The organism is Catellatospora methionotrophica, assembly GCF_011297335.1.
GTDB lineage: Bacteria > Actinomycetota > Actinomycetes > Mycobacteriales > Micromonosporaceae > Catellatospora > Catellatospora methionotrophica.
This window is the reverse complement of record NZ_JAAOTJ010000012.1, coordinates 1-56,938: the sequence shown is the minus strand read 5'-3', so window position 1 is coordinate 56,938 and position 56,938 is coordinate 1. Positions and strand designations below refer to the sequence as shown.

At 72.6% G+C, this 56,938-nt stretch carries 50 protein-coding genes and 1 rRNA gene (1 of these 51 cut by a window edge); 21 read left to right on the top strand and 30 right to left on the bottom strand.

Features of this window, described 5'->3' with window-relative positions; genetic code table 11:
• From HAV40_RS24415 to HAV40_RS24400, 3 genes are all read left to right on the top strand, one after another.
• On the top strand, positions 1–288 hold the 3' portion of the coding sequence (locus HAV40_RS24415; RefSeq protein ID WP_166385077.1) for an iron chaperone. 165 nt of this gene lie to the left of the window's left edge; 288 of the gene's 453 nt are visible here — the last part of the coding sequence; its start codon lies beyond the left edge, outside the window; it ends in the stop codon at positions 286–288.
• Between the two features lie 463 nt (positions 289–751).
• Positions 752–1,579: an alpha/beta fold hydrolase gene (locus HAV40_RS24405; protein WP_166385073.1), complete on the top strand. Its 828-nt coding sequence runs from the start codon at positions 752–754 to the stop codon at positions 1,577–1,579.
• A 133-nt stretch (positions 1,580–1,712) separates the two neighbouring features.
• The gene (locus HAV40_RS24400) at positions 1,713–2,936 is read left to right on the top strand and encodes a multidrug effflux MFS transporter (RefSeq protein ID WP_166385315.1); all 1,224 of its coding nucleotides are present in this window, start codon (positions 1,713–1,715) and stop codon (positions 2,934–2,936) included.
• 59 nt (positions 2,937–2,995) lie between these two features.
• On the opposite strand, the gene HAV40_RS24395 is transcribed toward HAV40_RS24400, so the two are convergent.
• The 6 genes from HAV40_RS24395 to HAV40_RS24370 form a co-directional block, all read right to left on the bottom strand.
• Positions 2,996–3,481 carry a hypothetical protein gene (locus HAV40_RS24395; RefSeq protein ID WP_166385071.1) on the bottom strand — a complete coding sequence of 162 codons (486 nt, stop codon included), beginning with the start codon at positions 3,479–3,481 and terminating at the stop codon, positions 2,996–2,998.
• Positions 3,482–3,540: 59 nt separating this feature from the next.
• Positions 3,541–4,227 carry a DUF998 domain-containing protein gene (locus tag HAV40_RS24390; RefSeq protein ID WP_166385069.1) on the bottom strand — a complete coding sequence of 229 codons (687 nt, stop codon included), beginning with the start codon at positions 4,225–4,227 and terminating at the stop codon, positions 3,541–3,543.
• A 109-nt stretch (positions 4,228–4,336) separates the two neighbouring features.
• Positions 4,337–5,113: an ABC transporter ATP-binding protein gene (locus tag HAV40_RS24385; RefSeq protein WP_166385067.1), complete on the bottom strand. Its 777-nt coding sequence runs from the start codon at positions 5,111–5,113 to the stop codon at positions 4,337–4,339.
• Positions 5,110–6,168 carry a FecCD family ABC transporter permease gene (locus HAV40_RS24380; protein ID WP_166385065.1) on the bottom strand — a complete coding sequence of 353 codons (1,059 nt, stop codon included), beginning with the start codon at positions 6,166–6,168 and terminating at the stop codon, positions 5,110–5,112. The genes HAV40_RS24385 and HAV40_RS24380 overlap by 4 nt, the downstream gene beginning before the upstream one ends.
• 1 nt (position 6,169) lies before the next feature.
• A complete protein-coding gene (locus tag HAV40_RS24375) occupies positions 6,170–7,198 on the bottom strand; it encodes a FecCD family ABC transporter permease (RefSeq protein WP_166385063.1) in 1,029 nt (342 codons plus the stop codon).
• A 10-nt stretch (positions 7,199–7,208) separates the two neighbouring features.
• Positions 7,209–8,213 (bottom strand): ABC transporter substrate-binding protein, encoded by a 1,005-nt coding sequence (locus HAV40_RS24370; RefSeq protein WP_166385061.1) that lies wholly within the window; start codon positions 8,211–8,213, stop codon positions 7,209–7,211.
• Between the two features lie 329 nt (positions 8,214–8,542).
• On the opposite strand from HAV40_RS24370, the gene HAV40_RS24365 reads away from it, so the two are divergent.
• From HAV40_RS24365 to HAV40_RS24350, 4 genes are all read left to right on the top strand, one after another.
• Entirely contained in the window at positions 8,543–11,284 is a 2,742-nt protein-coding gene (locus HAV40_RS24365; RefSeq protein ID WP_239085728.1) for an ATP-binding protein, read from the top strand.
• Between the two features lie 156 nt (positions 11,285–11,440).
• Positions 11,441–12,502: a uroporphyrinogen decarboxylase/cobalamine-independent methonine synthase family protein gene (locus tag HAV40_RS24360; RefSeq protein WP_166385059.1), complete on the top strand. Its 1,062-nt coding sequence runs from the start codon at positions 11,441–11,443 to the stop codon at positions 12,500–12,502.
• Positions 12,503–12,679: 177 nt separating this feature from the next.
• Positions 12,680–13,594 carry a hypothetical protein gene (locus HAV40_RS24355; RefSeq protein ID WP_166385057.1) on the top strand — a complete coding sequence of 305 codons (915 nt, stop codon included), beginning with the start codon at positions 12,680–12,682 and terminating at the stop codon, positions 13,592–13,594.
• Positions 13,595–13,718: 124 nt separating this feature from the next.
• The gene (locus tag HAV40_RS24350) at positions 13,719–14,318 is read left to right on the top strand and encodes a hypothetical protein (RefSeq protein WP_166385055.1); all 600 of its coding nucleotides are present in this window, start codon (positions 13,719–13,721) and stop codon (positions 14,316–14,318) included.
• A gap of 43 nt (positions 14,319–14,361) precedes the next feature.
• Here HAV40_RS24350 and HAV40_RS24345 read toward each other — a convergent pair whose 3' ends face one another.
• Positions 14,362–17,139: an AfsR/SARP family transcriptional regulator gene (locus HAV40_RS24345; RefSeq protein WP_166385053.1), complete on the bottom strand. Its 2,778-nt coding sequence runs from the start codon at positions 17,137–17,139 to the stop codon at positions 14,362–14,364.
• A 125-nt stretch (positions 17,140–17,264) separates the two neighbouring features.
• Between HAV40_RS24345 and HAV40_RS24340 the strand changes: the two genes are divergently transcribed.
• Positions 17,265–17,609 carry an SH3 domain-containing protein gene (locus HAV40_RS24340; RefSeq protein WP_166385051.1) on the top strand — a complete coding sequence of 115 codons (345 nt, stop codon included), beginning with the start codon at positions 17,265–17,267 and terminating at the stop codon, positions 17,607–17,609.
• Between the two features lie 46 nt (positions 17,610–17,655).
• On the opposite strand, the gene HAV40_RS24335 is transcribed toward HAV40_RS24340, so the two are convergent.
• Positions 17,656–18,852: an ROK family transcriptional regulator gene (locus HAV40_RS24335; protein ID WP_166385049.1), complete on the bottom strand. Its 1,197-nt coding sequence runs from the start codon at positions 18,850–18,852 to the stop codon at positions 17,656–17,658.
• Positions 18,853–18,915: 63 nt separating this feature from the next.
• Between HAV40_RS24335 and HAV40_RS24330 the strand changes: the two genes are divergently transcribed.
• Positions 18,916–20,175, top strand: coding sequence for a Gfo/Idh/MocA family protein (locus tag HAV40_RS24330; RefSeq protein WP_166385048.1), 1,260 nt, complete (start codon positions 18,916–18,918; stop codon positions 20,173–20,175).
• Between the two features lie 59 nt (positions 20,176–20,234).
• Here the strand turns inward: HAV40_RS24330 and HAV40_RS24325 are convergent, their stop codons facing one another.
• From HAV40_RS24325 to HAV40_RS24315, 3 genes are all read right to left on the bottom strand, one after another.
• Positions 20,235–21,098, bottom strand: a complete 864-nt coding sequence (locus HAV40_RS24325; protein WP_166385047.1) for a hypothetical protein — start codon at positions 21,096–21,098, stop codon at positions 20,235–20,237.
• Positions 21,095–21,598, bottom strand: a complete 504-nt coding sequence (locus tag HAV40_RS24320; RefSeq protein WP_166385045.1) for a SigE family RNA polymerase sigma factor — start codon at positions 21,596–21,598, stop codon at positions 21,095–21,097. Before HAV40_RS24320 ends, HAV40_RS24325 begins: the two co-directional genes overlap by 4 nt.
• Before the next feature lie 120 nt (positions 21,599–21,718).
• Positions 21,719–22,213 carry an NUDIX domain-containing protein gene (locus tag HAV40_RS24315; RefSeq protein ID WP_166385043.1) on the bottom strand — a complete coding sequence of 165 codons (495 nt, stop codon included), beginning with the start codon at positions 22,211–22,213 and terminating at the stop codon, positions 21,719–21,721.
• Positions 22,214–22,345: 132 nt separating this feature from the next.
• Between HAV40_RS24315 and HAV40_RS24310 the strand changes: the two genes are divergently transcribed.
• Entirely contained in the window at positions 22,346–23,191 is an 846-nt protein-coding gene (locus HAV40_RS24310; protein WP_166385041.1) for a class I SAM-dependent methyltransferase, read from the top strand.
• Between the two features lie 26 nt (positions 23,192–23,217).
• Here the strand turns inward: HAV40_RS24310 and HAV40_RS24305 are convergent, their stop codons facing one another.
• The 5 genes from HAV40_RS24305 to HAV40_RS24285 form a co-directional block, all read right to left on the bottom strand.
• Positions 23,218–24,105 carry a carbohydrate ABC transporter permease gene (locus HAV40_RS24305; RefSeq protein ID WP_166385039.1) on the bottom strand — a complete coding sequence of 296 codons (888 nt, stop codon included), beginning with the start codon at positions 24,103–24,105 and terminating at the stop codon, positions 23,218–23,220.
• Positions 24,102–25,070, bottom strand: a complete 969-nt coding sequence (locus tag HAV40_RS24300) for a carbohydrate ABC transporter permease (RefSeq protein ID WP_239085729.1) — start codon at positions 25,068–25,070, stop codon at positions 24,102–24,104. Before HAV40_RS24300 ends, HAV40_RS24305 begins: the two co-directional genes overlap by 4 nt.
• Before the next feature lie 220 nt (positions 25,071–25,290).
• The gene (locus HAV40_RS24295; protein WP_166385037.1) at positions 25,291–26,334 is read right to left on the bottom strand and encodes a substrate-binding domain-containing protein; all 1,044 of its coding nucleotides are present in this window, start codon (positions 26,332–26,334) and stop codon (positions 25,291–25,293) included.
• Positions 26,335–26,595: 261 nt separating this feature from the next.
• Positions 26,596–27,435 carry an ABC transporter permease gene (locus tag HAV40_RS24290; RefSeq protein WP_166385035.1) on the bottom strand — a complete coding sequence of 280 codons (840 nt, stop codon included), beginning with the start codon at positions 27,433–27,435 and terminating at the stop codon, positions 26,596–26,598.
• Positions 27,432–28,349, bottom strand: coding sequence for an ABC transporter ATP-binding protein (locus HAV40_RS24285; RefSeq protein WP_166385033.1), 918 nt, complete (start codon positions 28,347–28,349; stop codon positions 27,432–27,434). Before HAV40_RS24285 ends, HAV40_RS24290 begins: the two co-directional genes overlap by 4 nt.
• A gap of 151 nt (positions 28,350–28,500) precedes the next feature.
• Here HAV40_RS24285 and HAV40_RS24280 point away from each other — a divergent pair, with 151 nt between their 5' ends.
• Together HAV40_RS24280 and HAV40_RS24275 are read left to right on the top strand one after the other, a co-directional pair.
• Positions 28,501–29,682, top strand: a complete 1,182-nt coding sequence (locus HAV40_RS24280; protein WP_166385031.1) for a serine hydrolase domain-containing protein — start codon at positions 28,501–28,503, stop codon at positions 29,680–29,682.
• 237 nt (positions 29,683–29,919) lie between these two features.
• Positions 29,920–32,073, top strand: coding sequence for a DEAD/DEAH box helicase (locus tag HAV40_RS24275; RefSeq protein ID WP_166385029.1), 2,154 nt, complete (start codon positions 29,920–29,922; stop codon positions 32,071–32,073).
• Here the strand turns inward: HAV40_RS24275 and HAV40_RS38585 are convergent.
• The 6 genes from HAV40_RS38585 to HAV40_RS24245 form a co-directional block, all read right to left on the bottom strand.
• Positions 32,030–32,296: a helix-turn-helix domain-containing protein gene (locus HAV40_RS38585; RefSeq protein WP_166385027.1), complete on the bottom strand. Its 267-nt coding sequence runs from the start codon at positions 32,294–32,296 to the stop codon at positions 32,030–32,032. The genes HAV40_RS24275 and HAV40_RS38585 overlap by 44 nt on opposite strands.
• Entirely contained in the window at positions 32,296–32,592 is a 297-nt protein-coding gene (locus HAV40_RS38580; protein ID WP_166385025.1) for a hypothetical protein, read from the bottom strand. The genes HAV40_RS38585 and HAV40_RS38580 overlap by 1 nt, the downstream gene beginning before the upstream one ends.
• Entirely contained in the window at positions 32,592–32,861 is a 270-nt protein-coding gene (locus tag HAV40_RS24260; protein ID WP_166385023.1) for a hypothetical protein, read from the bottom strand. Before HAV40_RS24260 ends, HAV40_RS38580 begins: the two co-directional genes overlap by 1 nt.
• A 74-nt stretch (positions 32,862–32,935) precedes the next feature.
• Entirely contained in the window at positions 32,936–33,748 is an 813-nt protein-coding gene (locus tag HAV40_RS24255; RefSeq protein ID WP_166385021.1) for a metallophosphoesterase family protein, read from the bottom strand.
• Positions 33,749–33,998: 250 nt separating this feature from the next.
• Positions 33,999–35,156, bottom strand: coding sequence for an RICIN domain-containing protein (locus tag HAV40_RS24250; RefSeq protein ID WP_166385019.1), 1,158 nt, complete (start codon positions 35,154–35,156; stop codon positions 33,999–34,001).
• A gap of 202 nt (positions 35,157–35,358) precedes the next feature.
• Entirely contained in the window at positions 35,359–35,685 is a 327-nt protein-coding gene (locus HAV40_RS24245; protein WP_166385017.1) for a hypothetical protein, read from the bottom strand.
• A 396-nt stretch (positions 35,686–36,081) separates the two neighbouring features.
• Between HAV40_RS24245 and HAV40_RS24240 the strand changes: the two genes are divergently transcribed.
• From HAV40_RS24240 to HAV40_RS24220, 5 genes are all read left to right on the top strand, one after another.
• Positions 36,082–36,351 (top strand): dsRBD fold-containing protein, encoded by a 270-nt coding sequence (locus HAV40_RS24240; RefSeq protein WP_166385015.1) that lies wholly within the window; start codon positions 36,082–36,084, stop codon positions 36,349–36,351.
• An 80-nt stretch (positions 36,352–36,431) separates the two neighbouring features.
• Positions 36,432–37,880, top strand: coding sequence for a phytoene desaturase family protein (locus tag HAV40_RS24235; protein ID WP_166385013.1), 1,449 nt, complete (start codon positions 36,432–36,434; stop codon positions 37,878–37,880).
• Between the two features lie 142 nt (positions 37,881–38,022).
• A complete protein-coding gene (locus HAV40_RS24230) occupies positions 38,023–38,781 on the top strand; it encodes an MBL fold metallo-hydrolase (protein WP_203670963.1) in 759 nt (252 codons plus the stop codon).
• Positions 38,769–40,775, top strand: a complete 2,007-nt coding sequence (locus HAV40_RS24225) for a phage holin family protein (protein WP_239085730.1) — start codon at positions 38,769–38,771, stop codon at positions 40,773–40,775. The genes HAV40_RS24230 and HAV40_RS24225 overlap by 13 nt, the downstream gene beginning before the upstream one ends.
• A gap of 78 nt (positions 40,776–40,853) precedes the next feature.
• A complete protein-coding gene (locus HAV40_RS24220; protein WP_166385009.1) occupies positions 40,854–41,327 on the top strand; it encodes a DUF5709 domain-containing protein in 474 nt (157 codons plus the stop codon).
• A 4-nt stretch (positions 41,328–41,331) separates the two neighbouring features.
• Here the strand turns inward: HAV40_RS24220 and HAV40_RS24215 are convergent, their stop codons facing one another.
• Entirely contained in the window at positions 41,332–43,479 is a 2,148-nt protein-coding gene (locus tag HAV40_RS24215; protein ID WP_166385007.1) for an alpha/beta hydrolase, read from the bottom strand.
• Positions 43,480–43,481: 2 nt separating this feature from the next.
• A complete protein-coding gene (gene mddA, locus HAV40_RS24210) occupies positions 43,482–44,234 on the bottom strand; it encodes a methanethiol S-methyltransferase (RefSeq protein WP_166385005.1) in 753 nt (250 codons plus the stop codon).
• A 106-nt stretch (positions 44,235–44,340) separates the two neighbouring features.
• On the opposite strand from mddA, the gene HAV40_RS24205 reads away from it, so the two are divergent.
• The gene (locus HAV40_RS24205) at positions 44,341–44,907 is read left to right on the top strand and encodes a TetR/AcrR family transcriptional regulator (RefSeq protein ID WP_166385003.1); all 567 of its coding nucleotides are present in this window, start codon (positions 44,341–44,343) and stop codon (positions 44,905–44,907) included.
• Here HAV40_RS24205 and HAV40_RS24200 read toward each other — a convergent pair.
• Entirely contained in the window at positions 44,904–45,533 is a 630-nt protein-coding gene (locus HAV40_RS24200) for a hypothetical protein (RefSeq protein WP_166385001.1), read from the bottom strand. The two genes, HAV40_RS24205 and HAV40_RS24200, sit on opposite strands and share 4 nt — an antisense overlap.
• A gap of 262 nt (positions 45,534–45,795) precedes the next feature.
• Entirely contained in the window at positions 45,796–46,953 is a 1,158-nt protein-coding gene (locus tag HAV40_RS24195; RefSeq protein ID WP_166384999.1) for a glycoside hydrolase family 12 protein, read from the bottom strand.
• Between the two features lie 291 nt (positions 46,954–47,244).
• Here HAV40_RS24195 and HAV40_RS24190 point away from each other — a divergent pair, with 291 nt between their 5' ends.
• The gene (locus tag HAV40_RS24190; RefSeq protein ID WP_166384997.1) at positions 47,245–47,976 is read left to right on the top strand and encodes a serine/threonine-protein kinase; all 732 of its coding nucleotides are present in this window, start codon (positions 47,245–47,247) and stop codon (positions 47,974–47,976) included.
• Positions 47,977–48,063: 87 nt separating this feature from the next.
• Entirely contained in the window at positions 48,064–48,516 is a 453-nt protein-coding gene (locus HAV40_RS24185; protein ID WP_166384995.1) for a hypothetical protein, read from the top strand.
• On the opposite strand, the gene HAV40_RS24180 is transcribed toward HAV40_RS24185, so the two are convergent.
• The 3 genes from HAV40_RS24180 to HAV40_RS24170 all read right to left on the bottom strand — a co-directional run bounded on the left by HAV40_RS24180 (position 48,503) and on the right by HAV40_RS24170 (position 54,296).
• A complete protein-coding gene (locus HAV40_RS24180; protein WP_166384993.1) occupies positions 48,503–51,241 on the bottom strand; it encodes an AfsR/SARP family transcriptional regulator in 2,739 nt (912 codons plus the stop codon). The two genes, HAV40_RS24185 and HAV40_RS24180, sit on opposite strands and share 14 nt — an antisense overlap.
• Before the next feature lie 129 nt (positions 51,242–51,370).
• Positions 51,371–52,519, bottom strand: a complete 1,149-nt coding sequence (locus HAV40_RS24175; RefSeq protein ID WP_166384991.1) for an NAD(P)/FAD-dependent oxidoreductase — start codon at positions 52,517–52,519, stop codon at positions 51,371–51,373.
• Positions 52,520–52,562: 43 nt separating this feature from the next.
• Positions 52,563–54,296, bottom strand: a complete 1,734-nt coding sequence (locus HAV40_RS24170; protein WP_166384989.1) for a PQQ-dependent sugar dehydrogenase — start codon at positions 54,294–54,296, stop codon at positions 52,563–52,565.
• A 183-nt stretch (positions 54,297–54,479) separates the two neighbouring features.
• On the opposite strand from HAV40_RS24170, the gene ligA reads away from it, so the two are divergent.
• Positions 54,480–56,624: an NAD-dependent DNA ligase LigA gene (gene ligA / locus HAV40_RS24165; RefSeq protein ID WP_166384987.1), complete on the top strand. Its 2,145-nt coding sequence runs from the start codon at positions 54,480–54,482 to the stop codon at positions 56,622–56,624.
• A gap of 189 nt (positions 56,625–56,813) precedes the next feature.
• On the opposite strand, the gene rrf is transcribed toward ligA, so the two are convergent.
• Positions 56,814–56,930 (bottom strand): 5S ribosomal RNA (gene rrf / locus HAV40_RS24160).
• Positions 56,931–56,938 lie beyond the last annotated feature (8 nt).

The following is a 56,938-nucleotide window of genomic DNA, read 5'->3' as shown; positions in this document are numbered from 1 at the left end:
GACGCGGACCGGGCCATCGCCGAGCGCCTGCACGCGATCATCAAGGAGAACGCCCCGGACCTGACCGCCCGGCTCTGGTACGGCATGCCCGCGTACGCCCGCGACGGCAAGGTGCTCTGCTTCTTCCAGAACGCGCAGAAGTTCAAGACCCGGTACTGCACGCTCGGCTTCAACGACGTCGCCTCGCTCGACGACGGGACGATGTGGCCGACGGCGTACGCGCTGACGAAGCTGACCGCCGCCGACGAGACCCGGATCGCGGCGCTGGTGAAGAAGGCCGTGAGCTGACCCGGACAGCTGGCAGGGGTCCCGCACGCCGGTGCGGAACCCCTGTCAGGTCGGTCTGCGGGTGTTCAGAAGGGGGCCTGGTCCTCGCCCATCAGCGCCAGGATGGTGTTCTTGGAGCCGCCCTTGCGGCTCTGCACGACGACCTTGCCGGACCTGCCGTCGGGCATCTCCAGCGTGAGGGCCATGCCCACGGGGATCTCTACGCCCGCGGACTCGGTCGCGACCCGGAAATCGCCCGCCCAGGGACGAAGGCCACCCTTTCGCCCAGGCTCGGAGAAGAGGGCGGCGGTGCCGGACGTTCTGGTGCCGTCAGCGGACAGCAGCACTGCGGGACTTCGATAAGTAGCCATATGCCCGCTACTTTAGCCGAGATCGGCACCGAGCAGGGCCGTCGCGGTCAGTGAACCTCGACCGGAGTACTGGGCCTAACATTGCTGACACGTTCGCCGCCGGAGGGGGCTCGATGCGGGTCGAAATGATCACGTCAGCAGACGGTTCGCCGGTCGCGCTGCATACGACGGGCACGGGGCCCGACGTCGTCGTCCTGCACGGCGGTGGCGTCCCGCTGGCGCACTACCTCCCGCTGGCGGACGCGCTGGAACACCGCTTCACGGTGCACCTCTACCCCCGCCGTGGCCTGCCCGACGCGGCCCCGCTCACCGGTGCCGAGACGCTGGCCACCGATCTGGCCGACCTGTCCGCCGTGCTCAAGCACACCGGTGCGCGCAGCATCCTCGGCCACGGCAGCGGCGGCTTCCTCGCGCTGCGCGCCGGTCTCACCCTCCCGCTGTACCGCATCGCCGTGTACGACCCGACCGTGTCCGTCAACGGGCGGCCGTCCTACGACTTCCTCGACGCCTTCGAGCAGGCCGTACGCGACGGTGACCCGGCCCGCGCGCTGACGCTGCTGAGCCGGGGGACCTCGGCCGGCGGACCGGCCGCCAGGCTGCCGTACGGCATGTCCGTGCTGGTCAACCAGATGATGCTGCGCCGGTCGGGCCCGCGCGCGGCCGCCGCGCTGCTGCCCACCGTGGCCCCGGAGATCCGCCGTGTCCGCGAGCACGACGGCCCGGCCGGGGACTACGCCACGATCACCGCCGAGGTCCTGCTCGCCGCAGGTGCCCGCAGCCCCGAGCACTTCGCCGAGAACTGCCGCACGCTGGCCGAGGCGGTGCCGCACGGCCAGGCCGTCATCATCGCGGGCGCGGGCCACGACGCCCCGGCGGCCGCCCACGACGAGTTCGTCCGGCCCGTCTCCCGATTCCTGTCGGGCTCACCCGTGACCGCCTGAAACCGCGGCCGGGCAGCGGCTGAAGACCCCCTGTGATCTGCGCCATCTCCCGACAGTCGGGGAACATACCCGCCGGTATCCAGTTGTTGTCAGCGTGACCTCCACTCCCGCCACGTCCATGCCCGGCGACCTCATGAGCGGCGGGCAGCGGCTGCGGCTGGTCCTCGTCCTCGGCTCGCTGATCGCGATCGGGCCGCTGACCATCGACATGTACCTGCCCGCGCTGCCCGCGATCACCGACGACCTCGCCACGACCTCGACCGCGGTGCAGCTCACGCTGACCGGCACCCTCGCCGGGCTCGGCCTGGGGCAGCTCGTCGTCGGGCCGCTGTCCGACGCGTACGGCCGCCGCCGCCCGCTCATCGCGGGCCTGGTGCTGCACGTGATCGCCTCCGCGCTGTGCGTCGTCGCCCCCGACGTGGTGACCCTGGGCGGGCTGCGGGTCCTGCAGGGGCTCGGCGTCGCGGCGTCGTCGGTGGTGGCCATGGCGGTGGTCCGGGACCTGTTCAGCGGGACCGCGTTCGCCCAGCTCTTCTCCCGGCTGATGCTCGTCATGGGAGCCGCGCCGGTGCTCGCGCCGACGCTGGGCGGGGCGGTGCTGCGCTGGACGCAGTGGCGGGGCGTGTTCGTGGTGCTGGCCGGGTTCGGCGTCGCGCTGACCCTGGTGGCGGTGTTCGGCCTGCGTGAGACCCTGCCGCCGGAGCGGCGGCACACCGGCGGCGCGTCGGGCACGCTGCGCATGTACGGCACGCTGCTGCGGGACCGCACGTTCGTGGGGCTGGTGCTGGTGGCGGGCCTGGCGATGGCCGGGCTGTTCGCGTACGTGGCCGGTTCGTCGTTCGTGTTCCAGCAGCAGTACGGCCTGGACGAGCAGCAGTTCGCGCTCGTGTTCGGCGCGGGCGCGGTCGGGCTCATCGGCGCGACGCAGCTCAACGTACGGCTGCTGCGCCGGTTCACCCCGCAGCGCATCCTCGTCGGCGCGCTGGTCGCCGGGTCCGGCGCGGCCGCGGTGCTGGTCGTCTTCGCCGTCACCGGCCTCGGCGGGCTGCCCGCACTGCTGGTCGCCCTGTGGGCGGTGCTGGCCGCCAGCGGCCTGGCCCTGCCCAACGCGCCCGCCCTGGCCATGTCGCGCCACGGCGAGGCGGCCGGGACCGCAGCGGCACTGCTGGGCGCGGTCCAGTTCGGGGTGGGGGCTGTCGCCGCGCCGATGGTCGGGGTGCTGGGCGCCGACGCCCTGGCGATGACCGCGGTCATCCTCGCCGGGATGACCGCGGCACTGCTGATCGGCGTGCTGGTGGTGCGCACGGCCCGGTTCGACGACGTCCTGGCCGAACCGGCCGCGGTGCACGTCGGCTGACCGCCACAAGCACCCGTGGGCAGCGGCGGAGGCACCCCGCCGCTGCCCACGGGCCGTGATCAGGCAGCGGGCGTGTTCTCCCAGGCCCGGTGCAGGCGGCCGGTCAGGGCGGTCTCGGCCGCCTCCATCCGTTCGACGGCGCCGCGCAGCGCCTCGGTCTCGCTCTGCGGGCGGGCCGCCGTATTGGCCCAGTCCTCCTGGGTGGCGGTCGCCGCTGTGGCGATCTCCCGGTGGATGTCGGCGAGTGCGGCGAGGTAGTCGCGGGCCGCGGTCTCGATCTCCGCGTCCAGCACGCTGCGCTTCTCGATCAGGAAGATGTTGAGGTGCCTGGTCTGCTCCCCCAGCGCCTCCGCTGAGATCGCCCCGCCCCGCGACAGGATCTGCAGCTGCCGCAGGCGCGTCTGCAGCTCTTCGATGGCGGCCGCGCTGCGCTGGCTCAGCTCGCGGGTGCGCCGGTTGCGCTCGGTGCGCCGCCACTGCAGGAAGCCGAGCCCGACGGCCAGCGCGCCGCCGAGGAATCCGAGCACGGGTCCAAGAATGTCCACGGTCGACATAGTGCAGCAGACCGGTGATCTGTCGCGAGGGGGTCGCCGCCGTCTGTCGGCTATCCGGCCGTAGCCCGATCTTGGACGTCCCGGCCCGCCCGGCTGTCGGCCGTCCAGCGCGGTGTGTCCGCCCTGCTGGGAGCGGGCAGGCGGCAGAGCAGCACGCCGGTGACCACGACCCAGGCCACCACCGGCACGAGCGCGACCCGTTCCAGCACGCTGGTGAACGTGCCCCGGCCGATCGCGAGCAGGCCGTAGACCAGCACCAGGGCCAGCGGCAGGGTCACCGCGAAGAACCACCGCGCACTGGTACGCAGCACCGACTGCAGCGAGATCAGGGCCACCACGCCCATCGCCAGCACCGCCAGTCCCACGGCGACCACGCTCGCCCCGGCGTGCACCAGATCCGTCGGCGTGGAGGGTTCGTAGGGCGGCAGCGGGCAGCCGGGCGTACACGAGACCGCCGAGGAGACGCCGCCGAAGACCCCGGCGGTGACCAGCATCGCGAAGACGAACGGCACCAGCCGCCGCAGCGCCACCCCGAGCAGGGCCAGTGATCCGGCCAGGGCCAGGATGCCGAGCCGGTAGAGGCCGTCGCGCGGGCTGGTGGCGACACCGCCCTCACTGATGTAGCCCCGCGTCCACGGCTCCGGCAGCACGCCGAGCGCGTACACCACGGCGGCGGTGCCCACGACCGCACCGATGGCGACGATCGCCGCCGCCTGCCGTGATCTGTCCGAGGTCATGATCCACCCTACCCGGGGCCGGGCCGGGCACACCTCGCCGCGGTCGATCGTGCGCCACGTCACGGCACCGGGTGGGTCGGCCCCCCGTCGCGGGCGGCCCGCACGGTGCCTACGCGGCCGGGACGATGATCGGCGTGCCCGCCACCGGATCGGGCACGATCACGCAGGCCAGGCCGAACACCTTCGCGATCAGCTCGGCCGTGATGACCTCGCCGGGCGGGCCCTCGGCGACGATCGCGCCGCCGGACATCGCGATGATGTGGTCGCAGTACCGGCTGGCCAGGTTGATGTCGTGCAGCACCGCGACGATCGTCTTGCCGCTGCGGCCGTTCAGGTCGCGCAGCAGCCGGAGCAGCTCCACCTGGTGGTTGATGTCCAGGTAGGTCGTCGGCTCGTCGAGCAGCAGCAGGTCGGTGTCCTGGGCCAGGGCCATCGCGATCCAGACCCGCTGGCGCTGGCCGCCGGACAGCGCCCGCAGCGGCCGGTCGACCAGGTCCGCGGTGCCGGTGGCGTCGAGCGCGCGGGCGACCGCGTCATGGTCGCGGTCGTTCCAGGTGCGGAACCAGCCCTGGTGCGGGTAGCGGCCACGGGAGACCAGGTCGGCGACGGTGATGCCGTCGGGGGCGAGCGGGCTCTGCGGCAGCAGCCCGAGCACCTTCGCGACCTGCAGGGTGCTCAGGTCGGCCATGGCCTTGCCGTCGAGCAGGACGTTGCCCTCGCGCGAGCGCAGCAGCCGGGCCAGGCCGCGCAGCAGCGTGGACTTGCCGCAGGCGTTCGCGCCGACGATCGCGGTGACCTTGCCGTCGAGCACGGTGACGTCGAGGTCGCGGATGATCGGGTCGGCGTCGTAGCCGAGGGTGAGGCCTTCGGCGCGCAGTCGGCTCATCCGCCTGCTCCTCTCCGGTTGGTCGTGGCCAGCAGCCACAGCAGGTACGGTGCGCCGACCGCGCCGGTGACCACGCCGGTCGGCAGCGGGGTCGGCAGCAGGTGCACGGCGACCAGGTCGGCGATGAGCAGCAGCATCGCGCCGACCAGGGACGCCGCGACGATGCCGCCGGTGGCGGGGCCGAGCAGGCGGTTGGCGATCGGCCCGGCGACCAGCGCGACGAACACGATCGGCCCGGCGACCGCGACCGCGAGCGCGACGAGCAGCACGGCCGTGGCCAGCAGCGCGGCGCGGATCAGCTCGACGCGGGAACCGAGCGCGCGGGCGGTGTCGTCGCCGAGTTCGAGCACGCGCAGCTTGCGCGACAGGAGCACGGCCAGCGGCAGCAGCACGACCAGCGCGCCGCCGAGCAGTCTCAGCTCGTCGTCGCTGGCCTGGCCGACCGAGCCGGTCAGCCAGTGCATCGCCTGCCGCGCCTCGAACAGCTCGGCCTTGATCAGCATGTAGCCGGTGAGGCCTTCGAAGAACACGGCGACGCCGATGCCGATGAGGATGAACCGGTAGCCGCTGACGCCGTCGCGCCAGGCCAGCACGTACATGACCAGGGCCGCGCAGATCGCTCCGCCCAGGGCCAGCAGGCAGACGGCCAGGCCGCCGACCTGGAACAGCACGATGCCGCTGACGGCGGCCAGGCTCGCGCCGGAGGTGATGCCGACGAAGTCCGGTGACGCGAGCGGGTTGCGCAGCAGCTGCTGGAACACGGTGCCGGACGCACCGAGGGCCAGGCCGACGGTCAGCGCCGACAGGGCGGTCGGCAGGCGCAGGCCGCGTACCACGAAGTCGACGCTGGGGTTGTCGGCCAGGTGCAGCACTGACGTGACGACCTCGGTGGCGGTGAGGCGGAAGCTGCCGACCATCATGGTGAGCACGAACAGCGCGGCCACGGCGGCGGCGAGGCCGGTCGTCGCGGTGAACGCGCGCACGGCGCGGTGGCGGCGGGTGGCCCGCAGGGTGGCCGCGGTGGCGGGGCTGGTGCGGGTCGCGGTAGCTGTCATTTCAGGCCTCCGACAACCTGCCGTAGCGGACGATGCCGATGAACACGGGCGCGCCCAGCACGCCGAGCACGACACCGACCTGCAGCTCGCCGGGGCGGGCGACGACCCGGCCGACGATGTCGGCGAGCAGCAGCACGATCGGCGACAGCAGCATCGAGTACGGCAGGATCCAGCGGTAGTCGGGTCCGCAGATGAACCGGGCCAGGTGCGGCACGATCAGGCCGACGAAGACGATGGGCCCGCAGGCGGCGGTCGCGGCTCCGGCGAGCACGGCGACGATCGCGAACGCGGCGGCACGGGTCAGGCCGACGCGCTGACCCAGGCCGCGCGCGGTGTCCTCGCCCAGGGCCAGGCCGTTGAGCGCCCGCCCGCAGGCCAGCGAGGCGACCAGGCCGACGATCAGGAACGGCGCTACCCCGGACAGGATCGGGGCGTACCGTCCGGCGAGTGACCCGACCTGCCAGAACCGCAGCTCGTTGAGGGCGTCCACGTTGGTCATGACGATGCCGGTGGTCAGCGAGCCCATGCCCGCCGTCACGGCCGCCCCGGCCAGCGCGAGCTTGACCGGCGTCGCGCCTTCGCGGCCCAGTGAGGCGATGGCGTACACCAGCAGGGTCGCCAGGATCGCCCCGGCGAACGCGAACCAGATGTAGACGCCGACGCCGCGTACGCCGAGCACGGTGATGGCCAGGACCACGAAGGCGGCCGCGCCGGAGTTGACGCCCATGATGCCGGTGTCGGCGAGCGGGTTACGGGTGACGCCCTGCAGGACCGCCCCGGCCACGCCCAGTCCCGCGCCGACTCCGATGCCCAGCAGGGTGCGCGGCACGCGCATGTCGACGGTGACGGTGTGCTCGATGGAGCCGTCGCCGTCGAGCCCGAACAGGGCGCGCAGCACATCGGACAGGCCGATGTCACGCGAGCCGAGGGTGATGCTGGCGAAGGCGACCAGGGCGAGGATCGCGCCGAGCGCGGCGAGCCCGGGCCCGAGGGCCAGAGCTCGCCGCGCTCGTACTGTTGAGCTGCTCATGTGCGGTGGATCAGCTGCCGACGTTCTCGCCCGCGGCCTTGATCGCCGTGGTGAGCTTGTCCAGCTCGGCGGCGAAGTGGCCGTAGGTGTGCAGCCAGTACGCGGGCCAGGAGGCGACGGCGCCGGCCTTGGCGGCCTTGATGGCGAACCACGTCGGCTGCTTCTTGCCCCACTCGGCGTTGGCGGTGGCAGTGTAGGAGCGGCCGTCCCACAGGATCAGGTCGGGCTGGTACTTGTCGGCGTTCTCCCAGCTCAGGTTCTCCCAGTACGGGAAACCGGGGTCGGGCTTGTCGGGGTTGACGACCTTCAAACCCCACTTCTGGAAGTCCAGCAGCTCCGGGGCGTACTCCGGGTTGGCGACGTAGACCTTGTCGTCGGCCGGGGACATGGCCAGCACGGTCAGGTTCGGCTTGCTCGCGACGGCGGTCTTGAACGCCTCGACGGCGTCGCTGAACTTCTTCTTCGACGCGGCGATCTCGGGGGCGTCCACCTTGGCGCCGAGGCTCACGGCCAGCTTCTCGTAGCCCTCGGCGAGGTCGACGATCGACTTGCCCTGGGACACGCCGACGACCGGGGCCAGCTCCTTGAGCTTCTTGCTCTTCTCGTCGACGCCCTCTTCGAGGCCGCTGTGGGCCTTCTCGGCGGGCCACCAGTCGCCGACGATCAGGTCGGGGCGCAGCGAGGCGGCCTTCTCGACGTCGATCTTGCCCCACTCCTCGCCGAGGATCTCGATACCGGTGAGGTCGAGGTCCTTGAGGTTGGGGTCGGTCTTGACCGACTCGTCGGCGTAGACGCCGACGGGCTTGATGCCGAAGGACATCAGCGCGGCGGCCTCACCGGCGTGGGCGATGATGCGGGTCGGGGTCTTGTCGGCCTTGACGACCTCGCCGTTGCCGTTGGTGAACTGCCAGGGGCCGGCCGAGGTGGGGGTCGCGGCCGGGGTGTCGGTCGAGCCACAGGCGGCGAGCGTCAGGCTCAGCACCGCCGCGGCGACGATCGGGCGCCAGATGCGCATGGGGGAATCCGTTCTGACTGAGGAAGGGCTGCCTAAACTTAGGTAAGGCTTACCGTTCCTGCAATATCAGGGAAGGCAACAGGTGACCCAGGTCACTAGCCATGGGAAAGCCCGTTTCCCGCACCCTCCGAAAGCGATACTCCGATGTCCCGGGCGCGAGAAGGGGCTATTTACCGCCGCCGATGCGACACGAGACGTCATGGACGAAGCCGCCCTGTCGCGGCCTCGTCGGCCGCCTGTCAGCGTGTGGCCGATGAGAGCGAGCACACAGGTCCGGGAGCCCGAAAAGGCCCGCGGGCCTGTCCGTCTGCGCCGGTAGTGTGTCGCGCGTGGGAAGTCAGCGAGGTGGGGCGAGCTCGACGATGGTCGGGCGGGACCGCGAGCTGCGTCAGCTGACGCAGCTGGTGGCGTCACGCCGCCCGGCGGTGGTGTTCGTCGGCGGCGAACCCGGCATCGGCAAGACCAGGCTCGTCCGCGAGCTGCTGCCCACCCTGCCCGAGCAGGCCGTGGTCCTCGTCGGCCAGGCCGAACCCGACTCCCTGGCCCGGCCGTACGAGCTGCTGCTCGACGCGCTCGACGGCACCGACGGCACCCGCGTCGACCCGGACCAGGTCACCGCGCTGACCGACGCCCGCCGCAGCCCCGTCGAGCGCCTGCACACCGGCCTCGACCTCGTCGCCGACCTGGTCGGCAGCGATCCGTCGGTGATCGTGTTCGAGGACCTGCACTGGGCCGACTCCGAGAGCGCCGCGCTGTTCGAGCGCCTGGCCGATGCCGACGGCCCCCGCCTGCTCATCGGCACGTACCGGCCCGACGAGGTCAGCAGCCGCCACCCGCTCGCGTCGCTGCTGGAGCGCATGGAGCGCCGCCACGCCGTCGCGCACCTGCGCCTGGAGCGGCTGACCGAGGCCGAGACCGCGGCGCTGCTGGCCACCGTGACCGGCAAACCGGTGTCGTACCGCACCGCCGCCGCGCTGTACCACCGCACCGGCGGCAACCCGTTCTTCCTGGAGGAACTGCTCGGCTCGTGCCAGCCCGAGGACCTCGACTCCCTGGTCGAGCAGCCGCTGCCGTGGAGCCTGGCCGAGGTGCTGCGCCGCCAGGTCGCCAGCCTCGACGCCGACGCGCAGCGGGTCGTCGAAGCCGCCGCGGTGCTCGGCCGCCGGGCCCCGTTCGACCTGCTCGCGACCGTCACCGGCGCGGGCGAGAACGAGCTCATCGGCGTCCTGCGCGACCTGGTCGTACGCGGGGTGCTGGTCGAGGCGGGCGAGGACGAGTTCAGCTTCCGGCACGCGCTGGTGCGCGAGGCCATCACCGGGCAGATGCTCGGCCGCCAGCGCCGCCGCCTGCACGAGAGCGCCCTGGAGGCGCTGCTCGACGGCGGCGACGCCGACCCGGCCCTGATCGCCCACCACGCCCAGGCCGCCGGCCGGTACGCCGACATGGTCTCGGCCGCACGCCGGGGAGCTGTGCTGTACCTGGCCATCGGGTCGGCGTACCAGGCACTGCAGCTGGCCGAGATGGGCATGGCCGAGGACCCCGAGGACCTGACCCTGCTGTCAGCGGCCGCCCGCGCGGCATGGCTGGCCGGGCTGCTCGACGACACCGCCGGATACGCCCAGCGCTGGCGCGACCTGTCCACCGGCCCGACCGACCGCGCCGACGCGCTCTACCTGCTCATCCGGCTCGCCTGGGAGGCCGACGACGAGCCGTGGATGGAACGCGTCACCGCCGAGATCGAACGGCTCATCGCCCAGCTGCCGCCGGGCGCGGACAAGGCACGCGCGATGACCGCCGTCGCGCAGTCGGCGATGCTGCGCGACCACGACGACGCCGCGCTCGACTGGGCCGACCGGGCGCTGGCCCTGGCCGCCCAGTTCGACCTGCCGCAGATCCGGCTCGCCGCCCTCGTCGAGAAGGGCACCGTGCTGTCGGGCTACCCGGACCGCTCCGAGGAAGGCCGGACCATCCTGTCCGGGCTCGTCGACGAGGCCGAGAAACTGGGCGAGTGGGTGCTCGCCGCGCGGGCACTGAACCGGCTGGTCAACATGCCGCAGACGGCCTCCCTGACCGAGCAGGCCGAACTGCTGGAACGGATGCGCGGCGACGCCGAGCGGGCCGGGTTCGAGTCGCTGGCCGTCGCGGCGTACTTCCAGGGCCGCGCCCGCCTGGCCATGCGCGAAGGCGACCTGCAGGCCGCGATCGGCGCGCTCGACGAGGGCCGCTCCCGCGACCGCGGCTACCAGTACTCCGGCCGCCGCGCCGACTACCACGCCGTGTTCCTCGCCGGGCTGTGCCTGGAATCCGGCGCGCTCGACCGGGTGCAGCGCCTGCTGACCGACCTCGCCGGGATCGAGAAGGTCGACCCGATGGTGCTCGACTGCCTCGGCTTCCACCTCGCCTGCCGCCGCGACGACCTCGACCGCGCCGAGACCCTGGTCGCACCGGTGCTGGAAGGGCTGCGCCGCCAGCCGTGGCGCAGCGGCGAGCAGGCCCACGACCTGCTGTCCGCGGCACTGCATGCCGGGCTGCCACTGCCCCGGCTCAAGCAGCTCGCCGAGGAACTGCTCGACGGGCAGGTCTGGGACCACTGGCGGGCCCTGGTCGAGGCGCAGCTCGCCGAGGTCTGCGGGCAGAGCACGGCGTCCCTGGACGGCTACCGCTCGGTGGCCGAGTCCCCCATGCTCGCCCTGTCCGTACGCGGCACCGCCCACCTGGGCGTCGCCCGCTGCCTGCTGGCCCTGGGCCGCGATCCCGAAGCCGCCGACAGCGTCGAGCGGGCCGGGGAGCTGCTGCGGCGCTGGGGCGGCTGGCGGGTCGAACACCTCGCGCAGTTGCGTACGCAGCTCGGCCTTGCTCCCGCCGACGGCCGTCACACGGTCACCGGCGTCGCCGCGCTGACCACCCGCGAACGCGAGGTCGCCGTGCTGGTGGCCGACGGCCTCACCAACGCCGAACTGGCCCGCCGCCTCTACATCTCGCCGAAGACCGCGGCCGTGCACGTCTCCAGCATCCTGCGCAAACTCGGCGTCACCTCGCGCACCGAGGTCACCTCCGCGCTCACCCGCTGACCCTGCCGAACCCCGACCCGCCGCGCCCGTGACGCGACCGGGTCCGGTTCGTTGTGTGGGCAGGCGACCCCGTGCCGCACCGGCGCGTAACCCAACATTCATCTCAAACAATCTCATATCCCCAGTCTTCACGACAATCCACATTAGACTCGCGGCATGAGCATCCCCACCGAACCCATCGGCAGCATCCCCCGCTCCGCCGAGCTGCAGGCCGCCGCGGCCGGGCACGCCGCAGGCCGGATCTCGTCGGAAGCACTCCAGGACCTGCACGACGCGGCCGTCCGCGACACCGTCAAGCGGCTGGAGGAACTCGGATCGCCCGTCGTCACCGACGGCGAGCAGAGCAAACCCAGCTTCGCCACCTACCCCCTGGCAGGCCTGGCACTGGACCCCGACGGCGCGGTCATCCCCTTCGCCGACGGGCACACCCGCCAGCTGCCCCGCCTCACCGCCGCGCCGTTCCGCTACGGCGTCCGGTCCGGCTCCTACCTCACGGCGGCGCAACGGCACGCCACCGTCCCGGTCAAGCAGGCGGTCATCGCCGCCTCGGCGCTGAGCCTGCTCTACCCGCAGGACGGCATCGACGGCTACGACCGGGACAGTTTCCTCGCCGACCTGGTCGACGAGGCCGAAGCCGACATCCGCAGCGCGCTGGACGGCGGGGCGCACCGGGTCCAGATCGACTTCACCGAGGGGCGGCTGGCCCTGAAGCTGGACCCGTCCGGCGGCGTGCTCGACTCGTTCATCGACCTCAACAACCGGGTGCTGGCCCGGTTCGACGACGCCGAGCGGGCCCGGATCGGCGTGCACACCTGCCCCGGCGGCGACCAGGACTCCACGCACAGCGCCGACGTCGACTACGCGCTGCTGCTGCCGCGGCTGTTCGCCCTGGACGCGGGCGCGTTCTTCCTGCAGCTCGCCAGCGAGGCCGACCCCGACCGGGTGCTGCGGATCGTCGGTGAGCACGCCCGCGACGGCCAGCAGATCTTCGTCGGCGTGACCGACCCGATCCACCCGGTGGTCGAGACCGCGCAGCAGGTCCGCGACCGGGTCCTGCGGGCCGCCGAGCACCTGGGCACCGAGCGGCTGGGCACCACCGACGACTGCGGTTTCGCGCCCTTCGGCGACGACACGTCGACGTCGCGCGAGACGGCCTTCGCCAAGGTCCGTGCTCGGCTGGAGGGGACGGCGCTGGCCGCCGCGGCGCTGGGCGTCTGATGAGGGGCCCGGTGGCGTCCTCGGGCGGCGCCACCGGGCTTCTTCGAAACAGCTCAGTCGGCTGTGGACACGACGTGCCGACCAGCCCGGACGCGGGACGGGCATTCTGGAACAACTTCAGCCGCGCCGCACACGCTACCAATGGGACACATCCCACCCCCGAGTGATGGAGTTCCCATGCACAGGCGCACACTGCTGGCCGCGGCACTGGCCGCACCCGTCGGAGCCGTCGTCGGCGCATCGGCGGCACAGGCCCACCGCCCGTCCCGCCCGCCGGCCGTCATCGGCCTCCCGGACGGGTTCTGCCCCCAGGGCATCACCCGCGGCAGCGGCACGAAGGCATACGTCAGCTCACTGGGCGACGGCGCGATCCACTGCGTCGACCTGCGTACCGGTGGCGGCATGCCGCTGGTCGCGGGCAGTTCCGGCGGCCAGGCGACCGGGCTGGCGTTCGACACGTCCTGCCGGATCTGGGCCGGCTGCGGCACGATGGGCGGCGCCGCGGTCTACGACGAGTCGGGCACCTGCCTGGCCATGTATCCGCTCGGCGGCAACGTCCACGGGGTCGCCGCCACCTCCGGGAAGGTCTTCTTCACCGACGCCGACCAGGGCAAGGTGTACTGCGTCGGCCTCGGCCGCCACGGCCAACTGCCCGGCTCCGAGGGCGTGCGGACCCTGGCCCTGCCGCGTGGCCTCGGTGACGCCGGCGCGTGCAACAAGGGCGTCGCCGTGGCGTGGAACGGCTGCCTGATCATCGCGCAGGCCGCCGCCGGACGCCTGTACGCGTTCGACCCGGTGACCCGCGCCGCCAAGCGGATCGACACCGGCCGCGCGTCCGTGGCGGGTGCGGACGGCCTGCTGCTGCGCGGCAACACGCTCTACGTCGTACGGCCCGGTGGCGACAGCGTGTCGAAGTTCCGGCTGAGCCACGACCTGTCGCGGGCGACGCCGGTGGCGCGGATCGGTGACGCCGACCTCGACTGCCCCTCGACGATCGCACCGTTCGGCGGCCACCTGTACGCGGTCAACGCCCGGTTCAGCACGCCGCCGACGCCGAACACCGAGTACTGCCTGGTCCGCCTGCCCGACTGACGACCGGACGCCGCCGCCGGGGCGGGCGGGGCCGGCGGCCTGACGGGGTGCCGCCGAATCCGGTTGCTGAGCGTCGTACGGGTGGCTAGCGTCCACAGCCACCCGTCGACGCGAAGGCACCTCCATGGCGCAACCTCTGCCCAGACCCGTCTGGCTCTCCTCGTACCTGCTGGTCGCCCTGGCGACGGTGGCCCTGGTCGACGTCATCGTCACGGTGATCGGCCTGGCCCGGCTGGCTGACGAGGCGCCCGGCTTCCTGGCCTCCCCCATCGCGGCGCAGGTCGCCGATCCGCGACTGGTGGTGGACACCATCGAGTTGGGGCTGTGGTGGAACGCTCGGGTGGCCGGGGCGCTCGTGGTCGTCTTCGGGGTGGTGGGCCTGCTCATCCGCCGCCCGTACGCAGTGGCCCGCAATCTGGTGTGGATCGCCGGTTCGGTGGCGCTGTTCGTGCTCTCCTGCGGCGTCACCGTCAACCCCGACTACGCGGCCCCCGCCGACGGTACGCAACGCTGGTGGTCGCTGACCGAACTCGGCCTCATCCCGGCCTGGCATCCCGGCGTACGCAGCGCGCTGACCGCCGCCGAGCTGGCCCTGCTGATCCTCGGCTGCCTGCAGCTGCTCCGGCCCGACGCGCGCGACCACTACCGGAGGCAGACCACCGAGGTCAGCCTCGGCACGGTGCTCGCCCGGCGGCAGGAACGACTGGAACGCGAGGGCCGCTGACTCCGTCGCCCGGTTTCTGTGCTGACCGGCGCGGCCGGGGGCTTCAGCGGGCGAGCGCCAGGAGTTTGCCGCGGATCTCCACCGCGCCGGGATGGTCCAGGAACTCGAATATGGCCAGCGACTGCTGCCACGCGTGCTCGGCCTGTGCCTGGTCCCCTGCCGCGGCCAGGCATTCGCCCAGGTGGTCGAGGGCGTCGGCGGTCCCGTGCCGGTCGCCGGTCTCCTGGAACAACGCGACTGCCCGCCGCAGGTGGTCGGCGGCGAGACCGGAACTGCCGAGCCGCTGGTACGCGTACCCGAGGCTGTCGTGGGTCGCGGCGCGGCCGCGCCGGTCGTCGGTGTCGTGCAGCAGCGCCAGCGCGCGCAGGCAGTACTCGACGCAGCTGTCGTAGTGGCCGGCCAGCGCGTGATACCAGCCCGTGCAGTTGAGCGCGATGCCCAGGGCATGGCCGCCGCCGGCCCGCTCGAACAGCGGCACGCTCTGCTCGGCGCGCGCCAGCGCCTCCGCCGAACGCCCGGCCGTCTCCAGGGCGAGCGCGATGTCCAGGTGGATCTGGCCTTCCTGGGCGGGCTCGTCGTGCAGGAGGGCGAGCGCCTGTTCGAGGCAGCCGATCGCGTCGTCATGGCGGCCCACGGTGGCCAGCGCCCGGCCGAGTCCCCGCCTGCTGTGGGCGCGGGCGGCCGGGTCGCCGCCGTGCTCGGCGGCGGCAACGCCGAGCTGCTGGGCTGCCATCCAGTCGTGCCAGAACCCCTGCCGGTCTTGGAAGGTCGCCAGCGCCCAGGCGAGCTGCCAGGTGTGGGTGTCCGCGCCGTCGACGGCCGCCGCCTGTTGCACCGCCATCAGCACGGTGTGCTCGACGACGAACCAGGCCTGGGCCCTGGCCGCGTCGGCCAGGTCCTCGGGCCGGCCGGGCGCGCGCCGCAGCGGGCAGGGCCGCCTCGGCGCGAGCAGCCGGACGCCGAGCAGCGCGGTGTCCAGGTAGTGGTCGAGGTAGCGGGTCGTGGCCGCGCGCCGCACGGCCGGGGTGTCGTGCTCGTGCAGGAGTTCGCGGGCGTAGACGCGCAGCAGGTCGTGGAACGTGAAGCGGCTCGGCGCGTGCTGCTCGATGAGGTGCGCGCGGGTCAGTTCGTCGAGCAGCGTACGGGCCGCCGCCGGGGGCGCGTCGGCGATCGCGGCGGCGGCCGCCAGGGAGATGTCCGGGCCGGGATGCAGGGACAGGCGGCGGAACAGCTCGCCCGCGCCCTCGCTGAGGGTGCGCATCGAGCAGGCGAACGCGGCCCGTACGTCGGTGGCGAGGTCGCCGCGGTCGAGCGCGTTCAGGCGGGCGTCGCCGTCGAGTTCGGCGGCCAGCTCGGCGAGGGAGAACGAGGGGTAGGTCGCCGCGTGTGCGACGACGACCGCCAGCGCCAGCGGCAGCCCGGCACACCTGGCGATGAGCGTGTCCACCGCGGTCTGCTCGGCGTCGATCCGGTCCCGGCCCAGCCGGTGTACGAGCAGCCGGTGCGCGTCGGCGGCGGAGAAGACGTCGAGGGTCAGCGAGTGCGCCGCCTCCCCCGCTACCAGGCCCTGCATCTGGTCCCGGCTGGTGACGATCACGAGGCAGCCCGGTGCCGCGGGCAGCAGCGGGCGCACCTGCTCGGCGTCACGGGCGTTGTCGAGCACGACCAGCAGCCGCCGGTCCACGGTGAGGCTGCGGTACAGGGCGGCTTTGGCCTGCTCCTCGAAGGGTATGCGCTCACCGGCGGGAAGCAGCGCCTCAAGGAGTCCGTGCAGCGCGCTGACCGGGCTCGTCGCGGCGCGCGCGGGATCGTGCCCGTGCAGGTTCACATACAGCTGCCCGTCGGGGTAGCGGTCGGCGTTGCGGTGGGCCCAGTGCACGGCCAGCGAGGTCTTGCCGACCCCGGCGGTTCCGCTGATGACCGCCAGCGCGCCCGGCCGCCCGGCGAGCAGGTCGAGTTCGCGCAGCTGCCCCGACCGCCCGACGAACGCCCCGCAGGCGGCGGGCAGCTGCCGTGGCACGATCGTCGGGTGGTGCGGAGCCGCCCCCAACGCGACCGCGGGTGGCGACGGCGCGTCCAGGGCCGGGTCGGTGGACAGGATCCGCTGGTGCAGCTCGCGCAGCGGCGCGCTGGGAACCACCCCCAGTTCCTCGTCGAGCAGGGTGCGCAGCCGCTGGTAGGCGTTGAGCGCGTCGGCCTGCCTGCCGCAGCGGTACAGGGCCAGCATCTGGTGGTGCCACAGCTGTTCGCGGAACGGGTGCTCCTCGACGAGCAGCGTCAGCTCGCCGATGAGCTGGGGGTGGCGGTGGCACAGCAGGTCGGCGTCGATGCGGGCCTCCAGTGCGGCGAGCCGCTCCTCCTCCAGGCGACCCGCCTCGGCGGCCACCGCGGCGGCGGGTGGCACGTCGGCGTACGCCCGGCCGCGCCAGTGCGCGAGGGCCTGGGTGAGCAGGGTCGACGCGCTCGCCGGGTCACCGGAGCGCAGCGCCGCCGTGCCCGCCGCGGCACCCGCGGTGAACAGGTCGGCGTCCAGATCGGCCGGTGCGACGGCGAGGCGGTAGCCGGGCGGCCGGGTCATCAGCACCCGCCCGTCGGCGTCGGCCAGGGCGCGGCGCAGCCTGGCGACGTAGCCGTGGATCTGGTTGGCGGCCGTGCGGGGCGGGGACTGCCCCCACAACCGGTCGGAGAGCTGGTCGACCCCGACGATCCGGTCGGCGTCGACCAGCAGCGCGGCCAGCAGGGCCCGCGCCTTGGCCGGACCCGCCGACAGCCACGCCGTCCCGTCGTTGACCTCCACCGGCCCGAGTACGCGAAACCTCATCAAGCCCCCAGGCCGCAACTTTTCACCAGCGAATACAGCGGGAACAAAGATTAACCACATGTTGCGCACACGGTCGACCGCCAATATCGACGACGTCAGACCAAGCCCGGACCCCAGGAGGTCTCATGAAGCGTCGTCTTCTCACCGCAGCGGCCGCGATTCCGCTGGTGGTGGCCGGTACGGTCACCGCGCTCGCCGCACCCGCCTCGGCTAACTGCGGCAGCCACTCGTGGTCCAATAAGGACAGTGATTCCGGATACACATTGGACTCCTCGCCGATCCGCAGCGGCCCGCACGAGTCGTGCGGCACGGTGCGCACCGTCGGCGCGAGCACGATGCTGTACTACCACTGCTTCACCACGAACGAGTCCGGCAACACCTGGACGCACGTACGCATCGCCGGCACGGAGACCTACGGCTGGGTCTTCGACGACCACCTGAACGACCACGGCAGCTTCAAGCGCTGCTGATCCCGAGCGCCGGGGAGGTCCAGCCGACGAGGCGGCCTCCCCGGCGCTACGCGATGAGTCGACGCGCGGGTGGGACAGGTGACGCCAGCCCGGTGCGCGGGTCGAACAGGTGCTCGCGCAGATGGTCCAGTGACAGTTTCACCGCCCCGAGGGCTACCGCGTCGTCGCCGAGCGTCGAAGCGACGATCTCCGGGAGGCGTACGCACCGTTGCTCGATCTCCCGGCGCAGCGGGCCGAGCAGCACGTCAGCCGAACGGGAGAAGCCTCCGCCGAGCACCACCAGCTGCGGGTCGAGCGCCAGGACCAGGGCCGCCGCGCCCAGCGCCAGCTCCCTGGCGTACCGGCCCACTACGGCGGCGGCCGTACGGTCACCTTCGCGCGCGGCGGCGAAGACGAGCCCGGCCACGTCGTCGGGGTCGGTCCCGGCGGGCACCCCGGTCCACCCCCGCAGCAGCTCCGGCGCGCGGATCCAGCCCAGCTCGGGCAGCGCCCCGATCTCGCCCGCGGCCCGCCCGAACCCGCGGTGCAGCCGGCCGTCGACGATCAGGCCGGCACCGGTACGCAGGCCTGCCAGCAGGTACACCACGTGCGCCGCGTCGCGCGCCACGCCCCGCCACGTCTCGGCCAGGGCCGCGAGCCTGCTGTCGTTGTCCACCAGCACAGCCCCGCCGACCAACCGCTCCACGTGCTTCGCCAGCCGCACACCGGTCCACTGCGGGTACGCCACCGACAGCACCACCTGGCCCGCCGCGTCGACCAGCCCGCTGGTGCCGACCGTGGCTGCCCAGATGTCAGCACCGGTCAGCCCGGCCCCGGCCAGGCACTCGGCGACCGCGGCATCGACGGCGGCCAGGCGTTCGGCGCGGCCCGCGGTGATCGCCACGGCGACGCGCACCGCGTGCCCGACGTCGCCGTCCAGGTCGGCGGCCAGCACCCGGACGGTGTGCCCGCCGACGTCGACGCCGAGCACCCAGCCGGCGTCGGAGCGGAACCGGTAGCGCCGCGCCGGGCGGCCCATCACCCCCGGCTCGGGCCGCACCTCCTCCAGCCAGCCCTGGTGCTGGAGCTGCGACACCACGTCCTGCGTGGACGGCCGGGACAAGCCGGTCTCGCGGGACAGCTCGGTCAGGGTCAGCGCCGACCGACCGCGCAGTACACGCACCACCGCGAGCGCGTTGAGCTGCCGCAACCGTGAGAGGTCCCCGCCCGCGAGCTGTTCGGCCACCACCTGCCCCTTTCGCATACCGCGCAGTGATGTTACTTATTATGGAGACCTTCATAAGTGACGACCCACGGGACGGCCAGGATGACAGTTGACGGAGTGCGGCTGGTCGTGGCAGGGGCCGGGCTGCGCGGCATCGGATACGCCCGCCGCGCGGCCGCCACGGGGGCGGCCCGCGTGGTGGCCGTCGCCGAGCCCGACCCGGCCCGCCGCGCGGCCTTCGCCGCCGAGTTCGACGTGCCCCCCGACCAGGTGTTCACCGACTGGGCCGAGCTCACCGCCGCCGGGCGGCTAGGTGACGCGGCGGTCATCGCGACCCAGGACCGGATGCACGCCGACCCGGCCGTGGCCTTCGCCGGACTGGGCTACCACATACTCCTGGAAAAGCCGATGGCGACCACCGAACCCGACGCGCTGCGCATCGCCGCCGCCGTCGACGCCGCCGGGGTCATGCTCGCCGTCTGCCACGTGCTGCGCTACACGCCCTACACGCGGGCGCTGAAAGCGCTGCTCGACGGCGGCACGATCGGCAAGCTGGTCAACGTCCAGCACCTGGAGCCGATCGGCTGGTGGCACTTCGCGCACTCGTTCGTACGCGGGCACTGGAACAACGCCGACACCTCCGCGCCGCTGCTGCTCACCAAGTCATGCCACGACATCGACTGGCTGCTGTACCTGGTCGGCGCGACACCCAGCCGGGTCAGCTCGTTCGGCGGTCTCGCGCACTTCCGGCCCGAGCAGCGCCCCGCCGAAGCCGCCGACAACTGCCTGGACTGCCCGCTCGAACGGACCTGCCCGTACTCCGCGCCCCGGCTCTACCGCTCCTGCCTGGGCGACCCGGCCCGCGAGTTCTGGCCCCTGTCGGCGGTCACCACCGACCACACCGAGGCGGGCATCGACGCCGCGCTGCGCACCGGGCCTTACGGGCGCTGCGTCTACGGCAGCGACAACAACGTCGTCGACCACCAGGTCGTCACGATGGAGTTCCCCGACGGGGCGACCTGCACGTTCACGATGACCGCGTTCACCCCGATGGAGCACCGGCGCACCCGACTGTTCGGCACCCACGGCTACGTCGACGGCGACGGCCGCCTGCTGCACGTCACCGACTTCCGCACCGGCGAGCAGCACACCGTCGACACCGGCACGCTCGCCGGCGGCACCGCCGGGGACGGCCACGGCGGCGGTGACGAGGGCATCATGGACGCCTTCCTCAAAGCCGTGGCGACCGGCGACGCGTCCGTGCTGCACTCCGACGCGGCCGCGAGCCTGGCCAGCCACCGGGTGGTCTGGGCCGCCGAGCAGGCCCGCACCACGGGCACCGTGACCGGGTCACCGCACTGACCGACCGCAGCCGCCCCCGACGCACGGTCGCGGGGCGGCTGCGGTTCCTGTCACGGCTGTCAGGGAACGAGTTCCGCGTGGGCGGGCCGCTCGACGATCACCGGTTCGCCGTAGCCGGAGTACTCCAGAACCGCCGTGTTGCCGCTGACGTGGCCACTCCTGTCGGTCAGCGCCCAGTCGTACGCGATCCGTGCGATCCGCTTGTCACCGCCGACGGTGATGTCCCCGACCAGCTTCGCCGTGCCGCCGGTCACCGGCCGCGTCGACTCGAAGCGGTAGGTGGCCGCCCCGGTCTTGGTCACTCGGGCCTCGCCCTCACGCAGCGCCTTCAGCAGTTGTCCCGCGTCGGCGGTCAGGCTGAGCTGCCCGCGCAACTCGTCCGAGTCGGTGGCCAGCGTCCGGTGCCTGCCCATGTGCTGCCGCCATCCCCGGCCGTAATTGTCGTAGCGCACGCCGTCGACCAGGCGCATCTCGAACGGCACCGGACCGCCGCCACGCAGGTAGCCGTTCGCGGTGGCGGGATCGAAGGCGGTGACGGTGACACCCGACCCGGGATTCGCCGACGCCTCTACCTTGCCGCCGTTCCCCCTGCTCCCGGCCGTGGTCCGCAGGCGGAAGCTGATGTTCTGGCTGTTCGTGATCGCGGCGACCAGCTCCAGTTCCGGCGACGTGCCGGGGGCGCTGACCCAGGTCGGGTCGGCCGTGACCGCCGGAGCCGCCGGGCGGTTCGCCACGGCCACCCCGGTGACGGCGCCGACGGCGACCAGGGCCAGCGAGGTGGCCGTCAGGGCCGTCCGGCGGCGGCGTGCCCGCTGTCCCCGTGCCAGCAGCAGCCCGGTGGGCGGCGTCGACTCGGGTCCGGTCGCGGCTAGTTCGCGCATGCCGTGCGAAAGCTGCTCGTCGATGTCGTACAACGGGATCACCTGCTCTTCTCGAAGTGGGGTGCGACGTCGGTCATCGCCTGCCGGAGCTTGGCGATCGCCTTGGCGTGCTGGCTCTTCACGGTGCCGACGGCACAGCCGAGCACCTGGGCGACCTCGCGTTCGGGCAGGTCCTCGTAGTGGCGCAGCACCACGACCGCGCGTTGCCGGGGTGGCAGCGCCCGCAGCGCGTCGCGCAGGACCAGCGCGTCCGGCCCGGCCGGGCCGTCCGCGACGGCGTGTTCGGGCACGTCGGCGACCAGGTTCTCGCGCCGTCGCCGTCGCCACAGCGAGGTGTGGTTGTTCACCAGCACCTTGCGCAGGTACGCGTGGAGGTCGTCGGTGCGCGACAGCCGCCGCCACCGCTCGTACAACTTCACGAGACTGTCCTGGAGCAGTTCCTCGGCCTGCCACCGGTCGCCTGTCAACAGCAGCGCCAGCCGCAGATGTCGCGGCCAGGCAGTCTCGACGAAGGCCACGTACGCCGCGTCCGCGCTCGTCATTGCCTTACTCGGGTCCGTCACGGTCCTACCACGGTTCAGGCGTCCCGATGGTTGCCCGGCCGTCCGGATCGACGGCGACGGCTGGTGGGCACCGTCCCGGCGGCGTCTGCCAGACGTCGCTCAGGCGGCGAGCGCGGCGAAGTAGCGGGCTGCGACCGCGGTGTGCAGGCTGAAGGCGAGCGGGGTGGCGGCGGTGACCAGCTCCCAGCCCGCCGATTCCGCGTTGGCGACCGGCGCGGGCAGGTCGGCGACCTCGCGGCGCGGCAGCAGCCCGAACACCAGCAGCGTGCCGTCCGGAGCGCTCAGGGTGTCGTAGAGGGTCACGTCACCGGCGTCGGCTCGGATCTCGGTCTCCTCCCGGAGCTCCCGGACCACGGCCTCCTGCCACGACTCACCGAGGTCGATGAAGCCCCCGGGCAGCGCCACCCGTCCCGCGCCGGGCGGGATGACCCGCCGCACGCCGAGCAGCCCGTCGCCGACCGGCAGCACGGCGACGGCGACCGGCACCGGGTTCACGTAACTGACCTGCTCGCAGGCCTCACACCGGCGTGGCCAGGCCAGGTCGGCGGCGTAGGCGCTGCCGCAGTAGGAGCAGTGCGAGTGACGTTCCGGCATGGATCCCACGCTAGTCCTCTCCTGCACGCCGGAGCTCCGGCTCCGGGCATCGGGTGATCGTCTCGCCCACTCGACACTCCTGGCGGCTCGGGGTGCGTGCCATGGCCTGCCGGATCCGGTCAGGATGGTTTCATGCCAGATGACAGTGCGAGCAGCGGGCCGACCCCGCCTTCCCACCGCCGGATGTCGTTCAACGCGGGTGCGAGCGTCTACCATCGCGGCCGCCCGCCGTACCCCGGTGAGGTGTTCACGATCCTGGCCGAGCGCTGCGGGCTGCGGCCGGGCGTACGGGTGCTGGAGATCGGCGCGGGCAACGGCCTGGCGACCGGTTCGCTGCTGGCCGCCGGTGCGCACGTCGTCGCGGTCGAACCCGGCGAGCACCTGGCCGCGATCCTCACCGCCGAGCACGGCGGCGACCGGCTCGACGTCACGATCTCCGACTTCGAGACGGCCGCCCTCACCGGCCCGTTCGACCTGGCGGTCGCGGCGACCGCGCTGCACTGGCTCGATCCGGTCACCTCGACCGGCAAGATCGGCGAGCTGGTCCGGCCGGGCGGATGGCTGGCCGTGTGGTGGACCGATTTCGGCGACGTCGAGCGGCCGACGGTCTTCCGGGACCGGCTCGACGCGGTGTATCGCGATCTGCTGCCCGCCGAGGCGGGTTACCGGCAGAGCCGTTCGTACATGCTGGACACCGACCGGTGGCGGCGTCAGCTGACCTCGGGCGGGTGGTTCGGGGACGTCACGGTGGACGTGATCTCCTGGCAGCAGGTGCTGACCCCGCAGAGCGCGCGCGACCTGTGGTCGACGTTTCCCAACATCGCCGAGCTGTCCCCCGGCGACCGTGAGCAGTTCCTGTCCCGGCTCGCCGGACTCGTCGACGACCTGGGCGGGCGGGTCGAGGACCCGCGGCTGACCGTCGTCTACACCGCCGCCCGATCCGGTGAACCTGCTCCGAGCGCGGCGATCCACGGCTGAGCCGCAGCGAACCTGCCGCGCCCTCCCTAGCGGCGGGCTCGCTGGCGGGACAGGTTCGCTGCCATCCGGCCCGGTGCGGCCGAGGACGTCAGGTGGCGCTGGAACGCGACGAAGAACAGCAGCACGGGCAGCAGCGACAGCACGGCCATGGCGAACATCGGCCCCGGGGCGCTGAGCCCGCCCGCGACCGCGTACTGGTGCAGCCCGGACGGCGCGGTGGAGTCCTCGACCATCGGCAGGTACACCAGTTGGGGGAAGAAGTCGTTCCAGGTCCAGATGAACGTCAGGATCGCGGTGGCGGTGATCGCGGGGCGGCTCAGCGGCAGGATCACGTGACGGAACAGCTGCCATGGGCTGGCGCCGTCGGCGCGGGCGTACTCGTCGTAGCTCTCCGGCAGCGACCGCAGGAACTGCACGATGAGGAAGATGAAGAACGAGTCGGCGGCCAGCAGCTTCGGGACGATCAGGGGCAGCGGGGTGTTCAGCCAGCCCAGCTCGCGGAAGATCATGTACTGCGGCACCATGAGGACGTGCTGCGGCAGCAGCAGGGTGCCGATGACGATCGCGTACCAGAAGCGGCGCAGCGGGAACCGCAGCCGGGCGAAGGCGAAAGCGGCCAGCAGGCAGGTGACGACGTTGCCCGTCACCGCTCCGACGGCGACCACGGTGCTGTTGAGGAAGAACCGGCCGAAGCCGACCCCGTTGATCCCCGACCAGCCCGCGGCGTAGTTGGACCAGGTGAACTCCTGCGGCCACAGGCTCATCCCGGTCGCCGTCTCGCCCGCCGAGCGCAGCGACGACGCCAGGATCCACAGCAGCGGGTAGGCGAGGACCAGCAGGACCACGACCAGGACGGTGACGGTCGCGGCGCGGGCGAGGCGGCCCGTGCCCGGCGTCGCGACGGGCAGGCTCACGGGCGTCCTCCGGGGTAGTGGACCCACCAGCGGCTGGTCCAGAAGATGAGCGCGGTGAGGGCGCCGACCGCGACCAGGAACACCCAGGCCATCGCCGAGGCGTAGCCCATCTCCAGGCCGGCGAAGCCGCGCAGGTACAGGTAGAGCGTGTACGTCAGGGTCGCATCGCCGGGTCCGCCGCCGCCGTCGCCGAACACGAACGCGGCGGTGAAGCCCTGGAACGCCGCGATCGTCTCCATGACCACGGTGAGCAGGATGACCGGGCTCAGGGCGGGCAGGGTCACGCTGCGCAGGATCCGCCACCGGCCCGCGCCGTCGAGCCGGGCCGATTCGGCGTAGTCGGTGGGGATCTGCCCCATGGCGGCCAGGTAGATCACCATGGGTCCGCCGAACTGCCAGGCGGCGAGCAGGATCAGGGTCGCCAGCGCCGTGTCGGGTTCGGTGGCCCAGGACCGGTCCGGCACGCCGAAGACGCCGAGCACCTGGTTGACGGCGCCGCCGCTGTCGAACATGGTGCGCCAGGTGATGGCCAGGGCGACGCTGACGCCGAGCAGCGACGGCAGGTAGACCATGGCGCGCAGCGTGCCCGCCGCGCGGCGGCGGCCGTTGAGCAGCGCGGCGACCGCCATCGCGAGGCCCAGTTTGAGCGGCACGGACACCGCGACGAATACGACCGTGACCTGGACCGAGCGCCAGTACCGGGGGTCGGCGGTGAACATGCGCTCGTAGTTGGCCAGCCCGATCCAGTCGAGCTCGCCGGTGATGACGTTGTAGTCGGTGAAGCTGAGGGCCAGCGAGTACAGGACCGGCAGGATCGTGATCGCGGCGAGCCCGGTGAGCCAGGGGGTGAGCAGCAGGTATCCGGCGACGCTCTCCCGGTGCAGGATGCTGCGCCGGGGCCTGCGGTGCGGCACGGGCACCGGCTTGGTCCAGAGCCGGGCGGCGGGCTGGTCAGTGACAGGCACTGCCGGCGCTCCCGGGTGCGGGCATGGCGGAACGGCGCATGGATCGGTGCTCTCTTCCTGCAGTACGAGTACCGACAGGGCGTGCGCCGATCACGCCGGTGTCTGACGATGCGAAGTCGTCGTGAGGTTATGGGCTCTGATCGATGGCGTCCAGAGGTTTCGCCGAAACCAGCTCAACTTCTGCCCGATCATGCAAAAGATGCCACCGGTAGGACAGGCCTCAGAATCCGAAGTGGAGGTAGTCGTCGGCGTTGTCGCGGGTCACCGTCTCCGCCGCCAGCACGAGCTGCCGGGGGACCTCGAACTCGGCCAGGTCCGCCAGCCCCCGGTCCTGCGCGATCAGCCTGGCCAGCAGGATCGCCGACGACGCCATGGACGGGCTGTAGGTGACGGTGGCCTCCAGCACTGTGCCGCCCGCCTGGATCGTCTGCATCGCCTGCCGCGATCCGGCCCCGCCCACCATGAAGAACTCGCCGCGCTTGGCGGCCTCGACGGCGGCCAGCACCCCGACACCCTGATCGTCGTCGTGGTTCCACACGGCGTGCAGGTGTGGCAGCGCCTGCAGCAGGTGGGCCGCCTCGCGCTGGCCCGAGTCGGCCGTGAACGCGGCCGCGCGCCGGTTGGCCACCGACATCCCCGCCGCGGCCAGCGTGTCCCTGAACCCGCGGGACCGCTCCTGGGTCAGCTCCAGAAAGTCCAGCCCGGCGATCTCGGCGATCACCGGCTGCTCCACCTTGCGCGTCCGCAGCCGGGAGATGATGTGCCGGGCGGCTGCCACGCCCATGCCGTAGTTGTCGCCCTTGATCTGCAGCCGGAACGCCGCGGGGTCGGGAAAGGCCCGGTCGAGGTTGACCACCGGCACACCGGCCCGCATGGCCTCCACCCCGAACGCGTTCAACTCCTTGCCGTCGTGCGGCAGCACGACGATCACGTCGGGCCGCTCGGCGATCAGCGTGGACAGCGCGGCACGCTGGGCACCCGCGTTCGCCCCCGACGCGACCATCTTGAACTCGACGTCGGGCAAGGCCCGCGCCTGCCGCCGGGCGTTGTTGGTGATCGCCGCCAGCCAGCCGTGATCAGCCGCCGGCGCGGAGAAGCCGATCACCACGCGCCTGCCGGGTGCCGTGTTCTGGCCGGGGCCGCCACCCGCGAGCGGCTGCGCCGCCGGAGGGTCCTCGCCGCCGCCGGAGCAGCCCGCCACCAGCGCCGTCGCACCCGCGACGGCCACGCCGGCGATGACCGAGCGACGCGAATGGCCTGCCATGGCGGTCTCCGATTCGTGAGGATCGAGACGTCATCGCGGGTGCGCCGACGGCTACCGGAACGATGACGCACCGGGCCGAACGACTGTTGATCAAGTCAGACTCGGCTGGGTGTCGCACACGTTACGAGCTTTCCCACACCGTGTCCATATCTTCTACTGCAAATGTTCGAACTTTTAGATAGATCGACAAAAGTCGTGGTGGTGAGCCGGAAACGACACAGGGCCCGCAGCCGTCGCCGGCGCGGGCCCCGCATCATCCGGTCAGGACACGTCGCGGCTGCGGGTCAGCAGGGTGCCGACGAGGCCGGTGACCACCGCCCAGCCGACCAGCACCAGCGCGCCGACCCAGTAGTCCGGCTGGCCGGGCAGGCTGGTGCCGCTGGTCATCAGGCCCGACGCCAGGGACGGCATGGCCCACTGGACGTCGGCGAGCCAGTCCCAGTCCAGCAGGTTGGTCAGCACGTTGATGATGATCGACACCGCGACCGTGCCGACGGTGTAGACGACCATCGCGGTGATGGTCGCGCCGATCTGGCTGCGGATGAGCACGCCGATGCCGATGCCGATCAGCGCCCACAGCGCGTACGCCAGGCCGTTGAGCAGGACAGCCCGGATGACGTCCCCGTCGCCCAGCATCGGGGTGACGCCCTCGGCGTTGAGGAAGATCGCGGTCGCGGGCACCGTCAGGGCCGTCGTGACGAGCCACAGCACGAGGCCGAAGATGCTGCCCGCCGCGGCCTTGGCCAGGATGACCGAGGTCCGGTGCGGGGTCGCCAGGAACGTCGTCGTCGCGGTCTGGTGGTGGAACTCGTTGGTGACCGTGATGATGCCCAGCAGCATGACGAACATCAGGCCGAAGTACTGCCCCGAGGTCACCATGTAGGAGGTCAGCGCGACGGGCTCGGCCAGCGCCGCCAGCGCCGCCGCCGACTCCGGGTCCATCTGCTGGCCCGCCTCGGCGGGCGGCTGCAGGACGCCGAAGTGCATGTTCAGCGCGTTGATCGCGAACGCCAGCACGAGCAGGCCGATCGCGCCGAGCGCGAACAGCCACCACACGTTGGTCGTACGGATCTTCAGGAACTCGCTGCGGATGAGCCTCATCGGATCGCCTCCTTGCCCGCGGTGAGGTCGAGGAAGACGCGCTCCAGGTCGGGACGTTCGGTGACCAGCTCGTGGATGGCCACCCCGGCGCGCAGCGCGGCGTCGCCGACCTGCTCGGCGGTGACCCCGGTCAGCAGCAGCGCGCCGTCGTCGCCGTGGCTGCTGCCGATGCCGTCGAGCGCGCCGAGCAGCGTGTCGGGGTGGGGCGTGCGGACGCGTACCGTGCCCGCGGTGCCCGCCTTGCCGATCACCTCGGCCACGGTGCCCTGCGCCACGAGCCGGCCCGCGGCGATGATGACGACGTCGTCGGCCAGCAGTTCCATCTCCGAGAGCAGGTGGCTGGAGACCAGGATGGTGCGGCCCTCACCGGCGAGCTTCTGGAGCAGGTCGCGCATCCAGCGGATGCCCTCGGGGTCCAGGCCGTTGGCGGGCTCGTCGAGGATGAGCACGCGCGGGTCGCCGAGCATCGCGGCGGCGATGCCGAGCCGCTGGCGCATACCCAGCGAGTAGCCCTTGAACTTGCGCTTGGCCGCAGGGGTCAGCCCGACCAGTTCCAGCGCCTCGTCGGCGCGGGAGTCCGGCAGGCCCGCCGCGGCGCAGACCACCCGCAGGTGGTTGCGGCCGGTGCGGCCCTTGTGCGCGCTGGAGGCCTCCAGCACCGCACCGACCGCGTGCAGCGGCTCGGCGAGGTCGGCGTAGCGGGAGCCGCCGATCGTCGCGGTGCCCGCGGTGGGCGACACCAGATTCAGGATCATTCGTAACGTGGTGGTCTTGCCTGCGCCGTTCGGTCCGAGGAAGCCGGTCACCCGACCCGGCTGGATGGTGAACGAGAGGCCGTCGACGGCTTTGACCTGTTTGTAGTGCTTGGTCAAGCCGGACACGACGATCTCACCATCGGTGATCACATTGCCCATCCGCACAGTGTGCTCGGCGGGGGCAAGCCCGGCGTCCACCGCCAGGACGAGAACGGGTCCACCCCGAGACCGACAACAGCGTCCCTCGCCGGACCGACGGCACGGCAACCGGCGTCGGACACCATGGACTCTGTCCAAAGGGGAGGGAAATATGTCCAGAACGCCCATCCGTGCCGCTTTCGGCGCCGCCGTCGCGCTCGCCCTGCTGGCCGGGGCCGCACCCGCCGGGGCCGCCACCGGCTCGACCCTGCGCCCGCAACTGGAAGCGATCACCGCCGCCGGTATGCCCGGCGTGTTCGCCCAGGCCGCCGACGGCCGCCACCGGCAGTCCGCAGCCGCCGGAGTGGCCGACGTCACCACCGGCGCGCCGACCCGGCCCGGCATGCGCCACCGCGTCGGCAGCATCACCAAGACCTTCACCGCCACCGTGCTGCTCCAGCTAGCCGGGGAGGGGCGGCTGCGGCTCGACGCGCCGCTGGGCCGCTACCTTCCGGCGTACGCCGTCGACGGGGTCACCGTCCGGATGCTGCTCAACCACACCAGCGGCATCGCCGACTACGACCACGTCATCTTCGCCACCGACGCCTCGCTGGAGGAGAACCGCCACCGTACGTTCACCCCGGCCGAACTGGCCGCGATCGGGCTCGGCCAGCCCCCGACCAACGCCCCGGGCGCGACCTGGAACTACTCGAACACCAACTACGTGCTCGCCGGAATGATCCTGGAGAAGGTCACCGGGCGTACCGTCGCCCACGAGATCAGCAGGCGGATCATCCGGCCGCTGGGCCTGCGCGAGACCTACCTGCCCGGCACCGGCGAGCGCATCCACGGCCCGCACGCCGCCGCCTACATCCCCTGGTACGACGGCGTGCTGGCCGACTTCGCCGACTACAACATGTCCTGGGCGTGGGCCGCCGGGGAGATCGTGTCCACCACCGGTGACCTCAACACGTTCTACCGGGCGCTGCTGACCGGCAGGCTGCTGCGGCCCGCCCAGCTCGCCCAGATGCAGACCACCGTGCCGTGGGTGCCCGGCGCGCCCGAGTACGGCGGCTACGGCCTCGGCCTGTACTCCAACGCGCTGCCGTGCGGGCTGGTCTGGGGCCACGACGGCCTCGTGCTCGGCCACGCCACGATCTCCTGGCACAGCCCCGACGGCCGCCGCCAGGTCACCGTCGCACAGAACATGACCCACTACGTCGCGCCGGGACAGCCCGACCCGATCGCCGACGCCACCTTCGCGATGCTGACCGCGCAACTGTGCGGCGAGCAGCCCGCCACGACCCGCGCCGCCGTACGCCCGCACCTGGCGGACACCGCCTTCCGCCGCTGAGTGACCGCTGACGCGGCACAGTCCACGTGCCGCGTCAGCGCCATCGGCGCGTACCCGCACAGCCCTGACCCAGGCGTGACGGCGCGGCCCGGTGGGCATGGGGATGGCGAACGGCAGGCCGTGAGCGCCGGCGAAGCCGGTGCGGCGGCGCTCGGGGCTCGGCCACCGGACGGGCCCGCGGCACGTAGAGTCCGTGGCCGTGCCGTCCTGGCGCGGCAGAAGGGAGACGAGGTCACGATGGTCGCCGCTGCCCGCAGCCGTGAGGCGCGTGCCCTGGTCACCGAAGCCGCCGACACGCAGCGGGTGGCCCGGACGCTGCTCGACGCCGAGCCGGGCCTCGTCGCCGAGATCCGCGAGCTGGCCGCGAGCCACCGCAGGCAGCTGCTGGAGGAGCGCCTGCACCAGGCCGACCTGGCGCGCCTGCGGGAGACCGCCGACGGCAAGCTGCGCCTCGGGCCGCTGCGGGCGGCCGGTTTCACCACGGTCGGCCAGCTCATCACCCGGCGGCACCAGCTGCACCAGGTCCCCGGCATCGGGCGGACCACCGTCGGCCAGATCGAGGCCGCGATCGAGGCCCTGTCAGCGTCTGTCGAAGCCGACACGGTGCTGCGCCCCGATCCCGACCGCCGCTCCCCCGGCGACACGCACCTGCTGCGCTCGCTGCACCGGCTGGCGCTGGTCCGCCGCCGGGTGCGTCCCGTACTCGGCCGGACCGGCGAACTGCACGCCGCCCTCACCGGCAGCATCGACGCCGCCCGGCGGGCCAACAGCCGCTGGCGCAGCCTGTTCCGCGGCCGGCAGGGCCGCCAGGAGGACGTCGCGGCGCTGCACGCGCTGGAGACGGCGCTGCGCTCGCCGAAGCTCGACGCCGCCCGCACCCGGATGCTCGCCGCCGCCACCGCCCTGGACCGCGAGCCGACCGACACCCAGCTGTGGCGCAAGTACCAGAGCGACGCCGCGACCTACCTGACGCTGCTGGCCGAGGTCACCGGCGAGCGGACCGGCAGCGGCCCGGACGGTCGCCTGTCGGCCGACGACGCCGCCCGCATCGACGAGCTGCGGCTGGACACCAGCCTGCTGAACTCGACGCTGCGCGGCTACCAGTCGTTCGGCGCCCGGTTCATGATCGTGCAACGGCGGGTGATCCTCGGCGACGAGATGGGGCTGGGTAAGACCGTAGAGACGCTGGCGGTCATGTGCCACCTGGCCGCGCAGGGCGAGCGGCACTTCCTGGTGGTCTGCCCGCCGAGCCTGGCGGGCAACTGGATGCACGAGATCCGCCGCCACTGCAAACTGACCCCGCGCCTGCTGTACGGCAACGACACCGCCAAGAACACTGCCGTGTGGCGGGCCAAGGGCGGCGTCGGCGTGACCGCGTACACGGCCCTGGAGCGGCTCGACCTCGGCGACACCAGGGTCGCCATGGCGGCGTTCGACGAGGCCCACTACATCAAGAACCCGGACGCCAAGCGCACCCGGCACGGCCGCCGTCTCATCGAGCGGGCCGAGCGGGTCGCGCTGCTGACCGGCACCCCGCTGGAGAACCGGGTCGAGGAGTTCGCGGTGCTCACCGAGCACGTCAACCCCGACGTCGCCCGCGAGGCGGCCGCGGCGACCACGCCCGACGCGTTCCGCTCCGCCATCGCCCCGGTGTACCTGCGCCGTAACCAGTCCGACGTGCTCGGCGAGCTACCCGGCCGGATCGAGACCGTGCAGCCGGTGACCCTGGCCCCGGACGAGCTGACCACCTACCGCAAGGCGGTGTGGGAGGGGCGGTTCATGACGATGCGCCGGGCCACGTTCGGCGACCCGGCGGCGACGTCGACCAAACTCGACCACATCCGCGAGATCACGGCCGAGGCCCTGGCCGGGGGGCACAAGGTCCTGGTGTTCTCCTACTTCCGCGACGTGCTCGCCGCGGTCGCCGAGGCGCTGGGCAGCCGCGCGCACGGCCCGCTGACCGGCTCGACGCCACCGTTGCAGCGCCAGCAGGTCATCGACGCGTTCACCGCCAGCCGCCGCCCGGCGGTGCTGGTCAGCCAGATCGAGGTCGGCGGGGTGGGCCTGAACCTGCAGACCGCGTCGGTGGTGATCCTGGTCGAGCCGCAGTGGAAGCCCAGCACCGAGGAGCAGGCCATCGCGCGCTGCCACCGGATGGGCCAGGTGCGGCCGGTGCAGGTGTTCCGGCTGATCGCCGAGGACACCGTGGACACCAGCATGCGGGAGCTGGTCGCGGGCAAGGCCGCGCTGTTCGACGAGTACGCCCGGCCCAGCGCCGCCAAGGACGCCAACGCCCAGGCCGTCGACGTGAGCGACGGCGCGGGCACCCGCGCCGCCGAGCACCAGATCATCGAGCAGGAGCGGGCGCGCCTGCGTGAGGCGGGCGACTGACCTCGCCGGGGACGGTGAACAGGTCTCCGGGCTGGCAGTCGAGCGCACGGCACAGGGCGGTGAGGGTCGAGAAGCGGATCGCCTTGGCCCGCCCGTTCTTCAGCACGTGGAGGTTGGCCACGCTGATCCCGACCGCCTCGGACAGCTCGGTGACGGTCATGGACCGCTCGGCGAGCAGGCGGTCGAGGTGTACGACGACCTCGTGCTCATCCTCGGGTGGCACTAGATCACCGCTTCCAGTTCCCGGGACAGCAAGACCCCCCGTTTGATCATCTCGGCGACCACGAAGCAGATGAAGGCGCCGAAGACCCACCCGACGGGGTAGCCCAGCAGATTGGTCGAACCGCCGCCGAGCCGCTCGGAGAGCGCGATGCGAGCGTTCTCCGCCACCAGGTCGGCGGCGGCGCCCGTCAACAACACCACAGCGGTCAGGCGGAGCAGTGTGACCGTGCCCGCGGTGAACGGGCCGCGGTGACGGGCGCGGTGCACCGTGATGTTGATGAGGATCAGCGCGGTCATCAACACCAGCGTGCCGGGGGCGGTGGCGGCGAGCCACAGCCATCGCTGCGGCCAGGTCGGATGCGCCAGGTGCACGGTCGCGTCGCCGACCCGGCCCAGCGAGACGCCCGCGGCGAGGTCCGGCAGGGGGCCTCGGGACCACCGACGAGCGTCGTCTGCACCGGCTCGCCGTTGAGCACGCGGTAGCCGTCGAACAGCAGTTGGAGCAGCAGGTACAGCCAGCCGAGGAAGGACAGGAACTGGAAGATCACCAGCAGGTCGCGGCGCACCGAGCCTCCAAGTATCGATTATCGATCGTATCGATAATCGATAGCCGAGCCGCGGATGTCAACCCGCCCCGGGTTCAGTCCGACGCCACGGTCCATTCGTGGCCGTCGCGGGCGTAGTCGGCGCGACGGCGGGTGTCGAAACGCGCGCCGTCCCAGTGGTGCGTGGTCACCGACAGCCGGTCGCCGTCGGCCTCGATCAGGTTGTAGCTGTTGGGCTCACCCTTGAGCCGGTCGGAGCAGGCCGTGCCGCTCTGCGCCACGACCAGGCCGTCGACGACACCGCTGTACGCCAGATGAATGTGCCCGCCCAGCAGCAGGTCCGCGCGCCGTCGCAGCCGGCGCAGGGCCGTCTTCGACCGGCCGACCAGGCCCCGGTGCAGTCCCGCCTCGGTCAGCAGGAACGGGTGGTGTGCGACGACCACGCGCAGGTCGTCGCCGGGCGCGTGATCGAACTGCGCCTCGATGGCGGCGAGCTGCCCCGCGTCGATCCGGCCCCGTGACCAGTCGGGATGCGGGCCCCACTGCCGGGCCGTGTTGACGCCCACCGCGACCAGCCCGTCGGCCGTGTGCGCGGTCGCGCCGCGCGGATCGGTGCTCAGGTGCCGCCGCCACGGCCGCCACGGCCGCGTGAACCGGGACCACACCTGCCAGCCGGGCAGATCGTGGTTGCCGGGCACGACCAGCGCCGGTGCGGGCAGCCCGTCCAGGAAGGCGCGCGCCGCCCGGAACTCCGCGTCCCGCGCCCGCTGGGTCAGGTCGCCGCACACCGCGATCATCGTCGGCGCGGCCTCGTGCAGCTCCGCTAGCAGCGTCTGGGCGACCTCGGCGACGTCGCGGCCGAAGTGCAGGTCGGAGATCTGCGCGATGCGCACGTTCGCGGGCTTCATCCGGCCGCCCCGGGCCTCGGCACCGTCAGCGCCCGCGGCCGGATCTCACCACGCGGCGGCGTGGGCAACCGGGCGATCTCACCGTCACTCATCACGCTCATCACCGCCAGCTTCGACGAAGTCACGTGAACAGTCTTACCCTGGCCCGCCCGAATCCGCCGGTCATGCCGCCCGCTCCCGCGTCACGTCCCCGGTGGCGGCGCTGTCGTCGCGGCGGCCGTGCGGATGATCCGCACGGCCGCCCGAACCGTCAGGACAGGAAACTCCCGTACGGCCCGTTGAGGATCTGGGTCTTCTGCGCCTGGCTGAAGTGGGTGTTCGGGTAGCTGTAGAACGACGCCGACATGGGGGTGCCGTCCGTCGACGCCGCGTCGGGCAGGCCGAACGCGTGGCCGAGTTCGTGCACCATGCCGCCGTACCAGCGGTTCATGGGACCGTTCACGCCCGCTGCCCCGTCCGCGTCGTGCTGGCACAGGATCACCCAGCCGCCACCGCCGCCACCGCCCGCGCCGGGCCCTTCCGCGCTGATCAGGCCGACGTTGATCCAGCGGGTGTCGGGGGCACGCAGCGACAGCTTGCGGCGCAGCTCGTCCTCCATGTTGAACACCGACCACCAGTAGCGGTCACCGCCGTTGGGCGTGTTCTCGTACCAGGACTTCACGTGGTCGCCGTTGACCACCTCGACGACCGTGGTGTTGAGCGTGAACGTCCTGCCCAGCTCCTGGCGGTAGTAGCGCTGCGCCTCCCGCATCACGTTCGCGATGCCGTCGGGCCAGCGCTGGTCGTACGCCACGTCCGAGGGCTTGAGCCAGTACACCCGTACGGTCTTCTCCGGTGGGGTGGTCGGCGTGCCGCCGGTGCTGTAGCCGGACAGCCGCCACACCCGCGAGGTCGCCGAACCGCACGGCAGCTGGACCAGTCCGGCACCGGCGCTCGCCGAGCCCGCCGCGGGCACGACGCACTTGCCCGAGTGCACCGGCTGCAGGCTGAACGTCTTGTCCGTGCCGGAGATCGCCACGGGCACCAGGCGTACCCGCTGGTTGGGGTTGCTGTGGCAGGTCCACTGGATGATCGTGGCGTTGTCGGCCGTGGACGCCCCGTTGACGTCCACGCACTTGCCGGCGGTCGCGGTGGCGACCGTGTACTGGTCGACGGTCCCGCTCACCGGCGTGAAGGTGAGGTTCTGGCCGGCTGCGCCGTTGCAGGCCGACTGGATGAGCTGGGTGCCGTTGGCGGTGCTGTTGTTCGGCAGGGTCGCGCAGTTGCCGCCGTTCTGACTCACCGCGGTCGAGGTGAAGGCCGTCGCGGCCTGCGCGGGTTGGGCTCCGGCCAGCACGACGACGGCGAACGAGACGACCGCCGTGGCGAGGGTGCAGGCGAGAGCACGGACACGTCCGGGCTGATGCATGATCACATCCTTCGAGGTGTGAACGAACGCCTACCCGCCCGTGATTAAACTGACCGCCGCGCCGGTGCGCAATACACCGCCATCGATCACCATCGTGCATCCGGGACAGTTCCCGAGGTCAATGGGCATGCGACAGCGGCAAGAAAAATCGGCCGAAATCGTTTCGGGACAGACAAAGAGGCGATGTCACCGCTCGGCACCGTCAGGCCGGGATGTCCTGCACCCCTCGGTGGCCCGGACCGAGCAGTCCGGGCTGCCGCGCGCAGCGCCGGGCGGCCGTGCCCGCACCGGCGGCGGCGAACAGCGCGACCAGCCCGCCGCCGAGCCATCCCACCAGCAGTAGGAAGATCGCCAGACCGACCGCCGCGACGGCCAGTCCGTAGCCGACCCGCACGGCGGTGCGCCTGCGGTACTCGACCGGCGGGCAGGCGACGCCGTTGCTCAGCCCGACCGCGAAGACCGGATCGCTGGCGCGGGTGAACTCGGCCAGCCCGTCGAGACGTGCCTTCTCCTCCGGGTGCAGCGACATCGCTCAACCTCCTCGTGTGCTCCCCTCCTACCCAGCGCAACCGGTCGCATACCGCCCAACGGCGGCCGAACTTCCGGGCGGCCCGGTTTCGCGGAGTCCGGTTCCGGGGTACGGCACTGTCATCGTCAGCAGGAGGCAGAAGATGTCGACCATCACCGATCCGAGCGATCCCATGCAGCCGCCCGTACCGGCGCCGGAGCCGCCTCAGCCGCCGCTGCCGGGGCCGCCGCCTGTACCGGCACCGCCGTCCCCGTCACCCATCCCGCCCGTGCCGCCGCCGCCCATGTGACGGCCTGACCCGGGCGCCCGCAGGTCCCGCACGATCGTGCGGGACCTGCGGGCGCGTGCCGGCACGCGCCCGCGAGGCAGAATGAAAGGCGCACCCGGAGGTGGAGGATGGCGAACAGGACGCGCTGGATCATCGAGCTGGACATCGAAGAGGACAGCGAGGAGCGCAGCACGTACGCGGTGGCCCGGCTGCGCCGCGACGGAGCGGTGCTGGAGGCCACGGGCACGGCCCACCGCCACCCCCGCGACCTGGACCTGGCCCGGGTCGGCGACGACCTCGCGGCCGCGCGGGCCCTGGTCGAACTCGCCAGCGCGCTGCAGACTGACGCCGGGCAGGTCCTGGAGAAGTTCGGCGCGAACCCGCCGCCGCAGCCCTGAGCATCCCCGGCCGCACGTGTGACCGGCTCCGCATCGGGGTACGCACCTGATGCTCCGAGCACAGGACGGCTGGTGGCGATGTGGACGACGTCGATGCGGTCGTGGTGGGCGCCGGGCCCAACGGGCTCGCCGCCGCGGTGACCCTGGCCCAGGCCGGTCTGCGGGTCAGCGTCTACGAGGCGGCGCAGACCGTCGGTGGCGGGGCGCGCACCGAGGAACTGACCCTGCCGGGCTTCCGGCATGACCCGTGCTCCGCCGTGCACCCGCTGGGCGCGGGTTCACCGGTGTTCCGGTCCTGGCCGCTGGCGGAGCACGGCCTGCGCTGGCTGCATCCGGACATCGCGCTGGCGCACCCGCTGCCGGACGGCACCGCGGCGACGCTGGCCCGTTCCGTGGCACAGACGGCCGCCTCGCTGACGATCGACGCCGAGCCATACCGGCGGCTGGTCAGACCGTTCCTGGACCGCTGGGACGAGCTGGCGCCCGACGTGCTGCGCCCGCCGCTGGGCGTGCTGCCCCGCCATCCGCTGCTGCTGGCCCGGTTCGGCGCGACCGCCGCGCTGCCCGCCGCGGTCCTGCTGCGCCGCCTGGCGGGTGCGCGCGGGCGGGCGCTGCTGGCCGGGATGGCCGCGCACACGACCTCGCCGCTGGACACACCCGCCACCGGCGGCGTCGCACTGCTGTTCGCGCTGGCCGCGCACGCCGTCGGCTGGCCACTGCCGCGCGGCGGGTCGCAGGCCGTCGCCGACGCGCTGGCCTCCTATTTGCGGGAGCTGGGCGGGCGCATCTACACCGGGCATCCCGTGACCAGTCTCGACGAGCTGCCGCGAGCACGGGCTTATCTGCTCGACGTCGCGCCGCAGCACCTCGCCGTGCTGGCGGGTTCCCGGCTGCCGCGGCGTTACCGCGACCGGCTGCTGCGCGCGCGGCCCGGCCCGGCCGTGTACAAGATCGATTATGCGCTGTCGGGGCCGGTCCCGTGGACGTCACCGGCCTGCCGCCGGGCGGGCACGGTGCACGTCGGCCCGTACGACACCGACATCGCCGCCGCGCTGCGGACCGTGCACCGCGGCGGCGCGCCGGACCCGCCGTTCCTGATCACGGCGCAGCCCAGCGTGTGCGACCCCACCCGGGCCCCGGACGGCGCGCACGTGTTCTGGGTGTACGCCCAGGTCCCCAACGGCTGGACCGGCAACCTCACCCACGCGATCGAGGCCCAGCTGGAACGGTTCGCGCCCGGCTTCGCCGACCTGGTGCTCGCCCGTGCCGTCGCCGGGCCGCCCGAGGTGGCCCGACGCAACCCGAACTACCTCGGCGGCGACATCGCCGGCGGCCGCTGCGACGGTCTGCGGCTGCTGTTCCGGCCGACCTTCGCACCGGTCCCCTACGCCACCCCGGACCCGGCCGTGTTTCTGTGCTCGGCGTCCACGCCGCCCGGACCCGGTGTGCACGGCATGTGCGGCTTCCACGCCGCCCGGGTCGCGCTGCGCAGGGTCTTCGGAGTGCGGATCCCGGCCGGGGAGTACTGAGCTGGGCCGGGCACGGGCCTGCCTGCTGGTGCTGGAGTAGGCCCTGGCGGCTTCGTAGGCGGCAATGCGGGGTTTCCGGCACGGCACGGCGTGGACGGTGCGACATTCGAAGGGCACGTGTCGCCTGCCGGAAGGACCCCACGTGACGTCATCGCTGGTGTTCCTCGGCCATTCGACGGTGCTGCTCGACCTCGGCGGCGTCCGGGTGCTCACCGATCCGATGCTGCGCAGGCGGCTGATGTTCCTGCGCCGGGTCGCCGCCCCGGTGGCGCCGGGCGACCACGCCGACGTCGACGTCGTCGTCCTGTCCCACCTGCACCACGATCACTGTGACCTGGCCTCGCTGGCGCTGCTCGACCCGAACGTGCGGATCGTCGCGCCGGACGGGGCCTACGACTTCCTGCGGCGGCACGGCTTCCAGCAGATCGTCACGCTGCGGGTCGGCGAGTCCCACACGTACGACACGGTGACGATCACCGCGACCCCGGCCGCGCACGACGGCAAGCGGGAGCCGTTCGGGCCCCGGACCGCCGCGGTCGGTTACCTCATCGAGTCCGCGGACACCGCCGTCTACTTCGCGGGCGACACCGACCTGTACGCAGGGATGCGCGGCCTGTGTCCCGATCTCGACCTGGCCCTGATCCCGGTGGCGGGCTGGGGTCCGAGCCTCGGGCCCGGACACCTCAACCCGCAGCGGGCAGCCGACGCCGTCGCCCTGCTGCGGCCGCGCCACGCCGTGCCCGTGCACTGGGGCACCCTGCTCCCCCTGGGGCTGCAACCCTTCTACCGCGACCGGATGCACGAACCCGCCCGCGCCTTCGCCCACGCCGTCGCCGACCGCGAACTGCCCACCGAGGTGCGGCTGCTGGCCCCGGGCCGTGGCATGACGTGGCAGAACTGAGCCTGCGCCGCGCGGGCACCCGGCTGCGTACGGTGCTGCCGGTCCTGCTGCTGGACTGGGCGGCGCTGAGCATCGCGATCGCCGTCACGCCGGGACTGTCCGCGAGCACCGGCTGGGACGTGCTGGCGGCGGCGGTGCTGCTCGCGCTCGCCGCCGCGGTGCTACGGCCGACGCTGGCCGCGTTCGCGGCGCGGCTGGGCTGGGCCGGGGTGGTGGCGGGCTGGCTGGCGATCCAAGCCGTGCTGGTCTACCTGGCCCTGTCCCTGGCCCCGCACATCCAGGTGAACGGCTTCTGGCCCGCGTTCTGGGCGTCGTGGATCTACTCCGTCCTGGTCAGTGCGGGCATGTGGGTGGTCACCGCCGGCGACGACTCAGCGGTGCTGGCGCATCTGCTGCGGACCACGAGCAAGACCCGCCGCGAGGCCGTGCCCAGCGCGGTCCCCGGCGTCGTGATGATCCAGATCGACGGCCTGTCGGCCCCGCTGGCCCGCTGGGCGATCCAGGCGGGCAACCTGCCGACGCTGACCCGCTGGATCCGGTCGGGCAGCCACGTCCTGGCCGAATGGCACGCCCAACTGCCCGCCACGACCCCGGCCAGCCAGGCCGGGCTGCTGCACGGGGCCAGCGCGCACGTGCCCGCCTTCCGCTGGCTGGAGAAGGAGACCGGCCGCCTCGTCGTCACCAACCACCCCAAGGACGCCGAGTACGTCGAGCAGGGCTTCACCGACGGCCGGGGCCTGCTCGCCGACGGCGGGGTGAGCCTGTCCAACGTCTTCTCCGGCGATGCGCCGACCAGCCTGCTGACGATGAGCACGGTGAGCCGCAAGGGCGCCCGGCGCGGCCCGACCCGCGAGGTCAGCGCGTACCTCGTCGACCCGTTCGGGCTGACCCGCTCGCTGGTGCTGACCTGCGGGGAGATGGTCAAGGAGGTGTTCCAGGCCCGGCGGCAGCGGGCCCGCGACATCGAGCCCCGGGTGCACCGGGCCGCGTCGTACGTTGCCCTGCGCGGGGTGACCAATGTGCTGCTGCGCGACCTGAACCTGAACCTGGCCGCCGAGCACATGATGCGGGGCGCGCCGTCGGTCTACTGCGACTTCGTCGACTACGACGAGATCGCCCATCACGCGGGGCCGACCCGGGCCGAGTCGCTGGCCTCGCTGGACGGCATCGACTGGGTGCTGGGCACGCTGGAGAAGCTCGCGGCCGCCGCGCCGCGCCCGTACCATCTCGTGGTCCTGTCCGACCACGGGCAGAGCCAGGGCGCGACGTTCCTGCAGCGCTACGGGATGACGCTGGAGGCGCTGGTCAGGCGGCTGATTTCGCCCGAGGACACGGAGCTGGTCACGGCCGGCGACGCCGAGCAGTGGGGCCGGGTCAGTGCCCTGCTCGCCGAGGTGAGCGGCGAGCGGCGGCTCGTCGGCAGGCTGACCGGCAGCGTGCTGCGCGGCCGCGACGAACCCGCCCCTGCCGCGGGCACGGACCTGGTCGTGGTCGCGTCCGGCAACCTGGGCATGGTGTATCTCGCCCGCGAACCCGGCCGCCTGACCCTGGAGGAGATCGAGGCCCGGCATCCGAACCTGCTCACCGGGCTGGTCAGCCACCCGGGCGTCGGGTTCGCCATGGTCCGGTCACGAGCGCGCGGCGCGGTCGTCCTCGGCCGCGACGGGGTGCGCCATCTTGCCGACGGGCGGGTCGACGGCGCCGATCCGCTGGCCGCGTTCGGCCCGCACGCCGCCGCCGACCTGCGCCGCCACGACACGCTGCCGCACGTCGGCGACATCGTGCTCAACAGCCTGCTCGACCCCGCGACCGGCGAGGTGGCCGCGTTCGAGGAGCTGGTCGGCTGCCACGGCGGGCTGGGCGGCTGGCAGACCCGCCCGGTGCTGATCCACCCGGCCGCCTGGACGGCCGCCCCGCCCCTTGACGGGGCTGATGCGGTCCACCGGCAGCTCGTCCGCTGGCTGAAGGATCTCGGCCAGCGGCAGCGGCTGTGAATACGAGCCCTTATTGCGGGTATGCGCCGGGTTATGCTGGCCTTTGACCGGCCGCACCGAGTGGAGCCGGGAGGAGCCATGAGCCAGGACAGCGGGCAGGACGACATCGACGGCATCGAGCAGTGGGACGCCATCGAGGACGAGGGCGTGCTGGACGCCTCGGACACCCTCGACGACGACCGGGTCGCCGATCCGCTCGACACGGGCGTGGTGGCCGCCGACCACTGGTCCGGGGCCAACCGCTTCGGCACCACGGCGGCGGAGGCCCTGGCCGGGGAGTCGCTGGAGCAGCACCTCGCCGAGGAGGAGCCCGACATCGACCCGTACGCGGAGACCGCCGACCCCGACGAGGACGAGCTGATCCGGCGCGGCTACGAGCGCGAGCCCCGCGCGGGCCGCCTGGTCGCCGACGACCAGGGTTTCGGCGAGGACGAGCAGGCCGACTCGGTCGCGTGGGACGTGGGCATCGACGGCGGCGGCGCGAGCGCCGAGGAGGCCGCGATGCACGTCGTCGACGACCCCGACGGACCTGGCGACGGACCCCTGGACTGAGTCCTCACAGCAGCTCCGCCAGCATGCCCGCGGCGCGGGCCGCGCCGTCGCCGTGCACCGGCCGGTAGTCGACCTCCCGTCCGATCTCGGCGGCGATCGCGTGGGCGAGGGTCTCCGGCGTCAGGTCGTCGTAGTCGAGCCGCAGCCCGGCCCCGTGACGCCGCAGCCGGTGCGCCACATGGAAGTTCTGCTCGAAGTGGTGCCGCAGCGGCACGTAGATGAACGGGCGGCGGGCGGCGGTCAGTTCCATGCACGTGGTGAGTCCGCCCTGGACGACCGCCAGGTCACTCGCTGCCAGGTGCCGGTGCAGATCCGGCACGTACGCCCGCACGTCGAGCCCGTCGGCGGCCGCGACCGCCGACGGGTCGATGCGCGGGCCGGTGACCACCAGCATCCGCAGCCCCGGCACCAGCCTGGCCGCCTCGCGATGGGCGTCGGCGACCCGGCGCAGGAGGTGGTGGCCCACCCCGGACCCGCCGACGGTGACCACGCACACCCGCTCGTCGGGCCGGTAACCGAGCTCGGCACGCAGCGCCGCCCGATCGGCGACCGTGCCCGGATCGAACCCGGTGACGTAGCCGGCGAAGTCGTAGTGCTCGCGCGTCCATTCCCGGATCATCGGCAGATCCGGGCCGAACCGCTCGTCGACGACGTCGTCGGGGTCGCCCACGAACACGGCCCGGTCCCTGATCCTCGGATACCGCGCGATGTGCTCGATCATCTCCGCGTTGTAGTCCGCCGCCACCATGGCCTCGCGCGGCCCGCCGTCGGGCATCGGCAGAAACCCGACGAAGTCGGTGAACCACGCGTACGCGAACCGCTTCAGCTCCGGGTTCTCGTGCAGGAAATGGTCGACGTCCCATGCCTCGTCCCCGACCACCAGGTCGTAGTCGGTCTCGCGGACCACGTCGTGGAACACCATGAAGTTCGCGACCAGCACCTCGTCCATCCGCCGCAGCGCCTCGAAGCAGTGCAGGTCGTGCTCGCCCGCCTCGCTCTCGATGTGCGCGGACTCGTTGGCCAGCCACCGGCTCGCCGGATGCACCCGCTCCCCGGCCTGCTCCAGCACCCGCGTCACCGGATGCTGGGCGAGCCAGTCGATCCGCACGTCCGGGTGGCGCAGCCGCAGCTGCTCGGCGATGGCCACGTCACGGCGGGCGTGGCCCAGCCCGATCGGCGAGCTGAGATACAGCACCCGTTTGCGCCGGTGCCCGAACCGCGACCAGGTCCGCCGCTGCGACGCCGGGACCCTAAACCGCGACGCGAACCGGTGCAGCAGCAGGTTGACCTGCACCGGGTCGCGGGCCAGCGGAATGTGGCCCGCGCCCGCAACGGTCACCAGCTCGGCGCCGGTCAGTTCGGCCAACACCCGGCTGCGGTGCACCGGGCTGATCCGGTCGTCGTCGCCGTGGATCAGCAGCAGCGGGCTCTTGATGCGCTCGCACCAGCCGGTGAGGGTGCGGTTGTCCGGCCAGGGCACGTGGCTCTTGGCGATCAGCACCTCCGGCGCGGTCTGCCTGCCCCAGCCGACGGCGTCCTCGATCTGCTTGGTGGAGTGCGGTTCCGGGAAGCACTGGCCGAAGAAGAACCACAGGAAGTCGTCGTAGTCCTGCTTCCAGTACTCGCGGTTGTACTTGAGCCAGCCCTCGGCCGGGTCCTCGCCGAGCACCGGCACCCGGGACGGGGCGATCGCCGGGGCAGGTCCGTCGACCCTGTTGAAGGCGGCTCGGGGCGAGTCGGGCGGGCTCGCGATCGGCACCGTCGGGCCGATCAGGACGGTGCCGTGGACGCGGTCGGGATGCTCGGCGGCGAGCCCGAGGGCCCAGTTCGCGGCCATGGACAGCGCCACCGGGACCGCACGGGCGGTCCCGGTGGCGTCGAGGACCTTCAGGGCGTACGCCACCTGAGGGTCCTGCCCGTAGGCGGCCGGATCGAGCGGGCGGTCGGAGCGGCCGTTGCCGGGTCCGTCGTAGACCACGACCCGGTGGTGGCGGGACAGGTAGGGCACCTGCGCCTTCCAGAACCGTTTGTCGATGACGGTCCAGGTCGGCATGAGCAGCAGGGTGACCTCGCCGTCGCCGTACACCTCGTAGTGGATCCGCACCCCGTCGTGCTCGACGAACCCGTCCGCGTCCGCCTCCCGGGCCCGCATCCTCAGACCTCCGCCCGCTCCGCGGCCGCGCGCACCCGCGGGATGAACCCCGGCACCTGCCGGGCATAGCGCTCGTACGGCTCCCCCAGGCTCCTACGCAGGTCATGCTCCTCGAACCGCACCCCGATCAGGATGTATCCCGTCCCGGCCGCCGCGAACAGCAGGTGCCCGGCGGTCATGTCCGGGGTCGCCCAGAACGCGACGATGAAGCCGACCATGATCGGGTGGCGGACGATCCGGTAGAGCAGCGGCTGCCGGAAACCGGGCTCGGCGTACGCGGTGTCGCGGGCGCGGGCCAGCACCTGGCGCAGCCCGAACAGGTCGAAGTGCCCGATGACGAACGTGCTCAGCACGAGCAGCCCCCAGCCGAGCCCGCACACCGTCCACAGCAGCGTCCGCAGCCACATCGCCTCGACCGACCACATCTGCGCGGTCAGCGGCCGCCACTGCCACAGCAGCAAACCGACGGCCAGACTGGACAGCAGCACGAACGTGCTGCGCTCGACCGCCGCGGGCACGAAGCGGGTCCACCACCGCTTGAACCACGGCCGCGCCATCACGCTGTGCTGCACGGCGAAGAGGCCCAGCAGCCCGGCGTCGATCGCCACCGCGAGCCAGACGGTGCCGGTGACACCGTCGTCGACGCCCTTGGGCACGGCGAAGTTCGCCAGGAAACCGATCGTGTACACGATCGCGGCGAGAAACGCGGCATAGGCGAGCACGCCGTAGCCGACTGCCAGAATCCGCCGGAGCATGGGATCCTCCCCTTCGTTCGGTCGACCGACCGAATCTGCGGTACGCTAACATTCGGTCGACCGACCGAACAAGGGGTATCGATTGACCAGCGCATCGTTGAAGATCATGGAATCGGCCCGGTCATGTCTGCTCGCCGAGGGCTACGCGAACCTGTCCACCCGCAAGGTGGCCGACCAGGCCGGCGTCTCCCTCAGCCAGATCCACTACCACTTCGGCGGCAGGCAGGGCATGGTCCTGGCCCTGCTCGACCACGAGAACGCGCGGCTGGTCGACCGGCAGCGGCAGATGTACGCCGCCTCCGAACCCCTGTGGCGGCGCTACGAGCAGGCCTGCGACTTCCTCGACGACGACCTGGCCTCGGGCTACGTACGCGTGCTGCAGGAGATGATCGCCGCGGGCTGGTCCGACGCCAAGGTGGCGCAGGCGGTGCTCGCCATGCTGCAGGGCTGGCTGACCCTGCTCGAAGAGGTCGCCCGCGAGGCCGAGACCCGGATCGGCTCCCTCGGCCCGTTCACCGCCGCCGACATCGCCGTCCTGGTCGGCACCTCGTTCCTCGGCGGCGAGGCGATGATCCTGCTCGGCGACGACGGCTGGACCCAGCGCGTACGCACCGCCCTGCGCCGCGTCGGCGACCTCATCCGCACCTGGGAGACCTCGTCGGCCACAGCCTAGACAGGCTCGCCCGGTGGGAGGATGCGCTGCCACTCGCTGGAGTAGGCCGCGCCGAACAGGCGCAGCTCGTCGCCCTTGCAGTGGTAGGTCTCGGGTGTGATCGTGGCTTCGAGCCTCTGGCTGGCGCGCTGGCGGCCGTTGACCTTCAGGACGGTCGTGCCGGTGGTGACGGGACTGCTGTAGTTGATCGTCTTGTCGTCGGCCACGTAGTGCAGCGACGTCGTGCCGCTGTGGATCATCTCGTACCGGTCGCCCTGGTACGCGCCGCGCCGGGTCGTCTTGTCGACGGTGCTCATCGTGCCGTCGGCCTTGATGCGCATCAGCGTTCCCGAGCCAGTGAACTGGACCCGGTTGCCGTAGATCTCCCACTTGACCGTGTACGACGTCTCGCGCCAGTCGCCGATCAGGCAGTCGGCCGGGGCCGCGCTCGGCGGCGGGGGCGGCGGGATCGAGGGGGCCGCCGCCACCGGCGACACGCTCGGCGAGGCGACGGCAGGCCCGCTGCGCAGCCCGAAGTACGCCGCCGCACCGCCGACCAGGCAGACCACGAGGACGACCACGACCAGCAGCACGACGCCGACGATGACCAGCGCGGTCCGATCACGACGGCCGGAAGGCGGTTGCATCAGGCCAGCATCACCAAGTGCGTCCCCGACCACAAGACCGTGCGAGCCGTCTCACGCTCCGCCGACGCCACCACCGCCGGGCGCGTCCGCGTGGCCCGCGCGCCTGGGGAGATCGCTGTTTCGGGTCAGAAAGTGGCGTGTGACCGCAGATCATGACCAGAAACGACGATCATCGGCGGCTCGGCACCCAGGCAGGGCGGGGTACTCACCAGGACGGAGGGGGTGTCCGTCCGGTGGGAGCGGACGGACACCCGTCAGGCCGTCAGCTCCACGCGATGGAGAAGCTGTTGTCCGTGAACGCCGACGATCCGGCGGTTCCGCTGATCTCGAAGCCGAACTGGGCCTCGCCGACGGTCACGTCGCCCCACCAGCCCTGGGTGCGCAGCCAGTTCATGATCGCGCGCAGGTCGATGGTGCCGGAGTTGGTGTTGCTGGTACGCAGGAACGAGAACACCGCGTTGGCCCCGTTGGAGCCCCGGTAGATGTTCCAGGTGTGCCCGCCCAGGCTGACGTTGCGGAACGCGGGCACCGCGCCGTCGGCGTCGTACTGGTCCGCGATCGGCCCGACCGCGCCGCTCCAGTTCAGCCACAGCATGACCTCGTAGGCCCAGTTGTTGGCCCAGATGTCGTATGTCGTGGAGTAGTCGCCACTGCCGGGCACGCTCACGTTGAACGAGCTGGTCATCGACGACAGCGAGCTGACCGTGCGGTTGACCGAGCCCTTGACCGTGTGCGGGTAGGACTTCACGCCCGACGTGCGCGGATGGTTGGCGATGACTCCCCAGTTGGTGCCGGAGCGGGCCCACACCGTCTGCGAACCGGCCCCGGAGCCCCAGATGTTGTTGTACACGGTGTAGCCGTTGTTGACCCAGGTGTCCCACTGGCCGGACGCGCTCCACACCGCGTCGGACGGCACGCCCGGGGTGCCGCTGCTCGGCGACGGCGTCACCGAACGCGACGGCGACGGGGACGGCCCGGCCGTCCGGGTCGGGGTCGGCGAGTGGGAGACGCCGCCGGTGCAGGCGACGCCGTTGAGGGTGAAGCTCGCCGGTGCCGGGTTGCTGCTGGTGAACGATCCGTTGAAGCCGAACGAGGTGCTGGCGCCGGTGGCCAGCGAGCCGTTGTAGGACACGTTGCGGGCGGTGACCTGGGATCCGCTCTGGGTCAGCGCGGTGCTCCAGTACTGGGTCACCTGCTGGCCGCCCGCGTAGGACCAGACGAGCGTCCAGCTGCTGATCGGGTCGCCGAGGTTGGTGACGGCGACGGACGCGCCGAAGCCGCCCGGCCACTGGTTGGCGACGGTGTACGTGACGCGGCAGCCGGTGGCCGCGTACGAGGGGAGTGCCGTGACGACGCCGGTGCCGACGGCGGTCAGGACGGCCGCCGCGACGGCCGCGGCGGCGGAGGTGCCTCTGCGCATGACGGGTTGACCCTTCTGGAGTCGGTCGCCGGGATGTCCGACCGGTCGGCGCGCTGGCACCACGTGCGGCCTTGGCCCGGACCGCTGCGACCTGGGATGGCTTACCGAGGCGACGCATTTAAGTTTATCGTATTAACAAACTTAAGCGCTCCCGTCGGCGCGGTCAACCTGCGCCCGCAAGACGGCATCGACCGACGTGACCCCGACCCGCCGGTCAATCATCGATATCCGACACTTCGCCCACGGCGTGTCAACCCGTCTGCTGACGGGGTGCGGCGGCACCATCGAGCCATGAGCCGCGCCAGACATCCCACCGCCGTCGATGTCGCCGAACAGCTCGACTACTACCTGGTGTTTCCCAATCTCCGGGCCCGCGAGCGCGCCCTGCCACCGGAGGGCATCGTCGTCGAGGAGTTCGTTCTGCGCGCCGACGGCACCACGTCCGCGCTGGACAGTGCGGGTTGGACGGCGGGTGGCACGTGGTGGAGCGCCGCCGCGTTCAGCCGGGGCCTGCGCGAGGACGCCCGGCTGCGGGCCAGGGTCACCCCCGTCGGCCGGGCCGGCGCGCAGACCGCGTACCGGCTGCTGGGCGGCGGTGACCTGCTCGCCGAACCGCAGCTGCGCCGCCACTTCCTGGACCGGCTGGACCTGCCCGCGGCCGCGCCGCTGAACCTGGTGCCCGCGCAGGCCACCGCCGACCGTCGCATCTACCGGGTGCTGCTCGCGGGCGAGCTGGCCGAACCCGGGCTGGCCGCGCTGCGCAGCGGGTGGCGGATGCAGCCGTTCGACCGCTCCGACGACGCCGCGCAGCGGATAGCCGGGCGCACCCGGCGCACTCTGGACGGGCAGACGGTGACCTGGACGCTGCGCCGCATCGGCGTCGACCTCGCCTGGGCCGTCGACCTGGCCACCGACCGCCCCGACGACACCTCCGCGCACACTCTCGCCCCGCTACTGTGCCGCCTGCGCACCGAAGCCCGCGGCCAGGGCCTGATCCCGGTCACCGTGGAACGCCTGCGCTGACCGCGGCGGCGCACGCGCATCAGCGCCGTTTCAGGACGGGGTGTCAGGGTGGGGCAAATCCGTTCCGTGTGAAGGAGAACAGCGATCGTGGCCCACCTCAGCAGGATGCTGCGCCTGTCAGCCGTCGCGGTGCTGGTCGCCGCCGTCGTCGCCGTCGCGCCCCGCGCGGCCGTCGCCGGTGAGGACCCGCCTGCCGGGGGGATCGAACCCAAGATTCTGGCCGCGGTGTGCGCGGAGTTGCAGGGCGGCTTCCACCAGGACCCGCGACCGCCGTACCGCTACGGCTGCGGCCTGGTCGACGGCGAGTTCGACTGCCTGGAGACACGCTGCGGCTTCCGTCCCGCCGGTGACCTGCTGCCCCTCGAAGAGAGCTGCACCCGCTCCGGTGGCGGATACCTGCGGGGCAACCTCACCTACGTCTGCCTGATCGACATGCACGCTGTCGAGCTGACGTGCGACGAGGACCTGACCGACTGCGGCACCAGCGTCGCCAACGAGCAGCCGATGCCACGACCACGCCTGGTCACTAAGCCAGCTTGAGCCGGACCCGGCCCGCGTCGGCGTGACCGAGCTGCTCGAACAGCTCCACCGCCCGCGCCCACGCGGACCGGGCGGCGGCCGGGTCGCCCGCTGCCCGGTGGGCGTCCCCGAGGTGGTCGAGGGTGTCGGCCTCGTAGTAGCGGTCGTCGTGCCCCCGGTACAGCTCCAGGGCACGCAGGTAGTGCGTGATGGCCAGGTCGTGGTTGCCGAGGTGGTGGTGGATGTAGCCGAGGCTGTCGGAGGTCCCGGCCTGGAACGCCAGGTCGCCGAGGCGGCGCATCTGGGCCAGCGCCAGTTCGCAGCGCGGCCTGGCCCGTACGAAGTCACCGGCCAGGGCGTAGCCCCAGCCCAGCGAGTTCAGCGTGCGGGCCGCCATCATCGGCTGCCCGGCCGCCCGGTACAGCCGCAGGGCCTGGCGGGCGTGGCGCACCGCCTCGCCGTGCCGCCCCTGCCGGTTGCACAGCCAGCCGAGCTGGTACTGCACCTTGGCCTGACCGGCGAAGTCACCCAGTCCCGCGAACAGTTCGAGAGCCTGCTGCAGGTGCGCCTGCGCCCGCTCGTGGTCACCCAGCCGGGCGTACGTCGTGGAGGCGCTGATGTGCGCGTGGCCCTGGGCGGCGGGCAGCCCGAGCCGCCCGGCCGCCCGGGTCGCCAGGAGCTGGTTGGCCACCTGCTCGTCCCAGTGCCCCCAGCGGTCGAGAAAGTCCTGCGCGGCCCAGGCCAGCTGCCACACGTGCGTGTCGTGGCCGCCCTCGGCCGCCCGGCCCACCAGGGCCGCCAGTGCCGCCCGCTCGTCATGGAACCAGGCCACGGCCGCGTCGCGGTCGCCGGGCGCGGCGACGACGACGCCGTCCTCCGGCGGACCCAGTCCGCTGACCGGCTGCCGGGCCGGGGTGAGCAGCATCGCCGCGCGGACCGCGGTGTGCAGGTAGTGGTCGCGCAGCCGCCGGTCGGCGGCGCCGAGCGCGGCGGCGCCCTCGTCGCTGTCCGCCCGGTCGCGGGCGTACGCCCACAGCAGGTCATGGAAGCTGTACCGGCCCGGAACCGTCTCCTGCAACAGGTTCGCCCCGATGAGCTCGGCCAGCAGCGGCCGGACCGCGGCCGGCGGCGCGCCGGTCAGGCTCGCGGCCACGGGCTCGGTGAAGTCCGGTCCCGGATGCAGGCCCAGCAGGCGGAACAGCCGCGCCGCGGCAGGCCCGACGGCACGGTAGGACCAGGAGAACACGCTCTGCAGCGCGTCGAACGGCCCCGCCTCCCCGCGCAGCTGGCTGGTCACCTCACCCACCGCCAGTTCGGGCCGGGTCACGCAGCTCGCCGCGGCCAGGGCCAGCGCCAGCGGCAGCCGCGCGCACAGCGTGATGATGTCGCGCACCGCCGCGCTCTCGGCAGCCGTGCGGTCCGCGCCGATGCGCCGCGCCAGCAGGTCGCGGGCCTCCTCGTCGGTGAGCAGCCCCAGCGTGACCGGTTGCGCGCCTTCGAAGGCGACCAGTTCGGTGAGCTTGTTGCGGCTGGTGACCACGACGGCGCAGCCCGGCGAACCGGGCAGCAGCGGGCGCACCTGCTCGGCGTCGCGGGCGTTGTCGAGCACCACCAGCACCCGCCGGTCGGCCAGCACGCTGCGGTAGAGCGCGGCCAGCTCGTCGAGCCCGGCAGGGATGCGATGCCCCGGCACCCCGTACGCGTCGAGGAAACGCCGCAGCACCGCGGGCGGGTCGGCCAGTGCGCCACTGCCGAACCCGCGCAGGTCGACGTAGAGCTGGCCGTCCGGGAAGTGGCGGCGCACCTGGTGGGACCAGTGCACGGCGAGCGAGGTCTTGCCCGCGCCCGCCGTGCCCGACACGACCGTGATCAGCATCGCGGCGGCGGCGCGGCTGTCGGCGAGCATCGCGTCGAGGCGGGCCAGTTCCCGTACGCGCGGCGCGAACGCCCTGGTGACCAGCGGCAGCTGCGCGGGCACCGGGGTCGCCGCCGTGGCCGTGATCCGCGCCGGGGCGTCCAGCGCCGGGTCCTGGCGCAGGATCGCCGTCTCCAGTTCCCGCAGCGGCTGGCCGGGATCGATGCCGAGCTCGTCGGCGAGCACCTGCTTGAGCTGCTGGAACCGCTCCAGCGCGGCGGCCTGCCGGCCCGACCGGTACAGCGCGGTCATCAGCAGCCGGTAGAGGTCCTCGTCGAACGGCCGGGCGGCGACGAGCTGGTCCAGGCCCGCGATCAGCTCCTGGTGCTCGCCGAGCGCGAGCCTGGCCTCGGCCAGTGACCGCGTCGCCTCGTGCGCCAGGTCGTCCAGGTGGGCGGCCTGCTCGGCGAACCAGCCCAGCGCGGTGACGCCGGTCAGCGGGCTGCCCCGCCACAGTGCGAGCGCGGCGCGCAGGCACTCGGCGCGGCGGGCCGGATCCGGGGCCTGCCGCGCCGAGGCGATGAGCCGCTCGGCGGCGAGCACGTCGGTCGCCTCGCCACCGAGGTCGAGCACGTAGCCCGACGCCTTGCCCACGATCGTGTCCTTGGCCCCGAGCAGCTCGCGCAGGTAGGAGACGTGCCGTTGCAGCGTGTTGAGCGCGGTGGCGGGTGTGTCCTGCTCCCATACCGCGTCGATGAGCCGGTCGCTGCTGACGATCTGCCCCGGGTGCAGGCCCAGCATCGCCAGCACGGCCTTGCGGCGCAGCCCCGGCACCGGCCGCACCACACCACCGGCGACGACCTCCACCGAGCCCAGCAGCCTCACCTGCATGCGCGCGACCTCCTGTCCCCCTGCGGCAGCAACCCACCATAGGGGAAGAACAGGCGGCAATCGCCCGCCGCGTGATGTCAGAAAGGGGCGCTTTCGCGTTCTCCGGTCATCGGCTCCAGGTGGCACCCGCTAGCCGGCGCTGCGCACGGCACGCCCCGCCGCCCGGTGGCCGAGCCGCGGCTCCGCGTCGGGAAACGAGCCGTCACCGAACAGCACCCGCGCGGCCGCTGCCCGGCCCGCGCCGAGCCGCAGCGCGGCGACCGCGACCTCCGCCGCGGCAGGCGACCGGACTCCGGCGAGCACGCGGCGCAGCAGCAGCCGCCCCCGGAACCGGCTGCGCAGCGCGCCGCCGTCGTAGCGGCGCAGCTGGTGTTCGTCGCCGGTGCGCAGGTAACCCGCCGCGACCGACGCGGCCAGTTCCGACATCCGCAGACACGGGTCGAGCCCGCCCGCGGTCAGCGGCGACACCGCACCCGCCGCGTCCCCGACGAGCAGCCCGGACGGGCACGCCAGCCGCCGCAGCACGCCGCCGACCGGGATCGGGCCGCCGCGCCGCTCGACCGGGCCGGTCGGGGCGGTGCGGCCGGGGGCGTCGGCGGCGAACTCGTCCAGCAGGTGGCGTACCCCGGTGCGCATCGCGTCGGCGTATCCGGCGACGCCGACGTGGGCGTGCTGGCCGTCGTCGATGACCCAGCCCAGATAACCGGGGGCGACGCGCGGGTCCAGCACGCAGTGGAAAGCCGGGACGGTGGTACCCGACGCGATCGGGTGCACCAGTTCCGCGCCGACGATGAGCCGCCGGTTGACGTCCAGCCCCAGGTCACGGGCGACCCGCGAGCGCGCCCCATCGGCGCCGACGATGAACCGGGCCCGCACCGGTTCCGCGCCTTCGAGCCGCACCACGCCCCCCGTCGAGCCGTCGTACCGCACGCCCAGCAGGACGCGCGCCCCGGCCGCCTGCGCCGACTGCCGCGCGTGCTCGTAGACGCCGGGCATGTCGGCGACCCGGTACTCGTCGCGGTCGCTGCTCAGCCGGATCGGGGCGCGCCGCGACGGCGGATACAGCAGCACATCGCGTACACCGGGGCCGAGCAGGTGGTCCGGCAGGTCGAAATCCTCGAGGGTACGGCGCACGAAGATCCCGGTCGTGCGGATGCCCGCCGACAGCGACCTGCGGCGGTCGACCACCAGCACGGTCAGTTCACGTCGGGCGAGCAGGCGGGCCGTGTGCAGCCCCGCCAGACCCGCGCCGACGACCAGTACGTCCACAGTCTGCATACCTAGAGAAGCTAGGTATCGAAACCCGCGCGGACCGGTCTCTTCACGCGATCCGCCTGCGGTCTCCACACCTCCACCACATCGGCGGCCGGTCAGCCTGCCGGGGGCAGCGTGACGCGCAGGAAACGCGTGCCGGTGCCGGCACCGCCGACCAGCCACAGCGTGCCGCGGCACCGGGCTCGACCGTGAACAGCCGCCCGTACGCGCCGACCAGCATCGGCTGCGCGTTGGCCAGGCCGTCGCCGTCGAGGTCGGCCCGGTACAGTCGCGAGCTGCCCGCGCACGCCAGGTAGACGACGTCCCGCACGAACGCCATGCCACCACAGCCACCCTCGGCGGCGGCGAACCCGAGCCGCGGCGCGACGAAACCCGGCGTCTCGCAACCGCCGGTGGACCGTGACTCGGTGCCCTCGCACGCGGGCCAGCCGTAGTTGCCGCCCTTCACGACGAGGTTCGTCTCATCCGTGAGACCGTCCCCGGACTCCTGCACCCACAACCGGCCCCGCGCGTCGAAGGCCAGCCCCTGCGGGCTGCGGTGGCCGAGGCTCCAGATGTAGCCGCCGAACGGATTGCCCGCCGGGACCGTGCCGTCCGGATTGAACCGCAGCACCTTGCCCCCGAGGCTGCGCTGGTCCTGGGCCAGGCGCGGATTGCCCGCGTCACCGGTCGCCGCGTACAGCCTGCCGTCGCGCCCGAACCGCAACCGCCCGCCGTTGTGCACCTTCCCCCGCGGGATGCCGACGACCAGCGACTGCATCGACGCGCCGTCCAGTTCGTCGCCGCGCAGCCGCAGCCGCACGACCCGGTTGTCGGCCGCCGTCGAGTAGAACACGTACAGCCAGCGGTCCCTGGCGAACGTCGACGCGACCGCGAGACTCAGCAGGCCCCCGTCGCCGCCGGTGCCCGCCGCTCCCGGCATCGTGCCCAGCGGCGTGGCCTGGCCGGTGCCCGGATCGAGCCGGACGACCTCGAAGGTGTCACGCCTGCCGTAGAGCACCGAGCCGTCGGGCAGCACCGCCAGGCCCGACACGACCCCGGTGTCCTCGGCGACCGGGGTGACCGCGCACAGCACCGTACAGACCGCACCCGCGGTGACCTCGACCCCGGCGCTGCGCGACGACCCGTTTCCCTGCCCGTCCCGGGCGCTGACCTGGTAGCGGTGCCTGGCCGACGCGGGCACCCCGAGGTCGACGAAGGTGAACTGCGGGCCCCCGCCGCCGTCGACGGAGCCGACCTTCGCCCCGTCCCGGAACACGTCGTACGCCGCGACCCCCACGTCGTCGTTCGCGGCGTCCCAGGTCATGGTGACGGTCGTGCCGTCGGCCGTGGCCTTGACCCCGCTGGGCGCACTCGGGGCCTTGGCGTCCGAGCCGCACTGGGGCGGTGTCACCGATACGGTCGGACCCGCTGTGGACACGTTTCCTGCCTCGTCGCGCGCCTTGACCTGCACGCTCCAGGCGCCTGCGGGGACGTCCGAGAGCACAGCGGAACGCGTGCCGCCGCCGACGCTGGTCACGACCTGACCGTCGCGGTGCACGTCGTAGCCGGTCACTTCCCTGTCATCGGTCGACGCGGCCCAGCTCAGCGCGACCGACGTGCAGGTCGTCTCGCCGACGCTCAGTTCGGCGGGCGCGGACGGCGGCTGCACGTCCGGCGGCGGCTCCGGCCACCGCACGATCAACACCGCCAGACCGGCGACCGCGACCAGCAACAACCCGCTGATCAGTTTGGAACCACCGGAATCCGACTCGACCGGCGACGCAGCGACGGGTGTCATTTCCGGAATGTACAAGCCGGACACCCCGCGCACCAGACCTTGTCTGCCGCAGCGGCCACCGGCCGCCTCTGCGGGCGCGGACACCGTGCCCACCAGCGCCGGAGGCCGCCCGTGTCGCACCGGGGATCTATCCTTCGCGTACCGGCTGGGCCGCAGACCGGGGTTGAGAAGGAGCCGCGCACCATGTCCGACGACCGCACCACCGACGGCACCGCGACCGCCCCGATCGTCGACCCGGCCCGCGCCCTGCCACACACCAGCCGCGACGACTACGAGGCGGCCGTCGCGCAGGCCCGCCGCGCCGCTGCCGCGTACTACGCCGGTGAGCAGAGCATCGACGACGCCGACTACGACGCGCTGTACGCCCGGATCACGGCCAGCGAGCGCGAACACCCCGCCTGGCGGGTCGCCGACTCCCCGACCGCCGTCGTCGGCACCCCCGGCGGCGACATCGAGCACAGCACCCCCATGCTCAGCATCGGCAACGTCTTCAACAGCGAAGGCCTGCACGACTGGGCGGCCAAGCTCGACAAGGCCCTCGGTCACCCCGCGACCAGCTACTCCGTCGAACCGAAGATCGACGGCCTGGCCATCGCCGCCCGGTATGCCGAGGGCAGGCTCGTGCTGATCGCCACCCGCGGCGACGGCCACACCGGCGAGGACGTCACCAGCCAGGCCCGCCTCGTCGCCGGCCTGCCCGCACGGCTGTCCGCGCCGGTGACCATCGAGGTGCGCGGCGAGGTCTACATGACCGACGCCGACTTCGCCAAGGGCTGCGACCTGCGGCTCGCGCACGGTGAGCCGGTGTTCGCCAACCCGCGCTCGGCAGCCGCCGGATCACTGCGGGCCCAGCGGGTCTATGACGTCCCGCTGTCCTTCATGGCGTACGCCGCCCACGGACTGCCCGACGAGCACGCCCACAGCCACTCCGCTTCGATCGCCTACCTGGGCACCCTCGGCGTGGCCACCACCGCCCAGTCGTCCGCCGGGCTCACCGTGTGCACCGACATCGACGAGGTCACCGCCGCCGTCGCCGCCCTCGGGGCCCGCCGTGGCGAGCTCGGCTTCGGCATCGACGGCGTCGTCGTCAAAGCCGACCTCACCGCCGACCAGGCCAAGGCCGGTTTCTCGACCCGCGCGCCGCGCTGGGGCACCGCCTACAAGTTCCCCGCCGACACCCGCACCACGAAGCTGCTCCGCATCGACGTGCAGGTCGGGCGCACCGGCGTCATCACCCCCGTCGCCGTTCTCGAACCGGTCCAGGTCGGCGGTGTCGTGGTCACCTCCGCGACCCTGCACAACTTCACCGACCTGGAGCGGCGCGACGTCCGGGCCGGTGACACGGTGCACGTGCGCCGCGCCGGCGACGTCATCCCGGAGATCACCGGTGCCGTGCACGAGGCCCGGCCCGTCGACGCCGAGCCGTACAGCCCTCCCGTGCAGTGCCCGCGCTGCGGCGGCGACATCGACCGCGGCAACCTGCGGTGGCGCTGCGCCCGCGGCCGCGCCTGCGGCGAGAAGGCCACCCTGCTGTACTACACCAGCCGCGACGCGATGGACATCGAAGGGCTCGGCGAGAAGATCCTCGACGCGCTGCTCGCGACCGGCCACATCACCGACGCCGCCGACCTGTACGCCCTCGACGTGCCCACCCTGGCCGCGATGGACCGGCTCGGCACCGTGTCGGCGACGAACCTCGTCGGCAGCATCGCCGCGACCAAGGCCCGGCCGCTGTCCCGGGTGCTGACCGGCCTCGGCATCCGCATGACCGGCCGCACCCTGTCGCGCCGCATCGCCCGCCACTTCGGCACCATGGACGCGATCCTCGCCGCGACCCCGGCCGAATGGGAGCAGGTCGACGGCATCGGCAGCGAACGGGCCGCCGTCATCATCGCCGAACTCGCCGAGGTCGCACCGCTGATCGCCAAGCTCGCCGGGCACGGCGTCAACATGACCGAACCCACCGGCCCGGCCGTGAACGCCGCACCCGACAGCGCGGCAGGCTCGGGGTTGCCGCTGCGCCGCCCGGACGGGACACCGATGACCGTGGTGGTCACCGGTTCCGTGCCTGGCCTGACCCGCAACCAGGGCAACGAGGCTGTCGAGGAACTGGGCGGCAAGTCCTCGGGCTCGGTGTCGGCGAAGACCGACTTCGTCGTCGTCGGCGACGGCGCCGGCTCCAAGGCCACCAAGGCCGCCGATCTCGGGCTGCCGATCCTCGACGCCGACAAGTTCGCCCAGCTGCTCACCGCGCACCGCACCGGCGACCACGACACCGCCACGACCATCCTCCACACCGTCGCGCGCGTGACCCAGCCCGCCGCATGACCGTCCACCTGCCTTGATCGCTGTTTCGGGTCAAAACCTGGGTCCGGACCCCACCTTCTGACCCGAAACAGCGATCATCGCCGTTGCGCGGGCACGAAAAAGGGCCCCGCATAGGGGGCCCGAATAGGGGAAGTGGTGATACGCGTCAGGGCCCGACCATCGCTGGTCGGGCCCTGAACTGCGAATATTGTCCGGCGGTGTCCTACTCTCCCACAACGTCCCCGTTGCAGTACCATCGGCGCTGGAGGGCTTAGCTTCCGGGTTCGGAATGTTACCGGGCGTTTCCCCTCCGCCATGACCGCCGTAACTCTATC

Excerpts from the sequence above, each read along its gene's own strand:
- HAV40_RS24240 (WP_166385015.1), top strand. The coding sequence starts at position 36,082 with ATGGCGAACAGGACGCGCTGGATCATCGAGCTGGACATCGAAGAGGAC.
- HAV40_RS24205 (WP_166385003.1), top strand. The coding sequence starts at position 44,341 with ATGGAATCGGCCCGGTCATGTCTGCTCGCCGAGGGCTACGCGAACCTG.
- HAV40_RS24375 (WP_166385063.1), bottom strand. The coding sequence starts at position 7,198 with ATGAGCAGCTCAACAGTACGAGCGCGGCGAGCTCTGGCCCTCGGGCCC.
- HAV40_RS38580 (WP_166385025.1), bottom strand. The coding sequence starts at position 32,592 with ATGACCGCGCTGATCCTCATCAACATCACGGTGCACCGCGCCCGTCAC.
- HAV40_RS24200 (WP_166385001.1), bottom strand. The coding sequence starts at position 45,533 with ATGCAACCGCCTTCCGGCCGTCGTGATCGGACCGCGCTGGTCATCGTC.
- HAV40_RS24290 (WP_166385035.1), bottom strand. The coding sequence starts at position 27,435 with ATGAGGCTCATCCGCAGCGAGTTCCTGAAGATCCGTACGACCAACGTG.
- HAV40_RS24195 (WP_166384999.1), bottom strand. The coding sequence starts at position 46,953 with ATGCGCAGAGGCACCTCCGCCGCCGCGGCCGTCGCGGCGGCCGTCCTG.
- HAV40_RS24345 (WP_166385053.1), bottom strand. The coding sequence starts at position 17,139 with ATGAGGTTTCGCGTACTCGGGCCGGTGGAGGTCAACGACGGGACGGCG.
- HAV40_RS24360 (WP_166385059.1), top strand. The coding sequence starts at position 11,441 with ATGAGCATCCCCACCGAACCCATCGGCAGCATCCCCCGCTCCGCCGAG.
- HAV40_RS24295 (WP_166385037.1), bottom strand. The coding sequence starts at position 26,334 with ATGGCAGGCCATTCGCGTCGCTCGGTCATCGCCGGCGTGGCCGTCGCG.
- HAV40_RS24385 (WP_166385067.1), bottom strand. The coding sequence starts at position 5,113 with ATGAGCCGACTGCGCGCCGAAGGCCTCACCCTCGGCTACGACGCCGAC.
- ligA (WP_166384987.1), top strand. The coding sequence starts at position 54,480 with ATGTCCGACGACCGCACCACCGACGGCACCGCGACCGCCCCGATCGTC.
- HAV40_RS24285 (WP_166385033.1), bottom strand. The coding sequence starts at position 28,349 with ATGGGCAATGTGATCACCGATGGTGAGATCGTCGTGTCCGGCTTGACC.
- HAV40_RS24280 (WP_166385031.1), top strand. The coding sequence starts at position 28,501 with ATGTCCAGAACGCCCATCCGTGCCGCTTTCGGCGCCGCCGTCGCGCTC.
- HAV40_RS24390 (WP_166385069.1), bottom strand. The coding sequence starts at position 4,227 with ATGACCTCGGACAGATCACGGCAGGCGGCGGCGATCGTCGCCATCGGT.
- mddA (WP_166385005.1), bottom strand. The coding sequence starts at position 44,234 with ATGCTCCGGCGGATTCTGGCAGTCGGCTACGGCGTGCTCGCCTATGCC.
- HAV40_RS24350 (WP_166385055.1), top strand. The coding sequence starts at position 13,719 with ATGGCGCAACCTCTGCCCAGACCCGTCTGGCTCTCCTCGTACCTGCTG.
- HAV40_RS24245 (WP_166385017.1), bottom strand. The coding sequence starts at position 35,685 with ATGTCGCTGCACCCGGAGGAGAAGGCACGTCTCGACGGGCTGGCCGAG.
- HAV40_RS24275 (WP_166385029.1), top strand. The coding sequence starts at position 29,920 with ATGGTCGCCGCTGCCCGCAGCCGTGAGGCGCGTGCCCTGGTCACCGAA.
- HAV40_RS24310 (WP_166385041.1), top strand. The coding sequence starts at position 22,346 with ATGCCAGATGACAGTGCGAGCAGCGGGCCGACCCCGCCTTCCCACCGC.
- HAV40_RS24170 (WP_166384989.1), bottom strand. The coding sequence starts at position 54,296 with ATGACACCCGTCGCTGCGTCGCCGGTCGAGTCGGATTCCGGTGGTTCC.
- HAV40_RS24380 (WP_166385065.1), bottom strand. The coding sequence starts at position 6,168 with ATGACAGCTACCGCGACCCGCACCAGCCCCGCCACCGCGGCCACCCTG.
- HAV40_RS24320 (WP_166385045.1), bottom strand. The coding sequence starts at position 21,598 with ATGACGAGCGCGGACGCGGCGTACGTGGCCTTCGTCGAGACTGCCTGG.
- HAV40_RS24180 (WP_166384993.1), bottom strand. The coding sequence starts at position 51,241 with ATGCAGGTGAGGCTGCTGGGCTCGGTGGAGGTCGTCGCCGGTGGTGTG.
- HAV40_RS24250 (WP_166385019.1), bottom strand. The coding sequence starts at position 35,156 with ATGCATCAGCCCGGACGTGTCCGTGCTCTCGCCTGCACCCTCGCCACG.
- HAV40_RS24355 (WP_166385057.1), top strand. The coding sequence starts at position 12,680 with ATGCACAGGCGCACACTGCTGGCCGCGGCACTGGCCGCACCCGTCGGA.
- HAV40_RS24190 (WP_166384997.1), top strand. The coding sequence starts at position 47,245 with ATGAGCCGCGCCAGACATCCCACCGCCGTCGATGTCGCCGAACAGCTC.
- HAV40_RS24335 (WP_166385049.1), bottom strand. The coding sequence starts at position 18,852 with ATGCGAAAGGGGCAGGTGGTGGCCGAACAGCTCGCGGGCGGGGACCTC.
- HAV40_RS24255 (WP_166385021.1), bottom strand. The coding sequence starts at position 33,748 with ATGAAGCCCGCGAACGTGCGCATCGCGCAGATCTCCGACCTGCACTTC.
- HAV40_RS24370 (WP_166385061.1), bottom strand. The coding sequence starts at position 8,213 with ATGCGCATCTGGCGCCCGATCGTCGCCGCGGCGGTGCTGAGCCTGACG.
- HAV40_RS24405 (WP_166385073.1), top strand. The coding sequence starts at position 752 with ATGCGGGTCGAAATGATCACGTCAGCAGACGGTTCGCCGGTCGCGCTG.
- HAV40_RS24220 (WP_166385009.1), top strand. The coding sequence starts at position 40,854 with ATGAGCCAGGACAGCGGGCAGGACGACATCGACGGCATCGAGCAGTGG.
- HAV40_RS24175 (WP_166384991.1), bottom strand. The coding sequence starts at position 52,519 with ATGCAGACTGTGGACGTACTGGTCGTCGGCGCGGGTCTGGCGGGGCTG.
- HAV40_RS24330 (WP_166385048.1), top strand. The coding sequence starts at position 18,916 with ATGACAGTTGACGGAGTGCGGCTGGTCGTGGCAGGGGCCGGGCTGCGC.
- HAV40_RS24340 (WP_166385051.1), top strand. The coding sequence starts at position 17,265 with ATGAAGCGTCGTCTTCTCACCGCAGCGGCCGCGATTCCGCTGGTGGTG.
- HAV40_RS24315 (WP_166385043.1), bottom strand. The coding sequence starts at position 22,213 with ATGCCGGAACGTCACTCGCACTGCTCCTACTGCGGCAGCGCCTACGCC.
- HAV40_RS24215 (WP_166385007.1), bottom strand. The coding sequence starts at position 43,479 with ATGCGGGCCCGGGAGGCGGACGCGGACGGGTTCGTCGAGCACGACGGG.
- HAV40_RS24400 (WP_166385315.1), top strand. The coding sequence starts at position 1,713 with ATGAGCGGCGGGCAGCGGCTGCGGCTGGTCCTCGTCCTCGGCTCGCTG.